Raw genomic sequence first — 49,479 nt, 5'->3', positions numbered from 1 at the left:
AGGTAGGCGGCGGGGTTGGTTTGGGCGAGTTGGGTGTAGATGCGGGTGGCTTCGTGGGCGGGTTCGAGGGCGCCTTGTCGGTCTCCGGTCTCCGCCAGGTGTGTGGCGAGGTTGTTGAGGGAGGTGGCGAGGTTGGGGAGGTAGGCAGCGGCGTCGGCTTCAGCCAGTCCGGTGTAGATGTCGGCCGCCTCGCGGGAGAGTTCCACCGCCGCCTCGCGGTTTCCGCTCTTCGACAAGGAGACCGCCGAGTCATGGAGTGCCTCTGCGAGATGCGGGATGGCGCTGTCCCTGTCCCATGCGACGAGTTCACGCAATATGTCGATGCCGGGCCCCCTGGCCCACACTGCGTGCGTGGCCAGCCAACTCCGTACGTATGGATCGACCGGATCCCAGTCCCCGACCGTCGCCTGCCGCCTGACGAGATCCACGACCGCCCGCAGCACCACCGCCCCGGCTGTGTCCCCAGCCCGTTCGCGGTTTCTCAGATACGAGATGAACTCCCGGTGATACAGCCGGTACACGGCTTCGGAGCCCTCGCCGTCCTCGACGATGTAGCGGCCGTACGAGGACAGCACCCAGTCCACGTCGCTCTCGGCATAGGCGGAACCCGCGTCGTGCCCGCCCAGTGCCGAGGCCACCGCCTCCCACACCCCTCCGGCCGGCATACCCCGGCCGGCCGCCCACGCGAGAGCCGTGAGCAGGTCCCTTGCCGCTGTGGGGAGTTCGGTGCCGTCGTCGCGGGTCCGCGTCGGGCCGGACCGCAGGTCCTCCTCGAAGGCGGCCTCCACGGAGTCCGGCAGCCCGGCAAGCAGGTCGTCACTGCTGACGGCCCCCTCGGACTCCTCGTTCCGGAGCCGTGAGATGAGGAAGCCCGTCACGAGCCTGGCGAAGAGGAACCCGCCGTCCTGTGCCGTGGCCCGAGCCGCGAGGGCTTCGGCGACGCCGGCCCCGTCGACCTCCGCGGCCTCGCAGCGCCGCCGTACGTACCCGGTGATGTCCTGCCGCGTGTCCGGCTCGTCCTCGAGATCCACGGTGGTGACACCGGCCCCGACGTACCGGACCAGCGCCTCCGGAAGGGTCTCGCCCTCCACCAGCTTGGCGCGGAAGGGCCGTTCCCGCGAACCGACCAGCACCGGAACCAGCCGGCTCAGCGGAAAGACCAGCTCCTCGATCACGCCCTGTGTGTGCTCGGACGGCACCTCGTCGAGACCGTCGAGGACCACCACGGGAAGTGCGGGCAGCTCCCGCAGCTCGGCCCGGAAGGCATCCGCGCTCTTCGGCTCCCGGAGGCCCAGCTGAGCGGCCAGCTCCACCGCCGCCTGCGTCGCGTTGAGCCCCCGTAGATGCACCGCCGCGAAGGACCGAGGCTCCCGCACCCCCGGATCCGGGTCCCCGTCCCGGAGCGCCCCTTGCCGTTCCGCCTCCTCCCGCTGCTCGCGTACCGCAAGCGTCGCGATACGCCCCAGTACCGCCGACTTGCCGCACCCCGCCGGCCCTGTCACGAGAAAGAGCCCGGGAGCCGCCGCCTTCATCCACGCGACGATCTTCCCGAGAACCCGCCGCCGCCCGGTGAAGAACCACCCTTCCTCCCGATGCCCCACCCCACGCGCCGCGAGCACCAGGTGCTCCACGAGAACAGGCGGGGCCCCGGGCCTGGCAAGCGGGTTGGGGAACGCCGGCCGCTCGTCGCCTACCGCCGCACGTGCGGGTCGCTGTCCCTCCGCCACCCACCTGGTGGGCAGGGCGGCCAACAACTCGACCCCGCTGACGAGTTCGTTGTGCGTACTCCACGCGCTCAGGTACTTATCGGTCTTCGGCCCGTCCCGCAGCACCTCGGCCAGTGCCCGGAACAGTGGGCCGTCGCCGTCCGAGGGCTCGTTCCGCTGGCAACTCGCCATGGCGCCGAGCCACTTCGTGCGGCCGGGCGGGAGGGAGATCTCCGACCAGTGCTTCAGAGCCGTCCGGACACTGTCCCCGACTCCGTCTCCCGAGTAACAGGTGTCGACGAGCACCAGAATCTGGTCGGCCTCGGAGGCCACCGCGTAACTGATCAAATCCTCGGTGGAGACGCCCTGCTGACGGATGCGCACCTTCCGTGTCACCACGTGATCGCCGGGCTCCAAGTCGCGGAGGACGAGGCGGAGTTCGTCGTCCGCGAGAACGCCGTGCCCCGACCACAGGATCAGCGCGGGCCCTCGGCCGCCCGTCCGCCGCCAGCCCTCGCTCCACTCCTCGACCTCCCGGTCGAAGGCCGCCCGGTCCGGACTGCCGTCGCCCACCAGCCGTACCTCGAAGCCCAGTTCTTCGAGAAGCCCGGCGATCTCCTTCATCTGGGCCTTCGCGCCCACCAGTTGAGGAAACGTTCGTGAGTCGTCGTACGACTCGCACACCACGCACAACGCCGTGGCCCTGAAGCCGCCCGGCCCTGCTTCCTCACTCACCGTCGGCGCCCTCTCCCCGTTCCACCACCAGGACCAACGCCGTCACCGACGCCCCCGGCGCATGCCGCGCACTCACTTCCACCCGGTGCGCACCCGGCGCGAGACCGGCGATCAACGCGCTGTACCGCCCCTCACCCCGGTTCCGCAGCGACCGCCCCACGGCCCCGCCGTCCACCCGCACCGAGAGGGCCAGCTCCTCGTACCCCGGCACATCCTGGGCGACCGACACCTCGACCCCGCATGCCTCGCCCTCGACCAGGACCTCCGGCACGCTCACCCCGAGCGGTGCCGCCCCCTCGTCCTCCGGTCCCCGGTGCACCGGCAACTCGGGCGTCAACCAGCCCCAGACGGCCCAGCGTACGGCCGAGTTGTTCTGCAGGGAGCCGTGCTGCTCCCACGGGGTGTACGCGGGCCGACGTACGCCCTTGATGTGGGCGCCGGACAACCGCGGCACCCGCCCGTCGCCGCCCTCGTTGACGCCCTCGATGGTGAACAGCTCCGAGAGCTCGCCGTCGTCCCCCGGCTCGGCCGTGGTGGGCGTGGGTTGCAGCACCCCGCTCACCGGCAGGTACTCCACCCCGTACGCGGCCCCGGTCAGCGACTCACGCAACGCCGAGTGGAACAACGCCGCATCCTTGAGCAGAGCCTCGTCCACCCCCGGCAGGCCGGTCACCTCGCGCGCGTACCGGAGAGAAGGCGTCCCCGCGCTCGCCAGACACGCGTAATCCGGCGACAGTTGATGCAGTGACGGCAGGCTGCGCGCGAACCGCGTGAGATCGAGCCGTAAGGGACCGAACCCCGGCCGCAACCCGTTCACCAGAGTCAGCAACGCATCCAGCGATCCCCGATACGGCGTCCCCAGCGTGATCACCCGTCGAGTGACCTCCGCGCCGCCACCCCGCTCGACGTACTGCCGGGTCACCAGCCCGCCCATCGAGTGGCACACGAACACGACCCTGGCCTCGGCCCGCCCGGGTGCCGAGGCCCGCCACCGCCCCAGCTCCTCGTCCACCCGCTCCGCGAGCCGCTCGGCGTTGTACCGGCAGGAGAGCCGCCAGTCGTAGGCGAAGTCGACCAGGTTCACCGGTGTACGCGGGTCGTCCCCCGGCTGCCGCCGCCGAAGGGTGAAGTTCTGCTCCAGCCAGCCCATCAGCCCGCTGTAACCGTCCACCAGCGGCCCCACCCCGGGCAGAGCATGCAGGTCGGGCATCAGACCGGCCGGCCGGACCCCGTCCTCCGGGTGTCCGTCGCCCAGGCCGGCCTGAAGCGTCAGCCCCGTCACGGATTTCCCGAAGGTCCTGATCCCGCGCAACAGAGCCTTGCCCGAGAGCCCCCAGACCTCCTTCCCGTCCGCGTCGGCCAACCGGCTGCCCAGGATCCCCGGAACCACGACCACGAGATCATCGACTCGACTGCGCTGTGTTGCCATGTCGCCCCCGTACATGTACGTGCCCAAGGGGACCAGCGTAGTGACGGGCCACCCACCGGGACATGCGGAATACAGGGCGTGTAGACAAAGCACGGCGCGAAAAGGGCGCACTTCGCCGGCGTAAGGCCCGCCGCCTCGATGCGCGCGACTTGCCCGACGGAGCGTCTACGCCCCGCCGTACAGGCGCCCCAGATCCACGAGGACCACTTCGCCGCGTTCGGCCGCTTCCTGCAGAGCCGGAGTGAAGCCGACGCCGCTGTAACAGGCGGGGCGGGCGTGGCTCGTGTCGATGCCTCGGGATGCGAGGAGCCCCAGGATGTGGCGAAGCCGGTCGAGGTGGCGTACGTCCATGACCTTGTTCCACTTCGCCTCGCCGATCGACAGCAGGATGCCGTGGTCCTGGCCGACCGCGCCGCGTACGACGATGTCGACTTCGTGGGAGGTCCGTGCGGCAGGATCGGCGACGGTTCCCGAGGTGACCTCGATGGGCAGGCCGCCGAAGGTGTCGGGCTCGGCGTGCCAGGAGACCCATTCGCGGCACAGGTGCTCGAAGTGGGGGCCGACGACCTTGCTCAGAAAGGTGTCCCGGGACTCGGACCAGGCCGAGTTCAGGTCGCGTTCCTCGATCATGAGGCTCTGATTGCGGCGCACCACCGCGTGGTGGAACGTGATCAGGGGTTCGGCGATGCGGTACGCGCTGCGGTTGCCGCGGAAGGCGTCCGCTTCGACGGTCAGCAGTCCGCACCGCTTGAGCACCGTCAACGGCTGGGAGATGTCGGTGGCCTTGCGGCCCACCGCGCTCGCGATGCCACCGCTGGTGTGGTTGCCGGCCGCGACCGCCGCGAGGACGGAGTGGTAGAGAGCGCGGTCGCGTACGTCCGGTTCGGCGGCCAGTAGGAACTCGGCCTCGGAGTGGATCGGGCGCATGGGGTTGAGGACCGTACGGCACACCCAGTCGTCGAAGTCGTCCAGCCCCTCCGGCACGTCGTTGGCCACGAGCTCCTTCCGGTAGGCCGGGGTTCCGCCGACCACGGCGTGGGTGAGGACGGCGAGGCGTGGGTCGTCGATGTTCCAGAACTTGGCCGCGTCCCTGTAGCCCAGGGAGTGCACGACGAGGTTGAGTCGCGCGCGACCGTACAGAGGCGACGTGCCGGAGAGCAGACCGCCCATGAACGACATTGCGCTGCCACAGAGGAGGATGCGGGGATGGCGGCGCAGATCGTCGCCGAATCCGGCTCCGATGATCCTCTGGAGGCGGGAGGGGAGGGAGGCGTCGCCCCGGACGAGATAGGGGAACTCGTCGATGACGATCGTGACAGGGCGCTGCGTGGACAGGTCGAAGAGCAGCTCAAGGGCTTCGGTCCAGTCCTGCGGTATGGGCGGCACGGGAGCGTCGGTGAAATGAGCGATCTCCCTGCCCAGCAGACTGAGTGACTCAGCCCGCGTGGCTTCGACGGCGGCGAAGTAGAAGCCGTTGGTCGCTGAGGTGAGGGCCTTGAGCAGGAAGCTCTTCCCCTGTCTGCGACGTCCGGACACGACCGCGAGGTGCGGCCCCCGATCCTCGTCGGAGGCGAAGGCGGTCAGTTCGCTCCACTCCAGGTCGCGGTCGAAGACGTGAGGCGGCTTCGGGATGTTCCGGTGAGGGCGTCGCGGCACGGGGACCTCGTTTTTCTTAGCGCGGTTTTAAGAAGTACATCCCTAAGAACGAAAACACACATCGACGGACACGGGCGAGCCCGGTTGGCGGCGGCTGGCGGTGCCCCGAACGAGAATGTAGGGGCCACCACAGGCGAAGGCGGCCGGGCCTCATTCGTTCGGGTGGCGAGGCTAGGATCCAGGCTGCTTGATAATCTAGGCGTTATACGTTCCGGTCATGAGCTGGGAGATCATCCTCACTCCCGAGGTCCATGACTGATTCCTCGGGCTTGACGACGCCAGCGCGTCCCTGGTGCGCGACTCTGTCGAGTTGCTCGCCGATCAAGGGCCGATGCTGGGCAGACCTGCCGTGGACCGGATCCACGGCTCACAACTGCACAACCTCAAGGAGCTGAGACCAGGCTCGTCCGGCAGGAGTGAGATTCGCATCCTGTTCCTGTTCGATGTGAAAAGGCAGGCCGTACTCCTTGTGGCTGGGGACAAGGCGGGAAACTGGCAGGGCTGGTATCCCGATGCGATCAAGCTCGCCGAGGAACGGTACGACCGTTGTCTCGAGAACCCCGGGAGGAGATCGATCGAATGAGCAAGCACTACCGGTGGGAGACCTCACTGGCTGCCAGGCGCTCCGCAGACCCGGGAATCGACGATCCCGAGCGCATCGCTGCTGCGCGCAGGGCCCGAGAAGCGGCCACCCTTGGGCACCATCTGGCTGAACTCCGTCGCCAGCGCGGCCTGACTCAGGCCGAGGTGGCCGACAGGATGGGAGTCTCGCAGGTCCGTGTGTCGCACATGGAGAACGGTGACATCGACCGGATGCAGGTCGAATCCATCGCCGCCTATATCGCTGCTCTCGGCGGGCACTTGCGGCTGGTGGCCGACATCGGCGACGTCAGCACAACCTTCGTCGACTACACGGATCTCCTCATCGCCTGATCCGCAGGGCTGCCGGGCCCCGGACCCCAACGGTCCGGCGCCCGGCCGCCTCGTGTTCCGTTCCGTATCCTGTGGCTCGAACTGCCTTACGGGGGATGGGGGGACGGGCGGTGTCACTGCACAGGGACGACCCGAAGTCGGTCGGCGGGTACAAGCTGGTCGACCGGCTCGGAGCCGGGGGCATGGGGGTCGTCTACCGGGGCAGGGCGCGTTCGGGGCGCGAGGTCGCCGTCAAGGTGGTGCATGCCCAGTACGCCGCGGACGGCGTCTTCCGGGCCCGGTTCCGGCAGGAGATCGAGGCCGTCCGCAAGGTGAGCGGCGCCTTCACCGCACCGGTCGTGGACGCCGACCCGGAGGCGGCGCGGCCGTGGATGGCGACGCAGTACGTGCCCGGCCGCTCGCTCGCGCAACGGATCCGCGACCGGGGCCTCCTCCAGGACGCCGAACTGCGGCAGTTGGCGCTCGGGCTGGTGGAGGCGCTGCGCGACATCCACCGGGCCGGGGTCGTGCACCGCGACCTGAAGCCGGCGAACGTGATGATGGCCGAGGACGGCCCCCGGGTCATCGACTTCGGTATCTCCCGCGCGGCGGAGAACCAGACCCTGACCGAGACCGGCCAGATGATCGGCACCCCGCCGTTCATGTCCCCGGAGCAGCTCACCGACGCCCGCACGGTCGGTCCGGCCTCGGACGTGTTCTCGCTCGGAGCGCTGCTGGTGTACGCGGTGACCGGCCGGGGCCCGTTCGACACCGACAGCCCCTATCTGACGGCCTACCGGGTGGTTCACGACGAGCCCGTGCTGGACGGGGTGGGCGGGCCGCTGCGCACGGTCCTGGAGCGCTGCCTGGCCAAAGATGAGGCGGAACGGCCCGGACTCGACGAGTTGGCGCGGGAGTTCGCGACGGCCCTGCCGGAGGGGGACGCGGGCGACCTGCCCACGGTGGCACTGGGCCGGGCCGCGCAGGCGGGGGCAGAGCCCCACCCCGCGACGGTGGCCGACCTGGGCGGCGACGGTCGGCCCGGCCTACGGGGCCGTATCCGCCCGCTGTGGGCGGCGACCGGCACGGTCGGCGCCATCGTCCTCGGCCTCACGGCCTACCTGATGCTCGGGCCGGGATGGGCGGAGAGCAGCGACGGGCGGTGGTCGGCGCCGCCGAGCGGTTGGAAGTCGTGGCAGACGACGGTGTACGAGACGTCCGCGCGCGGCGAGAAGAAGGCGCTGGAGGTGAACGGCGGCGGGATGCGGGGCGGGCCGGACTGCCGGGTGTACGAGGGCGCCGTCTACTGCGCGGGCGACGGGATCCTTCCCGTACGCCTGGACGGGCTGACCGGCGAGACCGTCTGGCGCGCGGAGGCGGTGCCGACCGTCAAGGGCGAAGGGTCGTACGACTTCACGCTTCTCGGCGTCCGGGACGGCGCGGTGCTCATCCACCAGCTCTTCTACCCCGACGAGGCGGACGACGACACGACCAGCGTCGTCGCCCTTGACGCCGAGACCGGTGAGCGGCTCTGGAGCCGTGCGGTGAACGACGACTCCGTGGACGTGATCCTCTCCGGCGACCTCGTCATGACTCCGGACGACAGCGGCCGCTCGGTGACCGCACGCTCGCCGCGCACCGGCGCCGAGCGCTGGACGACACCGCTGCCCAAGAACCACATCTGCGGGTTCAGTGAGGCCGGCGAGGATCTGTACCTGCAGTGCAGTCTGGACACGCTGGACACGGAGGCACCCCGGAACATCCAACTAGTGGAGCTGGACCGGGCCGACGGCTCGACGCGTCGGCTGACGGTACCGAACGACAGCGGCCTGCTCGGGGTCCTCGACGGCCGACTGCTCCTCCTCGAATCGCCCCGGGATGAGGTAGGAAACGGCGAGGAGGCGGTGTACGCCCGGATCCGGCTGGTGGACCCGGACACCGGTGCGAGCAGCACGACGAAGCTGGCCGAGGAGTACAAGGGACAGGTGACGCTGGCTGACGGCACTCTGTGGTTCGCCACCGTCAGCGGTCGGGTGACCGCGGTGTCGGCCCGGACGGGCAAGCAGGTGTGGCAGACCCCGACCAGCCTGGAACAACCGGGCGAGGCCACGTACGACTCGCGGACGGGCGCCGTGTACCTGGCCAGCGCCAGCGGCCGGGTGGGAGCCCTCGATGCGAGGAAGGGCACGCTGCTCTGGGAGACCCTGCCGAAGGCCGCACGAATGGACACCGGCTGGATGGCCAGGGTGTTGCGTCATGGGGGCGCGCTGGTCGTCGTTACCCCGGACGGCACCGTAGTCAGCCTCGACCCCGCTCACCCCGAGCAGAAGCCCGCCTCGGGGTGAGCGGGGTCGGTCACCGGGTTACGGCAGCGCCAGCATCCGCTCCAGCGCCAGCTTCGCGAACTGCTCGGTCTCCCGGTCGACCTCGATCCGGTTGACCAGGTTGCCCTCGGCCAAGGACTCCAGCGCCCAGACCAGGTGCGGCAGGTCGATGCGGTTCATCGTCGAGCAGAAGCAGACCGTCTTGTCGAGGAAGACGATCTCCTTGCCCTCGGGTGTGAAACGGTTCGCCAGGCGGCGTACGAGATTCAGCTCCGTGCCGATGGCCCACTTGGAACCCGCCGGAGCCGCCTCCAGGGTCTTGATGATGTGCTCGGTGGAACCGACGTAGTCCGCCGCTGCCACCACCTCGTGCTTGCACTCGGGGTGGACGAGGACGTTCACGCCGGGGATCCGGGCCCGTACGTCCTCGACCGACTCCAGGCTGAAGCGGCCGTGCACCGAGCAGTGGCCGCGCCACAGGATCATCTTCGCGTCACGCAGTTGCTCTGCGGTCAGGCCGCCGTTCGGCCTGTGCGGGTTGTAGACGACGCAGTCCTCCAGGGACATGCCCATGTCCCGCACCGCGGTGTTCCGCCCCAGGTGCTGGTCCGGCAGGAAGAGGACCTTGTCGCCCTGCTCGAAGGCCCACTCCAGGGCCCGCTTGGCATTGGACGACGTGCAGATCGTGCCGCCGTGCTTGCCCGTGAACGCCTTGATGTCCGCGGACGAGTTCATGTACGAGACGGGGATGACCTGCTCGGCTATCCCGGCCTCGGTCAGCACGTCCCAGCACTCGGCGACCTGCTCGGCCGTCGCCATGTCGGCCATCGAGCAGCCGGCGGCGAGGTCGGGGAGGACGACCTTCTGGTCGTCGCCGGTCAGGATGTCTGCCGACTCGGCCATGAAGTGCACGCCGCAGAACACGATGTACTCGGCCTCCGGGCGCGCGGCCGCGTCCCGGGCCAGCTTGAAGGAGTCCCCGGTGACATCCGCGAACTGGATGACCTCGTCGCGCTGGTAGTGGTGGCCGAGCACGAAGACCTTGTCCCCGAGCTTCTCCTTTGCCGCGCGGGCGCGCTCGACCAGGTCCGGGTCGGACGGCGAGGGCAGGTCACCGGGACACTCGACGCCGCGCTCGCTCCTCGGATCGGCCTCGCGGCCGAGCAGCAGCAGGGCGAGGGGCGTCGGTTGTACGTCGAGCTCCTGGGTCTGGGCGGTGGTCACGAAACACGCACCCTTTCTGTTCTGCGGCTCGCTTGAATCACCTGGAACGATCAAGCAGGACACGCCTTTTCGTCGAATTGACGTTATCTATCATAACCGCTTCGTGTCAGTTTGACGATGCCCATATTGTCGATGTGACGTGAATCCCGTCGCGTTCGGGTTCGGTGAGTGGGCGGTGAGAGGCGACGGAAGGACAGGTTGCGGGAAGGCGTACGGCGAGGTGTGCGGTCGGCGTCCTGGCCAGGCGTACGTCCTGGGGGTGCCGGGCCTATCCACAGGCCCCGGGTCGGCTCCGGGCTCGGCTACGGGTTGTCCACAGGACATTTTCCGGTGCCGACCGCATGTGCGAGCATGAAGGAGCAAGCGAAAGACACGCCCTCGGCCCGGAATGAATCCGCGGCCCCGCCGGTTGCAACCGTCGGCAAGCAGTCTCCGTACAACCCGGGAGAGAAGCAGATGTCCGTATCGGACGAGACCACCACCGTGAGCGACGGCATCCTCCTGTCGGACGCCGCCGCGGCCAAGGTCAAGGGCCTGCTCGAGCAGGAAGGCCGCGACGATCTGGCGCTGCGCGTCGCCGTTCAGCCCGGCGGCTGCTCCGGCCTGCGGTACCAGCTCTTCTTCGACGAGCGCTCCCTGGACGGCGACGTCGTCAAGGAGTTCGGCGGTGTGAAGGTCGTCACCGACCGTATGAGCGCTCCGTACCTGGGCGGCGCCTCCATCGACTTCGTGGACACGATCGAGAAGCAGGGCTTCACGATCGACAACCCGAACGCGTCGGGTTCCTGCGCCTGCGGCGACTCCTTCAACTGACGCCGGGCCCGGCCTCGTACGTCCGTCCCAGGACGGCCAGTACAAGGCCGCGATACGCAGAAAGGCGGCGCCCCCTCCAACGGGGCGCCGCCTTCGCGTACTCAGAGCCTGTGCGGTGGGCTTGCCGAGCAGGCTTGCTGTATGGCCCTACTCCGTCACCTTCGGCAGGTCCTTCTCCAGCGGCAGCGCCTTGCCGTCCGTACCCACGACCTTGCGGTCCCCGAGCGGCTCCTTCAGGTCGACCGTCTTGTGGAAGGTCTTCGCGATCATGATGCAGACCTTGTCCTTCCACGGTGTCTCGGTCACCTTGACCGTCACGGTGTCGCCCGTCTCCTCGACCGAGGCCGAGTAGTCGCTGCAGACGCCGCCCGTGAAGCGCACGGTCAGCTTGGTGTCGTCGGCGCTGTAGCCCTCGACCTTGACGTTCTGGCGCTTCGGCTCGGCGCTCGGGTCGTCACCGGGGTTCCCGGGCTTCGGGGCCGGAGCGGTCAGATACGTCGGTTCGACCGCCGGATGCGTCACCGTGTAGGTCTCTTCGGCCCCTTCGGTCCGTACCTCGAAGAGCCAGGACGGCACCAGCGCCTGCTGCCCGTCCACGAACTGCGACGCCAGACCGAAGGTGGCCTTCTCGACCATCGCCGCGGGCGTGGCCTTCAAGGTCGACGGCTCGCACGGGGCGTTCTCCGTCCCCTCCTCCAGGGGGGCGGGGGTGGCGCAGCCGCCGATGCCCACGCGTCCGTCGCCCGCTCCGGACCGGTTCAGCAGGTCGAGCGTCTGCTGCGCGTCGAGCACCGGGTATGTGTCGCCCTTCACCGGTGGCTTCAACTGGCCGCTGCCGCCCACCACTTGACCGTCCGCGCCGATCTGGACACCGGTCGTCCAGCCGTACGTCGGCAGCCCGCCGAACGCAGGCTCGGCGTTCACCACGCGCTTCGCGCCCATGAGCTGGCTCGCGTCGAGCTTCGCGTCGTCCTGGCCGATCGCCTTCAGGACGGGCGCGGCGGCCTTCTTCGCGGCGTCCACGCTCACCGGGTCGGCCTTGGCGTCCTGGGCGGTCGCGTTGCCCTCGCTGTACGTCCAGATGCCGGGGGCCTTCTTGTTCACCTGAAGGCTCGGTCCCGTACCGACCTTGGCGGCCCCGACCTTCCAGGCCTCGCCCTCCGCCACCGGCTTGCCCGGCACGCCGAGGGCCTTCGCAAGGTCGGCCACCTCGGCGGCCGCGACCTCGCCCTTCGTGTGGTACACGGGCGCGGAGCTGGGGCCCTCGGGGGCCTTGCCCTGGAGGCGGTACTTCGTGCCGTTCGGGTCGGGCTCGCCGGGCGCGATGCCGTTCGGCTCGCCCGAACCGCTCTCGGTGTAGCCGTCCAGGGCGAGCGGCGGCGGCTCGGCCTGGCCTCCCGGCGTACCGGATCCGCCCCGGTCATCCGCGCCACCGCCGTCCGACGCGGTCGTGGCGAAGTACGCCCCGCCGCCCCCGACGAGCAGCACAGCGGCCACGACCGAGGCGGCGACGGCAACCGAACGCCTCCGGCGCGGATGGCCGGTTTCGTCGCGGCCGGCTTCGTCCCGGACGACCTCGTCCGGGACGGTCTGGCCCGGGCTGGACTTGGCCACGGCGGATTCGCCGAGTGAGGCTTCCTCCCGGACGGTCTCGTCTCGGCCGGCCTCGTCCGCAGCGGCTTCCTCCGGGACGGTCTCGCCCGGGACGGTTTCGTCCCGCGCGGCGTCGTCCGTGGCGGCCTCCGCCGCGACCGTTTTGCCGGGCGCGGCCTGGTCCAGGACGGCCTCGTCCGCAGCGGCGTCCTCCGTGACGGCATCGGCCCGGACGGTTTCGTCCGTGGCGGCCTCGTCCGAGGCGGTCTGGCCCGGGCCAGCCTGGGCCACAGCTGCTGCCTCCGGGACGGTTTCGTCCCGCGCGGCGTCGGCTCGTACGGATTCATCCGTGACGGCCTCGGCCTCGACCGTTTCGTCCGGGGCGGCGTCCTCCCGGACGGCATCGTCATCGGGTCGCTCGGTGTTCACCGCATCGCTCCTTCTACCGCACCGCGGTCCCATGAGACCCGGCCCTGACCGGGGCAGGGCGCAGCAGGGTCGTATCCCGTCTCCCCTTTACGGGGGACAGCCATGGGACGCGGCGGGGGAGCGCATGGTTCCCTCCGGGTTCGCTCCTGAGCGAACCGCAGTTTCGAACCGTACTTACAGCGGAGCGATCAGTCCCCGTAGTCCGACATCGCGTCCAGCAGTCGGGCGGACGTCGGCGGAACCGTTACGCCGTGGATGAGTGACGGGGAAACCGGGTGGGGAGCGATCCGGGCGGATGCGGGCCAGTGCGGCACCATCCTGGCGCAGTCGCCGCGCAGCTCCGCGAGGCCGCCGTCGAGGTCGAGAGAGCCCTCGAAGCCGAGCGGAGCGGAGCCGTGGATCTTGAGGTTCGTCATATCGGAACCGTAAACACCGTAAGGCCTACGGCAAAAGCCCTACTATCGGGTAGTTCTGCCCGCTTCGAAGTCGCGGAGCTGACCCGATAGCGTGAACTGTCAATCTCCCTCCTCGCAGGAGTGTGTCCTAGCCGTGCGTATCGCAGTCACCGGCTCCATCGCCAACGACCACCTGATGACCTTCCCCGGGCGCTTCGCCGACCAGCTGGTGGGCGACCAGCTGCACACGGTCTCGCTCTCGTTCCTGGTCGACTCCCTCGAAGTACGCCGGGGAGGTGTGGGCGCCAACATCGCCTTCGGCATGGGCCAGCTCGGCACCTCGCCGATCCTGGTCGGAGCCGCGGGCGCCGACTTCGACGAGTACCGGGCCTGGCTGGACCGGCACGGCGTCGACACCTCGTCCGTACGCATCTCCGAGGTGCTGCACACCGCCCGCTTCGTCTGCACCACGGACGCCGACCACAACCAGATCGGCTCCTTCTACACCGGCGCCATGAGCGAGGCCCGGCTCATCGAGCTCAAGAAGGTCGCCGACCGCGTCGGCGGGCTCGACCTCGTCCTCATCGGCGCGGACGACCCCGAGGGGATGCTCCGGCACACCGAGGAGTGCCGCACCCGGGGGATCCCCTTCGCCGCCGACTTCTCCCAGCAGATCGCCCGCATGGACGGCGAGGAGATCCGGATACTGCTGGACGGCGCGACGTACCTCTTCTCGAACGAGTATGAGAAGGGGCTCATCGAGTCCAAGACCGGCTGGACCGACGCCGAGATCCTCGCCAAGGTCGGCCACCGTGTGACGACGCTCGGCGCGCGTGGCGTCCGTATCGAGTCCGTCGGCGAGGACACCATCGAGGTCGGCACCGCCGAGGAGACGGCGAAGGTCGACCCGACCGGCGTCGGCGACGCGTTCCGCGCGGGCTTCCTCTCGGGCCTGGCCTGGGGCGTCTCGCACGAGCGCGCGGCCCAGGTCGGCTGCATGCTCGCCACGCTGGTCATCGAGACCACGGGCACCCAGGAGTACGAGCTGCGCCGCACCCACTTCATGGACCGCTTCACCAAGGCGTACGGGCATGAGGCGGCGGCGGAGGTCCAGTCCCACCTGGGCTGACAGCCACCCAGCTACGACGTACGGCGGACCACGTAAGCAGAGCCGTGGTCCGCCGGCTCCTCTCCTACGTACTCCTGGCCCCGCATCGCGCACCACGCCGGGATGTCCAGGCGGGCCGCCTCGTCGTCCGAGAGGACGCGGATCGTGCCGCCCAGGGGGACGTCGTCGATGACCTTCGCAAGTTCGATCACCGGGATGGGGCAGCGCCTGCCGAGGGCGTCCACGGTGAGGGCCTCCTCGGCTGCGGGCGCCCTCGGCGTGTGGACGGGAGCGCCCAGCTTCTGGCGGACCGCCGAGACCGCGGCCGGGAGGACCTGAAGGAAGCGGTCTACGTCCTCCTCGGGCGTGCCCAGCGGCAACGACACCCGGACGTTGCCCTCCGTCAGCACCCCCATCGCCTTCAGCACATGGCTCGGCGTCAGCGTGCTGCTCGTGCAGGACGATCCGGACGACACGGAGAAGCCCTCGCGGTCGAGCTCGTGCAGCAGTGTCTCTCCGTCGACATAGAGACAGGAGAAGGTGAGCAGATGGGGGAGCCGGCGCACCGGGTCGCCCACCACTTCCACGTCCGGGACCAGTTCCGGCACCCGCGCCCGGATCCGGTCCGTCAACTCCCGCAGCCGGGCCGACTCGGCGGCGGCCTCCGCGCGCACCGCCCGCAGCGACGCCGCCGCGGCGACGATGCCGGGGATGTTCTCGAAGCCGGGAGCGCGCCCCGACTCCCGTTCGTCGACGGGGCCTTGAGCCGCGTACCGCACCCCCTTGCGTACGACGAGCAGCCCGACCCCCGACGGCCCGCCCCACTTGTGCGCGCTGCCCGTCAGCACCGACCACTCACCCTCGACCGGCCCCCACGCCAACGACTGCGCCGCGTCCACGAGCAGCGGTACGCCCTCCTCACGACACGCGGCGGCGACTGCGGCCACCGGCTGCTCCGTACCCACCTCATGGTTGGCCGACTGCAGACAGGCCAGCGCGGTGTCGGGCCGGAGCGCGGCGGCGTACGCGTCCGGGGAGACAGCCCCCGTACGCAGTACCGGCACTTCGGTCACCGACCCGCCCTCGCCCCGGTGAACCTCCGCCGCATGCAGCACAGAAGAGTGTTCGACCCCGGACACGATCAGGTGGCGCCCAACGCGACGACGTCCCGCGAGCGCCCCCGCGATCCCCGCATGCACGGCCGACGTACCGGATGAGGTGAACACCAGCTCGTCAGCCCGACACCCAACAGCCTCGGCAGCAGCCTCCCGAGCCGCGTCGAGCAACAGCCGGGCCCGCCGCCCTTCGCGATAGAGCCGCGCGGGATCGGCCCACCCTTCATCGAGCGCGGCAACAAGGGCCTGCCGAGCAACGGGATGGAGCGGGGCAGAAGAGGCGGCATCGAAATAAGACACAGGTCAACGCTAAGCCCCCCAAAGGGGCGCGGGGCTGTGACATGTGCGGCTGCGCCGCAGTGCTCGACCATTTCCCACCGGCCCTCAGCCTCATTACTGCACAACGAGCGGAGCGCTTGGCGTCCCCAAACACCCTTCGGCTGACCGGCGGCACGGAGGGGCCCCCTCCCCGCGAACCCCCGGAGGGCGTCGGCTAGGGTTTGGTCCGCATAAACATCCAAACCCCTGCCCGACGCAGGGCGGCGACCGACCACCGAGAAGGCCGCAGCCACATCACGCGCGGGCGAGACTCTCGGGAAGGCGCTACGTGAGTCCCAACGGCTCCGACCTCCCCCACGCCCCGGGGGGCGCGGGCGGTACCCCCACGCCGCGGCGCCCGCTCCGGCGGAAGCTGCTGCAGGCACTGACTGTGGGCCTGGTCCTGGCGACAGCCTCCGGCTGCTCGTACAACTGGGAAGACTTCCCCCGCCTTGGTATGCCGACCCCGACCACGGAAGAGGCTCCGCGGATCCTCTCCCTGTGGCAGGGCTCCTGGGCTGCCGCGCTCGCTACCGGCGTGCTGGTGTGGGGTCTGATCCTGTGGAGCGCCATCTTCCACCGGCGCAGCCGCACCAAGGTCGAGGTTCCCCCGCAGACCCGGTACAACATGCCCATCGAGGCGCTGTACACCGTGGTCCCGCTCGTCATCGTCTCGGTGCTGTTCTACTTCACCGCCCGCGACGAGTCGGAGCTCCTCGACACCTCCAAGAAGCCCGACGTGACGATCAACGTCGTGGGCTACCAGTGGAGCTGGGGCTTCAACTACGTCGAGGACGTCGAAGGTTCGAACGGCGACGCGAAGACCGACGAGAACCTGGACGCGATTCCGAAGCGGTTCAAGGAGGACTTCCCGGCGAACGCCGGCGGCGTCTACGACGTCGGCACCCCGGGCCAGCGGAACCCCCAGACGAACAACCCCGGCCCGACCCTCTGGCTCCCCAAGGGCAAGACGGTCCGCTTCGTCCTCACTTCGCGTGACGTCATCCACTCCTTCTGGGTGGTGCCGTTCCTGATGAAGCAGGACGTCATCCCGGGCCACACCAACGCCTTCCAGGTGACCCCCAACAAGGAGGGCACCTTCCTCGGCAAGTGCGCCGAACTGTGCGGCGTCGACCACTCCCGGATGCTCTTCAACGTGAAGGTCGTCTCTCCCGAGCGTTACGAGGCCCACCTCAGGGAGCTCGCGGAGAAGGGCCAGACCGGTTACGTCCCGGCCGGAATCGAGCAGACGGACCACGAGAAGAACCGGGAGACGAACCAACTGTGAGCATCCTCAACGAACCTCAGGGTGCCGCGCCGGAAGACACGTACCAGAACGAGGTCCCGGTACGGCGGAAGCAGCCCGGCAACGTCGTCGTCAAGTGGCTCACCACCACGGACCACAAGACGATCGGCACGCTGTATCTGGTCACGTCGTTCGCGTTCTTCGTCATCGGCGGCGTGATGGCGCTGCTGATGCGCGCCGAACTGGCCCGCCCCGGCAGCCAGATCATGTCGAACGAGCAGTTCAACCAGGCGTTCACGATGCACGGCACGATCATGCTGCTGATGTTCGCGACGCCGCTGTTCGCCGGTTTCACGAACTGGATCATGCCGCTGCAGATCGGTGCCCCCGATGTGGCGTTCCCGCGGCTGAACATGTTCGCCTACTGGCTGTACCTGTTCGGCTCGCTGATCGCGGTGGGCGGTTTCCTCACCCCGCAGGGCGCCGCCGACTTCGGCTGGTTCGCCTACTCCCCGCTGTCCGACGCGGTCCGCTCGCCGGGCATCGGCGCGGACATGTGGATCATGGGTCTGGCGTTCTCCGGCTTCGGCACCATCCTCGGTGCGGTCAACTTCATCACCACGATCATCTGCATGCGCGCCCCGGGCATGACCATGTTCCGCATGCCGATCTTCGTGTGGAACGTGCTGCTCACCGCGGTGCTGGTGCTGCTGGCCTTCCCGGTCCTCGCTGCGGCGCTGTTCGCCCTTGAGGCGGACCGCAAGTTCGGCGCCCATATCTTCGACCCGGCCAACGGCGGCGCGTTGCTGTGGCAACACCTCTTCTGGTTCTTCGGCCATCCAGAGGTGTACATCATCGCGTTGCCGTTCTTCGGCATCATCTCCGAGGTCATCCCGGTCTTCTCGCGCAAGCCGATGTTCGGCTACATGGGCCTGATCGGCGCGACCATCGCGATCGCCGGCCTGTCGGTCACGGTGTGGGCGCACCACATGTACGTCACCGGCGGCGTGCTGTTGCCGTTCTTCTCCTTCATGACGTTCCTGATCGCCGTGCCAACGGGCGTGAAGTTCTTCAACTGGATCGGAACGATGTGGAAGGGGTCGTTGTCGTTCGAGACCCCGATGCTCTGGGCCACCGGCTTCCTGATCACCTTCACCTTCGGTGGTCTCACCGGTGTCATCCTGGCTTCGCCGCCGATGGACTTCCACGTCTCGGACTCGTACTTCGTGGTGGCGCACTTCCACTACGTGGTGTTCGGCACCGTGGTGTTCGCGATGTTCTCCGGCTTCCACTTCTGGTGGCCGAAGATGACCGGCAAGATGCTCGACGAACGCCTCGGGAAGATCACCTTCTGGACGCTGTTCATCGGCTTCCACGGCACGTTCCTCGTCCAGCACTGGCTGGGTGCCGAGGGCATGCCACGGCGGTACGCGGACTATCTCGCGGCCGACGGCTTCACAGCGCTGAACACGATCTCGACGATCAGCTCCTTCGTGCTCGGCCTGTCGATCCTGCCGTTCTTCTACAACGTGTGGAAGACCGCCAAGTACGGCAAGAAGGTCGAAGTCGACGACCCGTGGGGCTACGGCCGCTCGCTCGAGTGGGCCACGTCCTGCCCGCCGCCGCGGCACAACTTCCTCACCCTGCCGCGGATCCGCAGTGAATCCCCGGCGTTCGACCTGCACCACCCGGAGATCGCCGCCATCGACCAGCTCGAGAACGTCGGTCCCGCCGAGAAGTCCCTCGCTGGTGGCAAGGAGGCCGGCAAGTGAAGATCCAGGGCAAGATGTTCATCTGGCTGGCCGTCTTCATCCTCGTCATGGCGATCGTCTATGGCTACTGGTCGAAGGAGCCGGCCGGCACCACGGCGCTCTTCCTTGGCTTCGGTCTGAGCATCATGATCGGCTACTACCTGGCCTTCACGGCCCGGCGGGTCGACGTGGGCGCCCAGGACAACAAGGAGGCCGATGTCGCGGACGACGCCGGTGAGATCGGCTTCTTCAGCCCGCACAGCTGGCAGCCGCTCTCCCTCGGCATCGGTGGCGCGCTCGCCTTCATGGGCGTCGTCTTCGGCTGGTGGCTGCTGTACTTCTCGGTGCCGATCATCATGATCGGCCTGTGGGGCTGGGTCTTCGAGTATTACCACGGCGAGAACCGCACCCAGTAACACGCGCCAGGCGCTCCGGAGCCCGGACACTCCGTCACGGAGGGTCCGGGCTCCTTCGTTTGCCGGACCGTGCGTCCCCCACACGGGCCACCCACCGCGCCACAGTGGTCATGCATTCCTACGTTGAACGCATGAGCCTTTCACCGCGAAACCGCACGGTAGCCAGCTGCACCGTGCTGCTGGTCACCCTGGGCGCGGGCGTCACGGCCTGCAGCTCCGACGGCCACCCGCTCTCGGCCAGTCCGTACGACGCGACGGACCAGGTCTCCTTCAACGCCCCGGTCGGCGACGGCAAGAAGGCCAACCCGGACAAGCCGCTGGAGATCACCGCCGAGGACTCCGGCGGACGCATCACCGACGTGACGGCCACGGACGCCACCGGGCGGTACGTGGCGGGCGAACTCTCCGCGGACGGCTCCCGCTGGCACAGCACCTCACCACTCGCCGCGAACGCCCGCTACACGGTGCGGGTGAGCACGGAGAACGGCGACGGGGCGCCCGGCCGCAAGGTCCTCGCCTTCGACACCGGCAGGCCCACCACGAAGAAGCGGCTGGGCGTCGAGTTCGGCCCCAAAGCGGGTACGTACGGCGTCGGCCAGCCCGTCACGGCCGAACTCAGCAAGCCCCTCAAGGACAAGGCGGCCCGCAAGGTCGTCGAGCGCGCCCTCAAGGTCGTCTCACAGCCCGCCGTGCAGGGCACCTGGCACTGGGTGGACAACAAGACCCTGCACTACCGCCCCAGGGAGTACTGGCCCGCCCACGCCACCATCCGCGCGTACAGCAACCTCGAGGGCATAAAGGTCGCCGAACGGCTCTGGGGCGGCAAGACCAAGCCGCTGAAGCTCACCACGGGCGACCGCGTCGAGGCCGTCACGGACGCCGCCGCGCACTCGATGGCGGTCTACCGGAATGGCAAGGTGATCAAGGAGATCCCCATCACCACCGGCAAGCCCGGCTTCGAGACCCGCAACGGCGTCAAGGTCGTGCTCGGCAAGGAGTACTTCGTACGGATGCGCAGCACCAGCATCGGTATCGCCGAGGGCAGCGCGGAGTCGTACGACCTGCCCGTCTACTACGCCACCCGCGTCACCTGGAGCGGCGAGTACGTCCACGCCGCCCCCTGGTCCACCGGCTCCCAGGGCTCCGCCAACGTCAGCCACGGCTGCACCGGCATGAGTACCGCGAACGCCGCCTGGTTCTTCAAAACCGTCCGCGCCGGCGACCTCGTCAAGGTAGTCAACTCAAACGGCGACATGATGCCCGCCTTCGGCAACGGCCACGGCGAGTGGAACCTCGACTGGCAGAACTGGCAAAAGGGCAGCGCCCTGGTAGAGGGCCCAAGCCCAGAGGAGAGAGCACGCCTGAGCCCGGTATCGGCGTAAGCAGACGTTCTCAGGCGCTCAAGGCCTTCTGCCGCAACAGAGAAGCCAACGCCGACGCGAACTCAACCGGCTCAACCGGCAGGATTGCCGTGGCATCCGCCCGAGACCAGGTCGCCAACCACGCATCCTGAGGCCGCCCGATCAACAACAGCACAGGCGGACAGTTGAACACCTCGTCCTTGATCTGGCGGCACATCCCCATGCCGCCCATCGGGACGGCCTCACCGTCCAGCACACAGACATCGATCCCACCCCGGTCCAGCTCCTTCAGAACCGCCGCAGGAGTCGCACACTCGATGAACTCGACCTGAGGAACATCACTCGCCGGCCGACGCCCCGTGGCGAGCCGCACCTGCTCCCGCGTGTTGGAGTCGTCGCTGTAGACCAGCACCGTGGCGGTCGCCTGCATTGTTCCTCCGTGACTTCGGGACTCGCGTCGTAAGGACGTCGTACGGACGTAGGTCATATGGGCATGGCCCGATGCGCGGATGCTACTCCCTCGACCACCTGATCCACAGCGGTTCGTAGCCCCCTTCCCTGAGCCATCCGGGCAGCGCACAGCGCACAGACACTCCGAACGGCACCCCCCGGGGTGAGGGCGGGATAAGCGACCGACATAATGTCGGTCGTGGCGACAGCAACGACAGTAGAAACCGGGCACGCGCACCCGTCGGTCAATCGGCCGAACCTCACCAGCGTCGGAACCATCATCTGGCTGAGTTCCGAGCTGATGTTCTTCGCGGCCCTCTTCGCGATGTACTTCACCCTGCGATCGGTGACCGGGCCGACTCACTGGAAGGAGATGGCGGACACCCTCAACTTCCCGTTCTCGGCGGCCAACACCACGATCCTGGTGCTCTCCTCCCTCACCTGCCAGCTCGGCGTCTTCGCCGCCGAGAAGGGCGATGTGAAGAAGCTCCGGATGTGGTTCATCGTCACCTTCATCATGGGTGCGATCTTCATCGGCGGTCAGGTCTTCGAGTACACGGAACTGGTCAAGCACGAGGGTCTCTCGCTCTCGTCCGACCCGTACGGCTCGGTGTTCTACCTGACCACCGGCTTCCACGGCCTGCACGTGACGGGTGGTCTCATCGCCTTCCTGCTGGTCCTGGGGCGTACGTACGCGGCCCACAGGTTCACGCACGAGCAGGCGACCGCCGCCATCGTCGTGTCCTACTACTGGCACTTCGTCGATGTCGTCTGGATCGGCCTCTTCGCCACGATCTACATGATCAAGTAGCCGGGCCCGCTCCCGAGCGCTCCACAGGCGCACCTCCCAGAAGCATCGACGCAGAAGATCCTGACACCGGGGTAATCCGTGAAAAAGCTCTCCGCACGACGACGCCATCCGCTGGCGGCGGTCGTCGTCCTACTCATCGCGCTGGCGGCCACCGGGGGGATCTACACCCTGGTCGCGCCCCCGGACAAGGCCGTGGCCGATGAGACCGCCCAGACCCTCACCATCGAGGAGGGTCAGAAGCTCTATGCCGTCGGCTGCGCCAGTTGCCACGGCACCGGCGGTAAGGGCACCACCGACGGTCCGAGCCTGGTGGGCGTGGGCGCCGCGGCCGTCGACTTCCAGGTTGCCACCGGCCGGATGCCGGCGCAGCAGCCCGGCGCGCAGGTGCCCAAGAAGAAGAACATCTACTCGCAGGCCGAGATCGACCAGCTCGCGGCGTACATCGCCTCGCTGGGTGCCGGTCCCTCCGTGCCGACCGAGAACCAGTACAGCCCGGAGGGCGCGGACATCGCCAAGGGCGGCGAGCTGTTCCGTACCAACTGCGCGCAGTGCCACAACTTCACCGGCAAGGGCGGCGCGCTGACCAACGGCAAGTACGCCCCGACGCTGGAAGACGTCGATCCGAAGCACATCTACGAGGCCATGCAGACCGGCCCGCAGAACATGCCGTCCTTCCCCGACACCACGCTGACGGAGCAGAACAAGAAGGACATCATCGCGTACCTGGACGAGGTCAACAGCGACAAGTCGGAGAGCCCCGGCGGCCTCGAGCTGGGCGGCCTCGGGCCGGTCAGTGAGGGCCTGTTCGGCTGGATCTTCGGTCTCGGTGGACTGATCGCCGTCGCCGTGTGGGTGGCCGCCCGGACCGCAAAGGCCAGGAAGTCATGAGCAGCCAAGAAACTCCAGAAGAGAACCTGCCCGATGAGCAGGCCGCCGACAAGAACGGCGAAGTAGCCGTTCCCGGCGAGAAGCACCCGTTCGCGGACCCGGGGCTGCCGCCCCACGAGCACCGCATCCAGGACATCGACGAGCGGGCCGCCAAGCGGTCCGAGCGTACGGTCGCCCTCCTGTTCACGGTGTCGATGCTGTCCACGATCGGCTTCATCGCCGCGTTCGTGGCGATCCCGGTCGACAAGTCGGTCTACATCTGGCCGCTCGGCCACATCAGCGCGCTGAACTTCGCGCTGGGCATGACCCTCGGCAGCGCACTGTTCTGCATCGGTGCGGGCGCGGTCCACTGGGCCCGCACGCTGATGTCCGACGTCGAACTCGCCGACGAGCGGCACGCGATCGAGGCCACGCCCGAGGTCAAGGCCAAGGTCATGGAGGACTTCCGGCAGGGTGCCAAGGACTCCGATCTCGGCCGCCGCAAGCTGATCCGCAACACGATGTTCGGCGCGCTGGCCCTGTTCCCGCTCTCCGGCGTCGTCCTGCTGCGCGACCTCGGTCCGCTGCCGGAGGACAAGCTGCGGCACACGCTGTGGCGCAAGGGCCGGCAGCTCGTCAACATGAACACGAACGAGCCGCTGCGTCCCTCCGACGTCGCGGTCGGTTCACTGACCTTCGCCAAGCCCGAGGGCCTGGAGGAGGACGACCACGAGTTCCAGACCGAGATCGCCAAGGCGGCCCTGATGATCGTCCGGATCCAGCCGGACGACATCAAGGACAAGCGCGAGCTCGAGTGGTCCCACGAGGGCATCGTGGCGTACTCGAAGATCTGCACCCACGTCGGCTGCCCGATCTCCCTGTACGAGCAGCAGACGCACCACGTCCTCTGCCCGTGCCACCAGTCCACCTTCGACCTCTCCGACGGTGCCCGAGTGATCTTCGGCCCGGCCGGTCACGCCCTGCCGCAGCTGCGTATCGGTGTGAACGACGAGGGCTACCTCGAGGCGCTCAGCGATTTCGAAGAGCCCGTCGGTCCTTCATTCTGGGAGCGCGGATGAGCACTGCACACGACGACGACCGCCGCAAGGCACCCGCGGGCGAGCGGGTCGCCGACTGGGCCGATGGCCGCCTCGGCATCTACGGCCTGGCCAAAGCCAATATGCGCAAGATCTTCCCGGACCACTGGTCCTTCATGCTGGGTGAGATCTGCCTCTACAGCTTCATCATCATCATCCTCACGGGTGTGTATCTGACGCTGTTCTTCCACCCGTCGATGAACGAGATCCACTACCACGGCAGTTATGTGCCGATGCAGGGCCAGCTGATGTCGGAGGCGTACGCCTCCACGCTGGACATCAGCTTCGACGTCCGCGGCGGTCTGCTGATCCGGCAGATCCACCACTGGGCGGCGATCATCTTCCTGGCCGGCATGTTCGTGCACATGATGCGCGTCTTCTTCACCGGCGCCTTCCGCAAGCCGCGTGAGATCAACTGGCTGTTCGGCTTCCTGCTGTTCGTGCTGGGCATGTTCACCGGATTCACCGGTTACTCGCTCCCGGACGACCTGCTCTCCGGCACCGGTGTGCGCTTCACCCAGGGCGCGATCCTGGCCACGCCGATCGTGGGCACGTACATCTCGATGTTCCTGTTCGGCGGGGAGTTCCCGGGCGGCGACTTCGTCGCGCGGTTCTACTCGATCCACATCCTGCTGTTGCCCGGCATCATGCTCGGACTCGTGGTCGGCCACTTGATCCTGGTCTTCTACCACAAGCACACGCAGTTCGCCGGTGCCGGCCGCTCGAACAAGAACGTCGTCGGCATGCCGCTGCTGCCGGTCTACATGGCCAAGGCCGGAGGCTTCTTCTTCCTGGTCTTCGGGTTCATCGCCGCCCTCTCCGCGGTCGCGACCATCAACCCGATCTGGGTGCTGGGGCCGTATCGCTCGGACCAGGTGTCCACGGGCGCCCAGCCCGACTGGTACATGGGCTTCGCGGAGGGGCTGATCCGCGCCATGCCCGGCTGGGAGATCAATTTCGCCGGCCATACGCTCGTCCTGGGTGTGTTCATTCCGCTGGTGCTCTTCGGTCTCTTCCTCGGAGCGATCGCGCTCTATCCGTTCATCGAGTCCTGGGTCACCGGGGACAAACGCGAGCACCACATCCTGGACCGGCCGCGCAACGCCCCGACCAGGACGGGCTTCGGTGTCGCGTGGATCACCGCGTACATGATCATGCTGATCGGCGGTGGCAACGACATCGTCGCCACGCACTTCCATCTGTCGATCAACGCGGTCACCTGGTTCGTCCGGATCGGGTTCTTCGTGGGGCCGGTCATCGCGTTCATCGTCACCAAGCGGATCTGTCTCGGCCTGCAGCGCCGCGACAAGGACAAGGTGCTGCACGGCCGCGAGTCGGGCATCATCAAGCGCCTGCCGCACGGTGAGTTCATCGAGGTCCACGAGCCGCTCAGCCAGGAGCAAATGCATGTGCTCACCGCGCACGAGCAGTACGAGCCGGCCGAGATCGGCCCGACGGTCGACGAGAACGGCGTCGAGCGCAAGGTGAAGGCTCCGCAGAAGCTGCGGTCCAAGCTCAGCAAGGCGTACTACGGGGAGGACAGCCAGATCCCCAAGCCGACGGCTGAGGAGTACCGGGAGATCACGAGCGGTCACGGCCACCACTGATCTCCGATTGTTCGCCACGGTAAGGGCCCCGTCCATTGCATGGACGGGGCCCTTTGCCGTCCCCGGGGCTGGATAGGGTGGGTGCCAACCTTTCGGGACGTACGACGACCAGGAGCGGCTGATGAACGCTGTGACCCCCGCTGGAGGCGACACCGCGGCGGGCCGCTCCTGGCCCGCGCTGCTGAACGGCCTGCTTGACGGGCGCGACCTGAGCGCGGACGACACCGCCTGGGCGATGGACCTGATCATGCGCGGCGAGGCGACCGACGCGCAGATCGCCGGGTTCGCGGTGGCGCTGCGGGCCAAGGGGGAGACTGTCGGCGAGATCACCGGGTGCGTGCGGGCGATGTACGAGCACGCGAACGTCATCCAGGTGCCGGGGGAGACCGTCGACATCGTCGGTACGGGTGGGGACGGGGCCCGTACGGTCAACATCTCCACGATGTCCGCGATCGTCATCGCCGGGACCGGCGCGAAGGTCGTCAAGCACGGCAACCGGGCGGCGTCGTCGGCCTCCGGGGCCTCGGACGTACTGGAGAAGCTGGGCGTCAATCTGGAGCTGACGCCTAAGCGGGTCGCGGAAGTGGCCGAGGAAGCCGGGATCACGTTCTGTTTCGCGGCCAAGTTCCATCCGGCGATGCGGCACGTGGGCGCTGCGCGGGGGCAGCTGGGGATCCGGACGATCTTCAACTTCCTTGGGCCGTTGACGAATCCTGCCCGGGTGCAGGCGCAGGCCGTTGGGGTCGCCGACGCGCGGATGGCGCCCATCATGGCGGGCGTGTTCGCCGAGCGCGGCAATTCGTCGCTGGTGTTCCGCGGCGACGACGGCCTGGACGAGCTGACGACGACGTCCACGTCCCGGGTGTGGGTGGTACGGGACGGCAAGGTCCACGAGGAGACCTTCGATCCGCTGGATGTGGGGATCGAGTTGGTACCGGTGGAGGCCCTGCGAGGCGCTGACGCTTCGTACAACGCGGACGTGGCGCTGCGGCTGTTGGGTGGGGAGACGGGTCCTGTACGGGACGCTGTGCTGCTGAACTCGGCGGCGGCGTTGGTGGCGCTGGCGCCGGGTGACGGCCCGCTGGCGGACCAGCTTCGTGAGGGGATGGCCAAGGCGGCGGAGGCGATTGACTCCGGGGCGGCGAAGCGGACGCTTGACCGCTGGGTAGCGGTCAGTAACGGCTGACACCGGGTCCGTTTTTCGGCTCCCACAAGCCCCGTCGGTCCGGGATCCGGACCGGAGTTGCGGGCGGACGATCAGACTGCGTATGTTCGGCGGCAGGTCATGAGTGACAGCCACAAGGCCCCGGCCGGCTGTCCGGCAACCCTCCGTCCGTGGCGGGGTGCCCCGGGTGAAGACCAGGTCGTAGGCAGCAAGGCCTGCGACAAGCGCGGACCCCTCGCACAGACCAGGGGTCCTGGTCTTGAGGGAGTGTCATGTCTGCCAACACCGCTGTCGCCGAGCAGTCCGTTGCCGAGCCGTTGGCTGTCCTGGGACGGGACGTCACCGTCCCGCTCGTCACCGGCGGCGAGGTCACGTACGCCGCACTCGACTACGCCGCCAGCGCCCCGGCCCTGCAGCGCGTATGGGACGACGTGGCCGCGTACGCGCCGTACTACGGGAGCGTGCACCGCGGGGCCGGGTACCTGTCCCAGCTGTCCACCGACCTGTTCGAGAACGCCCGGAAGACCGTCGCGAAGTTCCTCGACTGCCGCGACGAGGACCAGGTCGTCTTCACCCGGTCCACCACCGACTCGCTGAACCTGCTCGCCGCCGCCCTCCCCGCCGACTGCCAGGTCTACGTCTTCGAGACCGAGCACCACGCCTCGTTGCTGCCCTGGCGGGAGGCCCGCGTCACGTACCTCGACGCGCCGCGTACGCCCGCCCAGGCCGTCGCCACCCTCGAGCGCGCTCTCGCCGAACGCGACCCCGAAGGGCCGGCTCTCGTCTGCGTCACCGGCGCCTCGAACGTCACCGGCGAGCTGTGGCCCGTACGCGAACTGGCCGCCGCCGCGCACACACACGGTGCGCGGATCGTGCTCGACGCCGCACAGCTGGCGCCTCATCACCCCGTCTCCGTACGGGAGTTGGACGTCGACTGGGTCGCGTTCTCGGGGCACAAGCTGTACGCGCCCTTCGGGGCGGGTGTGCTGGCCGGGCGCTCCGACTGGCTGCGTACGGCCGAGCCGTACCTCGCGGGCGGGGGTGCGAGCAGGAAGGTCTCCCGGCGTACGGACGGCGGCGTCGATGTGGAGTGGCATGACAGTGCCGCCCGCCATGAGGCCGGGTCGCCGAACGTCATCGGCGCCTACTCCATCGCCTCCGCCTGCAAGGCCCTCACCGAGGCCGGCTTCGACACGCTCGTCGCCCGCGAGCAGTACCTGATCGACACCGTACGGGCAGGTCTCGCCGAGGTGCCCGAGGTCCGGATCCTCTCCCTCTTCGGGGACGACGCCCCGCGCGTCGGCGTCATCTCCTTCGTCGTCGAGGGGTGGAACAGCTCGCACTTCGCCGCCGCGCTCTCCGCCGAGTACGGCATCGGGGTGCGGGATGGGCTGTTCTGCGCCCATCCCCTCCTTCGTACCCTCCTCGGCAGTGACCCGCAGACGCAGGGCGAGTGCGGCGCCCCCGAGGCCGCGCCCGGCGAGAAGTCGCTCAACGCGATCCGGGTGAGCTTCGGGGCGGGGACGCCGGACGAGCATGTGGAGCGGTTCGTGGGCGCGGTCAAGGAGCTGGTGAGGGACGGCGCACGGTGGAACTACCGTACGGAGGACGGCCGTTGCGTCCCGGACACCTCCACCGGCACCTCTGCCGCAACCTCCGCGTGAACCGGTAGCCGGGCGCCCAGCAGGATCATCCGCAGGGCCCGCTCGGTCGCGTCCGTGAGGAGTTCGCTGCCGCGGACCAGGGCCTCGGCGAGGGCCATCGGGGCAGGCAGGATGCCGGTGAAGGCGTCCACGCCCGGCACCGTGTGCGCGCCCTCGCCGAGCGTGCCCGCGAGGGCGAGGACCGGGCGCCCGCGCAGCTTGGCGCGGCGGGCCACCTCCGCCGGGATCTTGCCGCGCGGCGTCTGCAGGTCCAGGGCGCCCTCGGCGGTGAGGACCAGGTCGGCGCGGGCGAGGCGGGCGTCCAGGTCGAGGTGGTCGAGGAGGACGTCGAAGCGGGGGAGGAGGCGGGCGCCCAGGGCGGCAAGGCCCGCGCCCAGGCCTCCGGAGGCGCCGGTTCCGGGGCCGCCGCACAGGTCGGAGGTGACCGAGAGGTCCCGCTTGAGGACGTACGCCCAGTTCTCCAGGCCCGCCGACAGCTCCTCGACCTGCGCGGGCGTCGCGCCCTTCTGCGGGCCGAAGACCCGCGCCACACCGCGCTCGCCGCACAGCACGTTGTACGGGTTGCAGGCGACCAGCAGTTCCGTCTCCGTCAGACGGGCGTCGAGGCCGGTCGGGTCGATTCGGTGCAGGCGGATCAACTCCCGCCCGCCGTGCGGGAGTTCGAAGCCGTCCGCGTCGAGCAGCCGGGCGCCGAGCGCCTGGAGCGCACCGGCGCCCCCGTCCGACGTACCCGAGTCGCCGCAGCCCACCAGGATCCGTCGTACGCCCGTGTCGAGGGCGGCGGAGATGAGTTCGCCGACGCCATATGTCGTCGTTGCGCCCGGGTCGCGCAGGCTCTGCGGTACGAGGGAGAGGCCTGCGACCGCCGCCATCTCCACCACCGCCGTGTCCCGCGAACCGAGGAGCGCGAAGTGGGTGCCGACGGGTTCCCCCACCGGACCCGTGGCGGGCAGGGCGACCAGCCTGCCCCCGGTCGAGGCGGCCAGTGCGGCGGCCGTGCCCTCGCCGCCGTCGACCAGGGGGATGAGGTCGATCTCGGCGTCGGGGACGACACGGCGTACGCCGGTCGCGATGGCGTCGGCGGCGGCCTGGGCGGACAGGGACTCCTTGAAGCCGCTGGGGGCCACGGCGAAACGGGTCAGCATGGTGGAACTCCTTGAGGACTTCAGAGGGTTGAGGTGGATTGAGGGGGGAGGGCTTCGGGACGTCGGGGCTTCGGGCGTCAGGGCTTGAGGACCGGCACGCCCAGCAGCGGCCACACCGCGAGCGCGAAGAGCAGGACGAGTGCGGCGGTCAGCGGGGCCAGTACGGCGGACAGGCGCAGCAGGTCGTGCGAGGTGTAGGTCGGCGTGCCGGGGATCTCGGCGAAGAGCGTGACCGGTTTCGCGGAGGCCGGGAGCGTGTGGCAGAAGCCGGCCGCCGCGGTGGACGCCAGCGCGGCGGCCACCGGGTTGACCCCGGCGCCCACGGCCGCCGCGATGACCAGCGGGACGAGGACGGACGAGCGGGCCGAGCGGGACTGGAGCACGAGGTGGGCCGCCGTGCTGACCGCGATGACGAGCGCGAGGAAGAGCCACGGCTCCACGTCGACCGGCAGGCCGGCGACCAGCCACTTCGCCGCCCCCGAATTCGCGAGCGCGACGCCCATCGCCATCGTCGCGGCCATGAAGAGGAGCAGCGACCAGGGGACGGTCTTGAGGGCGTCCTTGAGGTGGACGGTGCCGAGCGCGGGGGAGGAGGCGACGATCGCGCCGATCAGGGCGACGATCGCGGGGGGCACTTGGTGGAGCGGTCCGCTGCACCACAGGGCCACCACGGTGGCGAGCAGCATCAGACAGCGGGACTCGGCGGACGACCACGGGCCGGTGACCGGGTTCTCGCTGTGCCGCTGGATGTCATCGGCCGTGATCCGTACGGGACCTCGGCGGTCCGCGCGTTTCGTGGTCGTCAACAGCACGACCTCGGCGGCCAGATGGGAGGAGGCCACCGCCAACGGCAGGCCGATCAGCAGCCATTGTGTGAAGCCGACGCGGTTGCCGGTCGCCTCCCACAGCACCGACACCGTGATCAGATGCGCTCCCGCACCGATCAGGGTCGCCACCGCCGACAGGAGGATCACGGTCGGAAAGAGCAGCGCCAGCATCACGACCAGTCGCTTCCGGTCGGCCAGTACCTTGGCGAGCGCCAGGAACACCGGCAGCGCGAGCGCCGCCCGGCCGGAGGTCGCGGGCACCGCGAAGGCCGTCACGACCAGCGCCGCCGTGGTCAGATGGGCCAGCTGCCGGACGCTGCGCGCGCCGCTGACCAGGAACGCGGCTGCCCGCCCGGCGAGCCCGGTCCGGGCCACCGCCGCCGCGAGCACGAAGGCGCAGATCAGCAGCCACACGGTGGAGTCGCCGAGGGTGCCGAAGAGCGTGTTGCTGCTGATCACGCCGGTCACAGTGAGGGCGAGTCCGGCACCCAGGGCGATGTACGTGTCGTCGATGGGCGTACCGACCCAGGCGCAGGTCGCCAGCGCGAAGACGGCGAGCGTCAGTCTGGCGTCACCGCTGAGCCCGGGGAAGTTACCGGGCACGACCAGCAGGGCGCAGATGCTGAGGGCCACGCAGAGGGCGGCGGCTTGGCGTATTTGTGGGGGAGTCAGGCTCACGACATCCAGGGTTCATGTGCGTGGTGAGCCCTCAATGAGCCTTGGATGAAGGGAACTTCATGCGGCCAGGACCGGCGTCATCCGGGCAGCCGGTACCCCATCCCGCGCACCGTCTCCACGCTCTGCGCCCCCAGCTTCTTGCGCAGCGCACGGACGTAGACGTCCACGATGTTGGACCCGGGATCGAAGTCGTAGCCCCACACATGGGACAGGATCTGCTCGCGCGACAGCACCTGCCCGGGGTGCCGCAGGAACAGCTCGAGCAGCACGAACTCCCGTGCCGTCAGATCGACCGTCCGTTCTCCCGCCCGTGCCCGCCGGGTGCGCAGGTCCAGCGTGAGGTCCCCGCCGCGCAGCATGGTCACCTCGGGCGCCCGGACCGCCGTACGCAGCCGCAGCCGTACCCGGGCGAGGAGTTCCTCGAAGCGGAACGGCTTGGTCATCCAGTCGTCGGCGCCGCCCTCCAGGCCGGCCACCGTGTCGCGCACGGAATCCCGTGCGGTCAGCACGATCACCGGGACCGTCACCCTGGCCTCACGCAGTTCCCGCAGCACCGTGAAGCCGTCCCGGCCCGGCAGCCCGATATCGAGGATCACCAGGTCGAAGCCGCCGGTCAGCGCGTACTCGTAGGCCGCGTCGCCATCCCCCACGACGGTCGTGGTGAAGCCGCCCGCGCGCAGGCCTTTCTCGACGAAGGAGGCGATGCGCTCCTCGTCCTCGACGATCAGGATCCGGTTCATCCGAGACAACCCGTCATATGCGTTCCTCTTCCAGTACGAGTACGAAGGTGGCCCCGCCGCCCTCGGTGTCCCGGAGCTCCACCTGCCCGCGATGCCCCTCCGCGATGGCCCGGACGATCGACAGGCCGAGGCCGGCTCCGGAGCCGCGGGCGCCGCGCCGGGCGGTGCCGCGGCGGAACCGTTCGAAGATCAGCTCGGCGTCCTGCGGCTGAACGCCGGGCCCCGAGTCGGCGACGTACAGCTCGATACGGGAGCCGTCGAGGCGCGAGCCGATGCGGACGGACTGGCCGGGAGCCGTGTGCTGTACGGCGTTCTGCGCGAGCTGCACCATCGCCTGGGTGATGCGCTGTGGATCGAGGTGTACCTCCCCGTCGGCGACTTCGGCCAGTTCCCAGCGGCGCTCACCGAGTGTGCGGGCCTTGACGAAGACGTCGGCGGTGAGCTCGCCGAGCTGTACTGGTTCGGGGGTCACGAAGTCGGGGCGCTCGGCCTTGGCGAGCAGCAGCAGGTCCTCGACGATGCGGCTCATCCGGTCCAGCTCGTCGGTGACCAGGCGTACGGTCTCCTCCCGCTCGGCCGGATCGTCGCCCATCAGCTCCAGGTGACCGCGCACGATCGTGATCGGGGTACGCAGCTCGTGGCCCGCGTCGTCGACGAACTCCCGCTGGGCGGCGAAGGCCCGCTCAAGGCGGTCCAGCATCGCGTTGAACGTCTCGGCGAGCGCGGCCACGTCGTCCCGGCCCCGGACCGGGATGCGTTGGGTGAGGTCCTGCTCGGTGAGCTGTGCGGCGGCGGTACGGACCAGGCGTACGGGATTGAGGATCCGCCCGGCCACCACCCAGCCGATGCCCGTCGTCATCACCAGCGCGACCCCGGAGATGGCCAGCAGGATCCGGAACACCTCGTTCGCGCGGGCCTGCTCGCGCCCGGGGTGGAAGGCCACGACGAAGGCGGCCTCGGGCTCGCCTCCGGAACGGGCGATGGCGACCTTGGCCCAGCGGATCTCACCGGAGGCGCGGTGCAGCGTACCGGTGGAGTCCGGGGAGTCGAAGATGCGGCGGCGGGCTTCCCGGTCGGCGTGCAGCGGCCGGGGGACGTCGATCTCGCGTGGCTGGACGCGCCGTACGGGGTCCCCGTCCGGCCGTCCGATCAGGCCGATCAGCTCCTCGTCGGGATCGGCGTACTGCCGTTCCAGGAAGACCACCAACAGCCGCTCGGGATCGGTGAAGGGAAGGCCGGTCTCCGGGTCCTTGCCTCGGGTCTCGAGGTTGGCGAACTCACCGGTCTCCTGCGCGAGCAGCCGGCTGACCCGGTTGTCGACGTCGCGCAGCAGGATCGAGCGGGTGGTCATGGCCGCCGCCGCGAAGGCGACCGCCGTCACGAGCAGCAGCCAGAGCAGGATGCGGACCCGGGCCGTGATCCACCGGCGTGCGGGAACGGGCTCAGCCGTCGTCGCCGGGACCGTCGTCGTCGCCAGGCCCGTCGTCGCCGGGCCCGTCGTCATCTGACCCGCCACCTGTTCCGCCGCCGTTCGTCTTGCCACCTGTTCCGTCGTCCGTCCCGGCTCCCGCTCCGCCGCCGTCGTTGTTGCCGTCGTCGGTCACCGGAGGCCGGGAGACGACCTCGTCACTGGGGGTGGGTTTCTTCGAGGGGGTCTCCGAGGGTGTCCCACCCTTGTCGAGCTCGACCTTGGCAGGGACCTTGGGAGACTCCGGGCTGTCGGTCAGGGCGTAACTGGTCGCGGCGATCCCCAGCGGAATGGCCACGACTGCTGCGAGGGCTGCGATGCGATGAGAGAAGCTCATGGCTCAGATCCTGCGGGCGGAACCCGGCACGGAGGATGAGCCCAAGATGAGGAACTCTTCATCCAGCGGCCGGTACGAGCCTCAGCTGTCCAGGCCGATGGCGAACGCCGCCTCCAGGTCGTGCTGCGAGTACGTACGGAACGCCACATGCGTGTCCGTGCCCTCCACGCCCGGAATCTTGCTGATCTGCCCGGGGATGATGTCCGCCAGATCGTCATGGGCCTTCACCCGGACCATGGCGATCAGATCGTACGTACCGGTCACGGAGAAGACCTCGCTGACGGAGTCCAGCGCGGCGATCGACTCGGCGATCTCGGGAATGCGGTCCACGCTGGTCTTGATGAGCACGATCGCGGTGATCACGGCTGGTTTTCTCCCTCGGTGGCCGTCGCTGGGGATTTCACTGTAGCCGTCCAGCGGTAGCGCACCCACGCGTAGCCGAAGCCGAAGGAAAAGCCCAGAAGGTGGGCCAGATAGGCAACCCCCGGGCCCTGGGTCTCACGGGTCGCCGCCAGCCCCTGCAGGGCCACCCAGAACGGCAGGACCACCCAGGCCGGGAAACGCAGCGGCAGGAAGAACAAGAACGGGAAGAGACTGGTCACCCGGGCTTTGGGGAACAGGTAAAGGAACGCGCCGAGGACCGCGGAGATCGCCCCTGAGGCGCCGACCAGGGTGTGCCCGGAGTCGGCGTGGGCGGCCGCGTAGCCGAGCAGGGCGAGGCAGCCGCAGCCCAGGTAGAAGAGGGCGTAGCCGATGTGGCCCATCCGTTCCTCGGCCATCGCACCGAAGACGAAGAGGAAGAGCATGTTGCCGAGGAGATGCAGCCAGCTGCCGTGCACGAAGAGCGCCGTGGCCGGGGTGACGACCGCGCGCGCTTCCCCGCTGAACAGTTCGACGGGCACGACACCCCAGCGCTCGAAATAGGCCCGCTGTGCGGAGAGGAGCTCGTCACCGGTGCCGTACACGGGGTTGAGCCCCGAGACCGGGCCGAGCAGGAAGATCAGACAGCAGAGGGTGATCAGTGAGTGGGTCACCGGGGCGGACTGACTCCGGACCGCTCGGACGAGGGTCGCACCCCAGTTGCCGATCATGGCCAGATCATGACGTAACCGGACCAGACAGCACAGAGTGCCTCGCCGTTCCCCGGTGACGGGCGTCGACTACACGCCAGGCCGTAGGGTTACGAGCCAACGTGCTCCGGGGCTGCCCGGCGCGCATGAAGAACAGCGGCACGAACACCGACGAAAGAGAGCGACTGCGACGATGACGGTTCCCCTGCCGACCGCCGAGACCCGGTGGCGCTGCACGCTCTGCGGCAATCTCACGCGTTTCGACGTGACCCGTTCGTCGAAGGTCGTGGAGTACGTGCACCTCGATCTGGCCGGTGAGCCGAAGGTCGAGGAGCAGGAGGTGGTCAGTGAGACCATCGAGTCGGTGCGCTGCCGCTGGTGCAACGCGGTGGATCAGGTGGAACTGGTGGACAGGCCGGGCGCCGGCTCCTGAGGGAGCGGGCCCCGTCGAGGTATTGGGGTGACCGATGGTGGAGACCACAGGCGGGGAGCCGGCCGACGGCGCCGCTGAGGTGCTCGACCGCCCGATGCCCGACGGAGTGCGCCGCAGAGTCGTACAGATCGTCTCGGACGGCTTCGGCGGGCTGACGGTCACCGAGTTGCCCACCCAGCTGCGGCAGTACGCCCGCTTCACCCCGACCCGCCGCGCCAAGTTCGCGGGGAACGCCATGGCCGCGGCCCTGGAGACCGATCCGCTCTTCCGGCAGCGGATCGGCGAGCGGTTCAGAGAGACCCAGCCTGAGCTCTGCGGCGCCCTCGACTCGGGCTCGCCGCCCCCGGCCGCGGACCCGCTCGACGTGGCGGCCGCCGCCTATGTGCTGCGGCCCACGGGCTGGGTGAAGCTGGTGACCGCCGCAGGCGAGGAGGCCCAGCGGGCGGACGCCGAGCGCGCCGACGAGGAGAACCGCGCCGAGCTGGAGCGGCTGCGCCAGGAACTTGCCGAGGCCCGCGGCCAGACCAGGGCCGAGACCGAACGGCTGCGTACGGAGCTGGAGTCGGCCAAGAAGGAGGCCGAGTCGCTGCATCGCAAGCTGCGCTCGGCCCTCAGCGACGTCAAGCGCGGCGAGGCCGCCCTGCGGAAGGTACGGGGCGAGATCGAGTCCGTACGCGCCGAGGGACAGGCCCAGGTGTCGGCCGCCGAGAGCGAGAGCCGGCGGCTGAAGGCACGGCTCGGGGAGACCGAGGCCGCCCTGGAGGCCGCTCGCAGAGCGGCGCGGGAGGGCCGCAGCGTCGAGGACATGCGCGTACGGCTGCTGCTCGACACCGTGCTGGACGCGGCACAGGGGCTGCGGCGCGAGCTGGCCCTGCCGCCCGTGTCGGTACGGCCCGCCGAGACCGTGGACGCGGTCGAACCGGGACGGATGACCCCGAAGGACATCGCCGCCCGCGCGCTGTCCGACAACGATCCCGCGATCCTCGACCAGCTGCTCGCGCTGCCCCAGGCGCATCTGGTCGTCGACGGCTACAACGTCACCAAGACCGGCTATCCCCAAATGCCCCTGGAAAAGCAGCGGTTGCGCCTCCTCGGCCAGCTCTCGCAGCTCGCCGCGCAGACCGGCGCCGAGGTCACCTGCGTCTTCGACGGGGCCGAACTGGCTGCCCCGGTGCTGCTCGCGCCGCCGCGCGGGGTACGGGTGCTGTTCTCCAAAGCGGGCGTCACCGCCGATGAGTTGATCCGCCAGCTGGTGCGCGCCGAGCCGCCCGGGCGGCCCGTCATCGTCGCTTCGACCGACCGCGAGGTGGCCGACGGAGTGGCCAAGGCGGGCGCGCGGCCGGTGGCTTCCGCGGTGCTGCTCAAGCGATTTTCGCGGGGTTGAGCGCGGTCCGTGCGGGAAGGCGTCCCGGCCCTCTCCAGCAGGGCGGAGCTTCTGCGGCGTACGCCCCATGAGGACCGTAGATCCCAACTGCAACTTCTGTGCCGCATGCCCGAATTGGCACGGTCTTCACGCAACGTAGTGTCAAGCGTGCATTACCGCATGTGAGTTCGGTGTAAAGAAAACGCTCGGTAGCCGAGATTTTTCCTGCAAGGATTTGATCTGATCACAGGAGGATCACTAAGGTCTGGCCTCGAACCTCCACTCGGGTGATCGCTCATCGGGAGCGACGGTGGAGGGGCCCCGCCAACCGGTGTTCTCGGTGGCGGCTGAGGTAATGAAGGAGCTCGCCCACGTGGCGTCCCACCGTCGACCTAAGCAGCCGAGCCGCACCCGCGTGACCGTGCTCACCACTGCCGCCGCTGCCGCCGTGGCCCTCACCTCGCAGGCGGCCAACGCCGCACCGAGCGAGAAGCCGAGCAAGGACGAGGTCAAGGCCAAGGTCGACAAGCTCTACCACGAGTCGGAGCTGGCCACCGACAAGTACAACGGGGCCAAGGAGAAGCAGGACAAGCTCGAGAAAGAGATCGACACTCTCCAGGACCAGGTCGCACGCGGCCAGGGCGATCTCAACGAACTCCGGGACGGCCTCGGCCTGATGGCCAGCTCCCAGTACCGCACGGGCGGCATCGACCCCTCCGTGCAGCTGTTCCTCTCCTCCGACCCGGACACCTACCTCGACAAAGCGTCCGCGATGGACCAGATGAGCTCTCAGCAGGTCGAGACGCTGAAGAAGGTCCAGGAGAAGCAGCGCACGCTCGCCCAGCAGCGCCAGGAAGCCGCCGAGAAGCTCAAGGACCTCGCCGACACCCGCAAGACCCTCGGCGAGAAGAAGAAGGAAATCCAGGGCAAGCTCTCCGACGCGCAGAAGCTTCTCAACACCCTGACCGCCAAGGAGAAGGCGGCGCTCGCCGCCGAGGAGCAGCGCGCCAGCCGCTCCGCCGGGGACCGCGTCGACCTCGGCAACGAGAAGCCGGCCTCCGGCCGCGGTGCCGCCGCCCTCGCCGCCGCCGAGACCCAGCTCGGCAAGCCGTACGTCTCCGGTGGCAGCGGCCCCAACTCCTACGACTGCTCCGGGCTGACCCAGTGGGCCTACGCCCAGGCCGGGGTGGGGATCACCCGGACCACGTACACGCAGCACAACGACGGCACGAAGATCGGCCGCGGCGAGCTCGCGCCCGGCGACCTGGTGTTCTTCAACAACCTCGGGCACGTCGGCCTGTACGCGGGCAACGACACGATCATTCACGCCCCGAAGCCGGGCACCGTGGTCCGCTTCGAGTCGATGAGCACCATCGGCACCTTCCAGTTCGGCGTACGCATCTGATCCCCACGCGGCTCGGGCGATACTGGGCCGCATGTGGATACCGGGCACGGCCCGTATCGCCGCCGGGCTGGTACTGGCCCTGGTGGCGGCGGTCGGCTGCACCGGAAGCGATGGCGGCGAAGATGCCGGGCGTACGAATCCACCGGCGTCGTCCCACGCGGCGAGCAAGTCCCCCAGTGCGACGCCCAGTCCGAGCTCTTCGCCGGCCAACCCGGTGTCGATCCCGGGCCTGATCGCGCGCAAGCACACGGGCTCGGACCTGCGGCTCGGCGCCGTACGTGCCCGGACCGACGCCTACACCAGCTACACGGTCACGTACGAGGCGAACGGGCTCACCATCTCGGGCCTCATGAACATCCCCCGCGGCAAGGGCCCGTTCCCGGCGCTGGTGCTGGCCCACGGCTACATCGACCCGGCCGTCTACACCACCGGGCGCGGCCTCGCCCGCGAACAGGACCTGCTGGCCCGTAACGGCTACGTGGTGCTGCACACCGACTACCGCAACCACGCGGACTCCGACAACGACGCCGACAACGACGTGAACCTCCGCCTCGGTTACACCGAGGACGTCATCGGCGCCGCCATGGCGCTGCGCTCGTCCGGCCGGCCGGAGATCGACGGAGAGCGGATCGGCCTGCTCGGACGCTCGATGGGCGGCGGCGTCGTCTACAACACGCTGGTGGTGGCGCCCGGCCTCTTCGACGCCGCGGTGGTCTACGCGCCCGTGAGCTCGCGTCCGGCCGAGAACATCGACCACTTCCAGCGCCGTAACGGCGATCCGATCGTCGCCGAGATCGAGGAGAAACACGGCACCCCCAAGGAGAACCCGGAGTTCTGGGAGCAGGTCTCGCCGCTCACCTACGCAGACCGGGTGACCGAGCCGCTGCTGCTCCATCACGGCACCGCCGACGACACCTGCCCGATCGCCTGGTCGGAACGGGTGGTCGCCGACTTCGAAGCGGCGGGCAAGAGCGTCGAGTTCGTGAAGTACGCCGGTGAAGGACACACCTTCGCGCCGCGCTGGCCGGACTCGATGGACCGGACGATGGCGTTCTTCGAGCGCCACCTTGGCTGAGCGCTCTGGATCGCGCCCGGCCGAACGGGGGAATTCCGCCGCTCCCCACCGGCCCTCTGCCCCGCCGATGACCTGCGTCTGAGGCGGGTCGTCACGGTGTGTGCATGCCGAGGGCTTTGTTCGTTGTGTAGTCGCGCGGCTACTGTCTGGCGCGTTTCCCCCGACTCAGGGGTCCGTCAGCGGAAGGGAGAGCGGTTTTCCGTGGGTTCACATCGCCGTCCCGCATCATCCGGTCTCGACCGGGGCGCCCGCAGCGCCACCCTTTGCGTACTGTCCGCCGCGGCAACGGCCCTCGGTCTCGTACCGGCCGGCGCCACACCATCCGCGCCGGCCGCACCCCAGGACGACGCACGCGCCGAGGTGGACCGGCTGTACGCGGAGGCCGAGCGGGCCACCGAGGCGCACAACAAGGCCGCTGAGCGTGCGGATGCCCTGCGCGAGAAGGTGACCACCGCCCAGGACCGGATCGCCCGCCAGCAGGACCGCATCAACACCATGCGGGACGCGATCGGCTCGCTCGCCGGTGCCGAGTACCGCTCGGGCGGCCTCGACCCCTCCCTGGCGCTGATGCTCTCCGCGGACCCAGACGACTACCTCGACAAGGCGGCCGTACTCGACCGGATCGGCACCCGCCAGGCCGGAGCACTCAAGGACCTCCGGGGCGCCATGAGGCGGCTCTCCCAGGAACGCCGGGAAGCCACCCGCGACCTCGCCGAGCTGGAGAAGAGCCGCGTGGCCGTCACCCACCACAAACGGGCGGTTGAGCGGAAGCTCGGCAGGGCCCGGCAGCTCCTGAACGCGATGGCGGACGAGGAGCGCGCCGCCCACGAGCGGGCCTCCCGCTCCGGCCTCGTCCCCGACCTCGGCGGCGCCGTCCCGCCCTCCGCGCGCGCGGCAGCCGCCGTCGCCGCGGCCCGCTCGGCCGTCGGCCGCCCCTACGTCTGGGGCGCCAACGGGCCCACCGGCTTCGACTGTTCGGGCCTCATGCAGTGGTCGTACGCGCAGGCCGGCGTCGGTCTCCCGCGCACCTCGCAGGCCCAGGCGCACGCCGGCCACCGGGTGCCGCTCTCGCAGGCGCGGCCCGGCGACCTCGTCACCTACCGAAGCGACGCCAGCCATATCGGGATGTACATGGGCAACGGCCAGGTGATCCACGCGCCCTACCCCGGCGCTCCCGTGCGCTACGACCCCGTCGGCATGATGCCGATCTCCTCCGTGACGCGCCCCTGACCCTGGAGGGGCGGGCCCGTACGATCAGGACTTGTGGCTGGTCGTACGCATGTGCCGTGGTGGATGATCGGGCTGTTGCTGGCCGGTCTGGTCGCCTGCGGCTCGACGGGCTCCGACCCCGCCGCCGCGGACGTCCAGCGGCTGCTCGACCGGCGGGCTCAGGCGGTGCTCTACGGCAACGGCAGCGCGTACGTCACGACGTGGGCGCCCAGTGGTGAACGGGCCGCCGCCCGCACCGAGTTCGAACGGCTGCGGGCCCTGCCGCTGGAGTCCTGGTCCTACCGCGTGACCGGCTTCCACCGCTCCGGCGACCGCGCCACCGCCGAAGCGGACCTCAGCTACCGCATAGCCGGCTACGACAAGGCGCCCCTCGTCGCCGCCCGCACCCTGAGCCTGAGACGCGCCGAAGGCCACTGGTACGTCGCCGCCGACCGGCCCGCCAAGGACGCCAGCGAACAGCTGTGGGAGCAGGGCGCCGTCCAGGTCGCACGCGGGGAGCACAGCCTCATCCTCGGGGTCGGGCAGAGCACCAAGGCCCTGCGCGGGTACGCCGAACTGGCCGACCGCGCGGTGCCCGCGGTGCGGGAGGCATGGGGCGAGGAGTGGTCGGGGCGGGTCGTCGTCCTCGTACCGGAGTCGCTGGAGGAGATGGCTCAGCTGCTCGGGGCGCCCGCGTCCGGATACCGGGGGATAGCGGCGGTCACCACCGGCGAGACGGGAGGCGCGGCGAAGGCGCCCGCGGACCGGATCGTGGTCAACCCCGACGCGTACGCCGTCCTGGGCGGCTTCGGCCGGCAGGTCGTCCTCACCCACGAGACCACCCATGTCGCGACCCGCGCGCAGACCTCGGCGGCCACCCCCCTGTGGCTCTCCGAGGGCTACGCGGACTGGGTCGGCTACCGCGGCACCGGCCGCGGTCCGGCACAGGTCGCCCCCGAACTGCGGGACGCGGTGCGCGAGGGGCGCGCCCCCGGCGGGCTCCCGGCCGACAAGGATTTCGAGTTCGGCGGGGAGGCGGGCGGGCTGGCGGAGGCGTACGAGGCCGGCTGGATGGCCTGCCGGCTGATCGCCGAACGATGGGGCGAGGTCCGCCTCGGCGAGTTCTACCGCGCGGTGGGCGCGCACGGTTCGCGCGAGGGTGCGGTGGAGGACGCGATGCGGGACGTGCTGGAGACGACCCCGGAGAAGTTCACCGAGCAGTGGCGGGCGTATCTGGGGTCTCAGCTCGGCTGAGTCAGCTGCTCGGTCCGGGGCGGAGGAGCCTGGCCGGGCTCCGGAGCCGGGGACTCGTGCGGCACCGTGTCGCGCCACAGGCGTACCGCTGAGATGGCCGTCGCCGCGACCAGCAGGCCGTTGCGAAGGAAGAGGAGGGTGACGCCCAGCGCGTCGCTGGCCACGACATGGCCGAACCAGAGGGGGAACTCCAGGACCGTCAAGAAGGCCGCCGCAAGGAGCAGGACAGTCGGCAGAGTCATCCGGCTCTCTCGGAACATCAGACAGACGGCGGCGAGGCCGATCAGCCACACCAGGTACTGCGGGCTGATCACCCGGCTGGTGACCGTGAACAGGAGCACGGCCACGAACGCCGCGTCCGCGAGCGTGTGCGGCGCGAAGCGCCTGGCGCGCAGCCGCCACAGCAGGAGCCAGCCGAAGGCGAGGACGGTCAGCATGAGCGCGGCGGTGCTCACGACGCCGACGTACGGGCCGACGAACTCCATGGAGCCGTAGTTGAGCAGCACCTCGCCCTCCCAGCCGAAGTGCCGGGCGACGTGGAAGACCAGGGCGCCGAGGGACTCGACCTCGGTACCCCGGTCGCGCTGGGCGGTCAGGAACGCGAACGCGCCGGGCATCGTCACGGTGAACGCCAGCGCGATCGCCACGGCCGTCACCGCCGCGGCGGCCCACGGCTTCCGCTTCGTGGTGCCCACCAGCAGCAGCGCCGGCCATACCTTCAGGAGCGAGCCGAAGGCCGCGAGCGCGCCCAGCAGCCGTGGCCGGCGCAGGCCCGCGAGCAGCGCCGCCACGGCGACGGCCGTCACCATCACGTCGTAGCGGGCGTACACCGTCGGGCCGAGCAGGGGGACGCCCAGCGTCCACACCCAGGCGCCGCGCGGGCTCTGGCCGGGCTGCCGGCCCGCGTACCAGAGGAGGGCGAGGACGCACCCGTCGGTGAGACAGGCGAGAACGAAGAACGCCGAGGCGTAGTCGAGGGAGGGCAACAGTGCGGGGGAGAGGATCGGGAGGGCGGCGGCGGGCGGGTACTGCCAGGACACGTCGCTCAGCGGGAAGGTGCCGTCGCGCAGGGTGACGTACCAGCCCTGGTAGATCCCCTCGACGTCGGTGGTGACGTCCGGGCCCGGGAACACGACCATCTTGAAGACGAAGACGAGCAGCAGGATTCTGGTCAGGGTCCACACCGCGAGCAGCCCGTACGTACTCGTCGCCCTCGCGCGCGCCATGGCCACCCAGTTCCGTTCGTGCGGATCCCGTCCATGGCCATGATGACGTGTTTTTGGCGGCGGGGTTTCTTTCCCCGGCCCCGCGGTAGGCACCCCACCCAACCGCCGGAGGCAACCCGCTACTGTCGGAACCGATGCACAAGACCCTCATCGTCACCAACGACTTCCCGCCCAGACCCGGCGGCATCCAGGCCTTCCTCCACAACATGGCGCTGCGCCTGGACCCCGACCAGCTCGTCGTCTACGCGTCCACGTGGAAACGTGGACGCGCCGGCATCGAGGCGACCGCCGCCTTCGACGCCGAGCAGCCCTTCACCGTCGTACGCGACCGCACGACGATGCTGCTGCCGACGCCGGCCGTCACCCGGCGGGCCGCAGGGCTGCTGCGCGGACACGGCTGCACGTCGGTGTGGTTCGGCGCGGCGGCCCCGCTCGGCCTGATGGTACCCGCACTGCGCAAAGCCGGCGCCGAGCGCCTCGTCGCCACCACGCACGGCCACGAGGCAGGCTGGGCCCAGCTGCCCGCCTCACGCCAACTCCTGCGCCGTATCGGCGAGTCCACGGACACGATCACCTACCTCGGCGAGTACACCCGCTCACGGATCGCCGCCGCGCTGACGGCCGAGGCGGCGGGCCGTATGGTCCAACTGCCGCCCGGTGTCGACGAGAAGACCTTTCACCCCGGTTCGGGGGGAGACGCCGTACGGGCCCGCCTCGGCCTCGCGGACCGCCCGGTCGTCGTCTGCGTCTCGCGGCTCGTCCGGCGCAAGGGCCAGGACACGCTTATCCTCGCCATGCCGCGCATCCTCGCGAAAGAGCCGGACACCGTCCTGCTCATCGTCGGCGGCGGACCGTACGAGAAGGAGCTGCGCAAGCTCGCGTACGAGACCGGGGTCGCCGACTCCGTGCACTTCACCGGCGCCGTGCCCTGGTCCGAGCTGCCCGCCCACTTCGGCGCGGGCGACGTCTTCGCGATGCCCTGCCGGACCCGACGGGGCGGCCTCGACGTGGAGGGCCTGGGCATCGTCTATCTGGAGGCCTCCGCGACGGGCCTGCCGGTCGTCGCCGGTGACTCCGGCGGTGCGCCGGACGCGGTGCTGGACGGCGAGACGGGCTGGGTCGTCCGCGGCGGTTCCCCCGAGGCGGCAGCCGACCGCATCACCACCCTCCTCGGCGACGCGGAACTCCGCCGCCGGATGGGGGAGCGGGGCCGGCAGTGGGTCGAGGAGACGTGGCGCTGGGATCTGCTGGCGGAGAAATTGCGGACACTGCTGTAGCGCGAGACCTAGGCGGAACCGGATAATCCGCACATGCTGCGCACATGACAGTAAAACTGATGCAGCATCAGCTGACAAGACGTCAGGTATTGGGCATGGTCGCCCTCCAGACCGCCGCCGCGTCCGGTCTCACCCGCATCGGTCTGCAGTCGGCGTCGGCCGCCGAACCCGCCGCCGTCGACAACGCTCCCGCCATCGTGATCGGCTCGGGCTACGGCGGCGCCGTCGCCGCCCTCCGCCTCGGTCAGGCCGGCATCCGCACGATCGTCCTCGAGATGGGCCGGCTGTGGAACACGCCGGGCTCCGACGGCAAGGTCTTCTGCTCCACGGCCGCCCCCGACCAGCGGTCCATGTGGTTCCGTACGCGCACCGAGGCGCCGCTCGCCACCTTCCTGTGGCTGGACGTCGTCAACCGGGACATCAGCCTGTACCCCGGCGTCCTGGACCGTGTGCGCTTCGCCAACATGTCCGTGTTCGTCGGGCGGGGAGTCGGGGGCGGTTCCCTCGTCAACGGCGGCATGGCGGTCACCCCGCTCCGGTCGTACTTCGCCGAGCAGTTCCCCACCGTGGACGTGAACGAGATGTACGGCACGTACTTCCCGCGCGCCCGGTCCGTGCTCGGTGTCAACTCCGTCGACCCCGCCTGGTTCGAGTCGACCGAGTGGTACCGGTTCACGCGAGTGTCCCGCAAACACGCGCAGAACACCGGCCTGCGGACCACGTTCGTGCCGAGCGTCTACGACTTCGGCCACATGCAGCGCGAGGCGGCCGGCACCGCGACGAAGTCGGCGCTCGGCCAGGAGGTGATCTACGGCAACAACCACGGCAAACGCAGCCTGGACAAGACGTACCTGGCATCGGCGCTGGGCACGGGGAACGTGACCATCCACACGCTGGAGAAGGTGCGCGGGATCGAGCGGGCCGCCGACGGCACGTACGTCCTGACCGCCGACCGCATCGACGCCACCGGCAAGGTCATCGAGACCAAGCAGTACGGCTGCACTTACCTCTTCCTCGGCGGCGGCAGCCTCGGCACCACCGAACTCCTCGTCCGCGCGCGGGAGACAGGGACGCTTCCCGCCCTGGACGCGAGCGTCGGCAGCGGCTGGGGAACCAACGGGAACGTGATGCTCGGGCGGGCCAACCACCTGTGGGACACCGTCGGGGCCAACCAGTCCACCATGCCCGTCATGGCCATCGACGACTGGGCCAACACCGCCAACCCGGTCTTCGCCGAGATCGCCCCGCTGCCCACGGGCCTCGAGCACTGGGTCAGCCTCTATCTGGCGCTCACCAAGAACCCGCAGCGGGCGTCGTTCTCGTACGACAGCGGCACCGGCGGGGTGCGGCTCGGCTGGACGGCCGCCCAGAGCGCGGTCTCCGTGTCCATGGCCAAGAAGCTGTTCGACCGGATCAACTCGGCGAACTCGACGATCTACCGGTACGACCTGTTCGGCTCGCCCAGCAAGATCTTCGCCGACGACTTCACGTACCACCCGCTCGGCGGCTGCGTGCTGGGCAGGGCGACCGACAACTACGGCCGGGTGAAGGGGTATTCGAAGCTGTACGTCACGGACGGCTCGCTCGTGCCCGGCTCGATCGGAGTGAACCCGCTCGTGACGATCACCGCGCTCGCCGAACGCACGATGGCGCGGGTCCTCGCCGAGGACACCGCGCCATGAGCCGTCGTACGACCGGGGCGGGCTACTTCTGGTAGATCGCCTCGATCTCGTCCGCGTAGTCCTTCGCCACCACGTTCCGCTTGAGCTTCAGTGACGGCGTCAGGTGGCCCGAATCCTCCGTGAACTGGGAGGACAGAATGCGGAACTTCCGCACCGATTCCGCCTTCGATACCGCGGCGTTGCCGTCGTCGACCGCCGACTGGATCGCGGCCAGCAGGTCCGCGTCCTCGCACAGCGACGCCGCGGTGGAACCCTCCGGCTTGCCGTGCTCGCCGGCCCAGCGCCCCAGGAACTCCTCGTCGATGGTGACCAGCGCGCCCACGAACGGGCGGCCGTCGCCGACGACCATGCACTCCGCGACCAGCGCATGCGCGCGGATACGGTCCTCAATCACCGCCGGAGCGACGTTCTTGCCGCCCGCGGTGACGATGATCTCCTTCTTGCGGCCGGTGATCCTGAGGTACCCGTCCTCGTCGAGCGTGCCGATGTCCCCGGTGTGGAACCAGCCGTCGGCCAGCGCCTCCTCGGTCGCGCCCTCGTTGTTCCAGTACCCCTTGAACAGGTGCTCGCCGTGCAGCAGCACCTCGCCGTCGTCCGCGATCCGGATCACGGAGCCGGGCAGCGGCTGACCGACCGTACCGATCTTCTGCCGGTCCCAGGGGTTGAAGGCCGTGGCCGCGCAGGACTCTGTCAGCCCGTAGCCCTCCAGGACCGTGAAGCCGATGCCGCGGAAGAAGTGCCCGAGCCGCTCACCCAGCGGGGCGCCGCCGGAGATCGCGTACTCGCCCTTGCCACCGAGAACGGCCCGCAGCTTGCTGTAGACGAGCTTGTCGAACGTCTTGTGCTTGATCTTCAGACCGAGCGACGGGCCCGACGGGGTGTCCAGGGCCTTGCTGTACGCGATGGCCGTGTCCGCCGCCTTGTCGAAGATCTTGCCTTTGCCGTCCGCCTGCGCCTTGGCGCGCGCCGAGTTGTAGACCTTCTCGAAGACCCGCGGCACACCGAGGATCAACGTCGGCCGGAACGAGGCCAGTTCATCCGTGAGGTTCGTGATGTCCGGGACGGTGCCCAGCTTGATCGGCGCCATCATCGGCGCGACCTGCACAAGCCGCCCGAAGACATGGGCGAGCGGCAGGAAGAGGAGGACCGAGCACTCGCCCGTGCGGAACAGGGGCCGCAGCCGCTCGACGATGTTGCCGCACTCCGCGAAGAAGCTGCGGTGGGTGAGGACACAGCCCTTGGGGCGGCCGGTGGTTCCGGAGGTGTAGACGATGGTCGCCGGGTCGTCCGCCTTGGCGCGTGAGCTGCGCTCCTCGACCGTCTCGTCGGAGACGGCCTTGCCCGCGCGGCCCAACTCCTCGATACCGCCGCCCTCGATCTGAAAGACATGCTTCAGCTCGGGCAGCCGGTCGCGCACCGATTCGACGGACGCGGCGTGGGTGTCCAGCTCCACGATGCAGGCGGTCGCGCCCGAGTCACCGAGGATCCACTGGACCTGCTCCGGCGAACTCGTCTCGTACACCGGCACGGTGACCGCGCCCGCGCTCCAGATCGCGAAGTCCAGCAGCGTCCACTCGTAGCGCGTACGGGACATCAGGCCGACCCGGTCGCCGGGCTGCACACCCGACGCGATCAGCCCCTTGGCGGCGGCCTGCACCTCGGCGAGGAACACGGTGGCGGTGACATCCGTCCAACTGCCGCCCACCTTGCGGGCGATGACCGCGACATCCGGATGCTGCGCGGCATTTCTGCGGACGATGTCGGTCAGATTGCCGTCCGCAGGGACCTCGTACAAAGCCGGAAGGCTGAACTCGCGCAAGACTGCTGCTCCTCATAGGGCGCCGACGCCACGACCTCGTGTGTTGCGACGGAGCGGTCCAAGGCTCGGGCGGGCACTCAGGGATTCAGTTGTTGAAACCCTGAGTACGCGGGACTGCCCGGAGGTTACCCGTCAGTACCACCTCTACGACAGGGGGCCGGGGGAGATGTTCCCCGCGTCACAACGGCGTCACGCGTCCGGCCCTTTCCCCGACGAGCGTAATCCAGTCTGCGACGCCCTGCGAAGTCACCGCAGGTCCGGCCACGTCTGCACACCTTGTCTACACACCTTTGCTCCACAGCCTTACCCTTGATCGCCATGGCAGGCACTCAAGGCGGCACCCCCGGGACGCGGATCCACGTCGTCAGCGATGTCCATGGCAATGCCCGTGACCTGGCCAGAGCCGGCGCCGGCGCGGACGCCCTGATCTGTCTCGGCGATCTCGTTCTCTTCCTCGACTACGCCGACCACTCGCGCGGCATCTTCCCCGATCTGTTCGGCACCGAGAACGCGGACCGCATCGTCGAGTTGCGCACCGCCCGCCGCTACGAGGAGGCGCGCGAGTTCGGCAACCGGCTCTGGGCGGGCGTCGACCGCGGCTCGGCGATCGAGAAGGCCATACGCAAGCAGTACGCCGAGATGTTCGCCGCGTTCCCCACGCCGACATACGCCACGTACGGCAATGTCGACATGCCGACCCTGTGGTCCGAGTACGCCGGACCCGGCACCACCGTGCTCGACGGGCAGCGCGTCGAGATCGGCGGCTGGACCTTCGGCTTCGTCGGCGGGGGCCTGCGCACGCCGATGCGGACGCCGTACGAGATCAGCGACGAGGAGTACGCGGCCAAGATCGAGGCCCTCGGCGAGGTCGACGTCCTGTGTACGCACATCCCGCCGGAGGTCCCCGAACTCGTCTACGACACGGTGGCGCGGCGCTTCGAACGGGGCAGTCGGGCGCTGCTGGACGCGATTCGGAAGACCCGTCCGCGGTACTCCCTCTTCGGGCACGTCCACCAGCCGCTGGTGCGGCGGATGCGGCTGGGGGCGACCGAGTGCGTCAACGTCGGGCACTTCGCGGGATCGGGAAAGCCGTGGGTTCTGGAGTGGTGATGTCCGAAGTGGTGACGTCCTGGGGCTCCCGGCGGTAGGCGGCCTGCCGTCACGCGGTAGCCTTCACGCTGCATCCGCAGGTAAGAACCTCAGGAACGTTGAGAAACACCCCTCTTTGTCCGGACCGCATCTGGAGGAGCCACGGAGATGGCGGAACACACCAGCTCGAGTATCACGATCGAGGCGGCACCGGCCGACGTCATGGGAGTGATCGCCGACTTCGCGCGCTACCCGGACTGGACCGGCGAAGTGAAGGAGGCCGAGGTCCTCGCCAGCGACGACCAGGGCCGCGCCGAGCAGGTCCGCCTGGTCATGGACGCCGGCGCCATCAAGGACGACCAGGTCCTGGCCTACACCTGGACCGGCGACCACGAGGTCTCCTGGACCCTGGTCAAGTCCCAGATGCTCCGCTCCCTCGACGGCTCCTACATCCTGAAGCCGGCGGGTGCGGGCTCCACCGAGGTCACCTACAAACTGACGGTGGACGTCAAGATCCCCATGCTGGGCATGATCAAGCGCAAGGCAGAGAAGGTCATCATCGACAGGGCACTGGCGGGCCTGAAGAAGAGGGTCGAGACGGGCGGCGAGTAGCTACGGCCGCTGTGGGCGGCCGCGCCGCTACCGCTGTGGGCAATCGTTCCGCGGGGCGATGGGGGTCCCCCCGCTCGAGCGAAGCCGAGAGTGGGGGAGGGTGGGCACAGCACACCAGTACCGGGTGCAGTCATAGCAAGGCTCAACGATAAGTAACCCCGAGCGGAGCGCATGCGCACAGTCCTGATCACCGGCCCCGGCGGCTCAGGCCGCACCACCATCGCCGCGGCCACGGCACTGCAAGCCGCCCGCCAGGGCACAAAAACCCTGCTCCTGAGCGCAGACCGCACAGACACCCCCGGCGCCGCCCTGGGCCGGCCCACCGGCCCAACCCCCGCGGTGGCGGAACCGACCCTGACAACCTGGCGCCCAGACGCCGGCGAGGACTTCCGCGAAGACCTCCTCGCCTTCCAGGAGAGGGCCGCCACCGCCCTGGACCTACTCGGCGCCACCCGCCTGGACGCGGAGGAACTCACCCCCCTCCCCGGCGCCGAGGAACTCGCCCTCCTCCGCGCCCTCCGCGACGCGGCAACGGCAGACACGTACGACCTGCTGATCGTCGACCTGCCCCACACCCC

General features: G+C 69.3%; 42 protein-coding genes, 1 pseudogene and 1 riboswitch. Of the genes and pseudogenes, 26 read left to right on the top strand and 17 right to left on the bottom strand.

Going from position 1 to position 49,479, the window contains the following annotated elements:
- From G6048_RS19215 to G6048_RS19205, 3 genes are all read right to left on the bottom strand, one after another.
- Positions 1-2,441, bottom strand: a 2,441-nt coding sequence (locus G6048_RS19215; RefSeq protein ID WP_328826365.1) for a caspase family protein, incomplete at its 3' end; no start/stop codon positions are given.
- Entirely contained in the window at positions 2,434-3,897 is a 1,464-nt protein-coding gene (locus G6048_RS19210; RefSeq protein WP_235990027.1) for an esterase/lipase family protein, read from the bottom strand. The genes G6048_RS19210 and G6048_RS19215, both read right to left, overlap by 8 nt.
- A gap of 138 nt (positions 3,898-4,035) precedes the next feature.
- On the bottom strand, positions 4,036-5,526 hold the full coding sequence (locus G6048_RS19205) for an AAA family ATPase (protein WP_328826362.1): 1,491 nt from the start codon (positions 5,524-5,526) through the stop codon (positions 4,036-4,038).
- A 217-nt stretch (positions 5,527-5,743) separates the two neighbouring features.
- On the opposite strand from G6048_RS19205, the pseudogene G6048_RS19200 reads away from it, so the two are divergent.
- From G6048_RS19200 to G6048_RS19190, 3 genes and pseudogenes are all read left to right on the top strand, one after another.
- Positions 5,744-6,109 (top strand): annotated as a pseudogene (locus G6048_RS19200) (type II toxin-antitoxin system RelE/ParE family toxin).
- The gene (locus tag G6048_RS19195; protein ID WP_165340789.1) at positions 6,106-6,459 is read left to right on the top strand and encodes a helix-turn-helix domain-containing protein; all 354 of its coding nucleotides are present in this window, start codon (positions 6,106-6,108) and stop codon (positions 6,457-6,459) included. The pseudogene G6048_RS19200 and the gene G6048_RS19195 overlap by 4 nt, the downstream one beginning before the upstream one ends.
- A gap of 110 nt (positions 6,460-6,569) precedes the next feature.
- Positions 6,570-8,783 carry a protein kinase domain-containing protein gene (locus G6048_RS19190; RefSeq protein WP_165340788.1) on the top strand — a complete coding sequence of 738 codons (2,214 nt, stop codon included), beginning with the start codon at positions 6,570-6,572 and terminating at the stop codon, positions 8,781-8,783.
- Between the two features lie 18 nt (positions 8,784-8,801).
- Here G6048_RS19190 and nadA read toward each other — a convergent pair whose 3' ends face one another.
- Positions 8,802-9,986, bottom strand: a complete 1,185-nt coding sequence (gene nadA / locus G6048_RS19185; RefSeq protein ID WP_165340787.1) for a quinolinate synthase NadA — start codon at positions 9,984-9,986, stop codon at positions 8,802-8,804.
- A gap of 456 nt (positions 9,987-10,442) precedes the next feature.
- Here nadA and G6048_RS19180 point away from each other — a divergent pair, with 456 nt between their 5' ends.
- Entirely contained in the window at positions 10,443-10,799 is a 357-nt protein-coding gene (locus tag G6048_RS19180; protein WP_165340786.1) for a HesB/IscA family protein, read from the top strand.
- 147 nt (positions 10,800-10,946) lie between these two features.
- On the opposite strand, the gene G6048_RS19175 is transcribed toward G6048_RS19180, so the two are convergent.
- Both G6048_RS19175 and G6048_RS19170 read right to left on the bottom strand, forming a co-directional pair.
- Positions 10,947-12,821, bottom strand: a complete 1,875-nt coding sequence (locus tag G6048_RS19175; RefSeq protein ID WP_165340785.1) for a hypothetical protein — start codon at positions 12,819-12,821, stop codon at positions 10,947-10,949.
- Positions 12,822-13,009: 188 nt separating this feature from the next.
- Positions 13,010-13,237, bottom strand: coding sequence for a hypothetical protein (locus G6048_RS19170; RefSeq protein ID WP_165340784.1), 228 nt, complete (start codon positions 13,235-13,237; stop codon positions 13,010-13,012).
- 133 nt (positions 13,238-13,370) lie between these two features.
- On the opposite strand from G6048_RS19170, the gene G6048_RS19165 reads away from it, so the two are divergent.
- Positions 13,371-14,345 carry a carbohydrate kinase family protein gene (locus tag G6048_RS19165; protein WP_165340783.1) on the top strand — a complete coding sequence of 325 codons (975 nt, stop codon included), beginning with the start codon at positions 13,371-13,373 and terminating at the stop codon, positions 14,343-14,345.
- An 11-nt stretch (positions 14,346-14,356) separates the two neighbouring features.
- On the opposite strand, the gene G6048_RS19160 is transcribed toward G6048_RS19165, so the two are convergent.
- Positions 14,357-15,739, bottom strand: a complete 1,383-nt coding sequence (locus G6048_RS19160; protein WP_165340782.1) for a cysteine desulfurase/sulfurtransferase TusA family protein — start codon at positions 15,737-15,739, stop codon at positions 14,357-14,359.
- Between the two features lie 307 nt (positions 15,740-16,046).
- On the opposite strand from G6048_RS19160, the gene ctaC reads away from it, so the two are divergent.
- The 4 genes from ctaC to G6048_RS19140 all read left to right on the top strand — a co-directional run bounded on the left by ctaC (position 16,047) and on the right by G6048_RS19140 (position 20,552).
- Positions 16,047-17,045, top strand: coding sequence for an aa3-type cytochrome oxidase subunit II (ctaC, locus tag G6048_RS19155; protein ID WP_165340781.1), 999 nt, complete (start codon positions 16,047-16,049; stop codon positions 17,043-17,045).
- Positions 17,042-18,775, top strand: a complete 1,734-nt coding sequence (gene ctaD, locus G6048_RS19150) for an aa3-type cytochrome oxidase subunit I (RefSeq protein ID WP_165340780.1) — start codon at positions 17,042-17,044, stop codon at positions 18,773-18,775. The genes ctaC and ctaD overlap by 4 nt, the downstream gene beginning before the upstream one ends.
- Positions 18,772-19,170, top strand: a complete 399-nt coding sequence (locus tag G6048_RS19145) for a cytochrome c oxidase subunit 4 (protein ID WP_165340779.1) — start codon at positions 18,772-18,774, stop codon at positions 19,168-19,170. The genes ctaD and G6048_RS19145 overlap by 4 nt, the downstream gene beginning before the upstream one ends.
- Before the next feature lie 131 nt (positions 19,171-19,301).
- Complete coding sequence (locus tag G6048_RS19140) at positions 19,302-20,552, top strand: L,D-transpeptidase (RefSeq protein ID WP_165340778.1); 1,251 nt, start codon at positions 19,302-19,304, stop codon at positions 20,550-20,552.
- 10 nt (positions 20,553-20,562) lie between these two features.
- Here the strand turns inward: G6048_RS19140 and G6048_RS19135 are convergent, their stop codons facing one another.
- On the bottom strand, positions 20,563-20,961 hold the full coding sequence (locus tag G6048_RS19135) for a response regulator (protein WP_033325425.1): 399 nt from the start codon (positions 20,959-20,961) through the stop codon (positions 20,563-20,565).
- Between the two features lie 210 nt (positions 20,962-21,171).
- On the opposite strand from G6048_RS19135, the gene ctaE reads away from it, so the two are divergent.
- From ctaE to G6048_RS19105, 6 genes are all read left to right on the top strand, one after another.
- A complete protein-coding gene (gene ctaE, locus G6048_RS19130; RefSeq protein ID WP_165340777.1) occupies positions 21,172-21,792 on the top strand; it encodes an aa3-type cytochrome oxidase subunit III in 621 nt (206 codons plus the stop codon).
- Between the two features lie 78 nt (positions 21,793-21,870).
- A complete protein-coding gene (gene qcrC, locus G6048_RS19125) occupies positions 21,871-22,680 on the top strand; it encodes a cytochrome bc1 complex diheme cytochrome c subunit (protein ID WP_165340776.1) in 810 nt (269 codons plus the stop codon).
- Positions 22,677-23,738 carry a cytochrome bc1 complex Rieske iron-sulfur subunit gene (qcrA, locus tag G6048_RS19120; RefSeq protein ID WP_165340775.1) on the top strand — a complete coding sequence of 354 codons (1,062 nt, stop codon included), beginning with the start codon at positions 22,677-22,679 and terminating at the stop codon, positions 23,736-23,738. Before qcrC ends, qcrA begins: the two co-directional genes overlap by 4 nt.
- Positions 23,735-25,363, top strand: coding sequence for a cytochrome bc1 complex cytochrome b subunit (qcrB, locus tag G6048_RS19115; protein ID WP_165340774.1), 1,629 nt, complete (start codon positions 23,735-23,737; stop codon positions 25,361-25,363). The genes qcrA and qcrB overlap by 4 nt, the downstream gene beginning before the upstream one ends.
- A gap of 121 nt (positions 25,364-25,484) precedes the next feature.
- Positions 25,485-26,549 carry an anthranilate phosphoribosyltransferase gene (gene trpD, locus G6048_RS19110; RefSeq protein ID WP_165340773.1) on the top strand — a complete coding sequence of 355 codons (1,065 nt, stop codon included), beginning with the start codon at positions 25,485-25,487 and terminating at the stop codon, positions 26,547-26,549.
- Positions 26,550-26,644: 95 nt separating this feature from the next.
- A riboswitch (SAM riboswitch) is annotated at positions 26,645-26,761 on the top strand.
- Between the two features lie 39 nt (positions 26,762-26,800).
- The gene (locus tag G6048_RS19105) at positions 26,801-28,192 is read left to right on the top strand and encodes an aminotransferase class V-fold PLP-dependent enzyme (protein WP_165340772.1); all 1,392 of its coding nucleotides are present in this window, start codon (positions 26,801-26,803) and stop codon (positions 28,190-28,192) included.
- Here the strand turns inward: G6048_RS19105 and G6048_RS19100 are convergent.
- The 7 genes from G6048_RS19100 to G6048_RS19070 form a co-directional block, all read right to left on the bottom strand.
- On the bottom strand, positions 28,123-29,337 hold the full coding sequence (locus G6048_RS19100) for a glycerate kinase (protein ID WP_165340771.1): 1,215 nt from the start codon (positions 29,335-29,337) through the stop codon (positions 28,123-28,125). The genes G6048_RS19105 and G6048_RS19100 overlap by 70 nt on opposite strands.
- A gap of 77 nt (positions 29,338-29,414) precedes the next feature.
- Positions 29,415-30,842 carry an SLC13 family permease gene (locus G6048_RS19095; RefSeq protein WP_165340770.1) on the bottom strand — a complete coding sequence of 476 codons (1,428 nt, stop codon included), beginning with the start codon at positions 30,840-30,842 and terminating at the stop codon, positions 29,415-29,417.
- Between the two features lie 77 nt (positions 30,843-30,919).
- A complete protein-coding gene (locus G6048_RS19090; RefSeq protein ID WP_165340769.1) occupies positions 30,920-31,582 on the bottom strand; it encodes a response regulator transcription factor in 663 nt (220 codons plus the stop codon).
- A gap of 13 nt (positions 31,583-31,595) precedes the next feature.
- Positions 31,596-33,086 carry a sensor histidine kinase gene (locus tag G6048_RS19085; RefSeq protein WP_165340768.1) on the bottom strand — a complete coding sequence of 497 codons (1,491 nt, stop codon included), beginning with the start codon at positions 33,084-33,086 and terminating at the stop codon, positions 31,596-31,598.
- Positions 33,025-33,387, bottom strand: a complete 363-nt coding sequence (locus tag G6048_RS19080) for a small secreted hydrophilic protein (protein ID WP_165340767.1) — start codon at positions 33,385-33,387, stop codon at positions 33,025-33,027. Before G6048_RS19080 ends, G6048_RS19085 begins: the two co-directional genes overlap by 62 nt.
- Before the next feature lie 81 nt (positions 33,388-33,468).
- Positions 33,469-33,750 carry an Lrp/AsnC family transcriptional regulator gene (locus G6048_RS19075; RefSeq protein WP_165266566.1) on the bottom strand — a complete coding sequence of 94 codons (282 nt, stop codon included), beginning with the start codon at positions 33,748-33,750 and terminating at the stop codon, positions 33,469-33,471.
- Complete coding sequence (locus G6048_RS19070) at positions 33,747-34,478, bottom strand: rhomboid family intramembrane serine protease (protein ID WP_165340766.1); 732 nt, start codon at positions 34,476-34,478, stop codon at positions 33,747-33,749. The genes G6048_RS19075 and G6048_RS19070 overlap by 4 nt, the downstream gene beginning before the upstream one ends.
- Positions 34,479-34,650: 172 nt before the next feature.
- On the opposite strand from G6048_RS19070, the gene G6048_RS19065 reads away from it, so the two are divergent.
- The 6 genes from G6048_RS19065 (at position 34,651) to G6048_RS19040 (ending at position 41,196) form a co-directional block, all read left to right on the top strand.
- Positions 34,651-34,890, top strand: a complete 240-nt coding sequence (locus G6048_RS19065; RefSeq protein ID WP_165340765.1) for a hypothetical protein — start codon at positions 34,651-34,653, stop codon at positions 34,888-34,890.
- Between the two features lie 34 nt (positions 34,891-34,924).
- Positions 34,925-36,274: an NYN domain-containing protein gene (locus tag G6048_RS19060; protein WP_165340764.1), complete on the top strand. Its 1,350-nt coding sequence runs from the start codon at positions 34,925-34,927 to the stop codon at positions 36,272-36,274.
- Between the two features lie 352 nt (positions 36,275-36,626).
- The gene (locus tag G6048_RS19055) at positions 36,627-37,658 is read left to right on the top strand and encodes a C40 family peptidase (RefSeq protein ID WP_165340763.1); all 1,032 of its coding nucleotides are present in this window, start codon (positions 36,627-36,629) and stop codon (positions 37,656-37,658) included.
- Between the two features lie 31 nt (positions 37,659-37,689).
- Positions 37,690-38,733 (top strand): alpha/beta hydrolase family protein, encoded by a 1,044-nt coding sequence (locus tag G6048_RS19050; protein WP_165340762.1) that lies wholly within the window; start codon positions 37,690-37,692, stop codon positions 38,731-38,733.
- A gap of 201 nt (positions 38,734-38,934) precedes the next feature.
- Entirely contained in the window at positions 38,935-39,963 is a 1,029-nt protein-coding gene (locus G6048_RS19045) for a C40 family peptidase (RefSeq protein ID WP_165340761.1), read from the top strand.
- A gap of 63 nt (positions 39,964-40,026) precedes the next feature.
- On the top strand, positions 40,027-41,196 hold the full coding sequence (locus G6048_RS19040; protein ID WP_165340791.1) for a hypothetical protein: 1,170 nt from the start codon (positions 40,027-40,029) through the stop codon (positions 41,194-41,196).
- On the opposite strand, the gene G6048_RS19035 is transcribed toward G6048_RS19040, so the two are convergent.
- Positions 41,184-42,422 carry a glycosyltransferase family 87 protein gene (locus tag G6048_RS19035; RefSeq protein ID WP_165340760.1) on the bottom strand — a complete coding sequence of 413 codons (1,239 nt, stop codon included), beginning with the start codon at positions 42,420-42,422 and terminating at the stop codon, positions 41,184-41,186. The genes G6048_RS19040 and G6048_RS19035 overlap by 13 nt on opposite strands.
- 134 nt (positions 42,423-42,556) lie before the next feature.
- Here G6048_RS19035 and G6048_RS19030 point away from each other — a divergent pair, with 134 nt between their 5' ends.
- Positions 42,557-43,699: a glycosyltransferase family 4 protein gene (locus G6048_RS19030; protein WP_165340759.1), complete on the top strand. Its 1,143-nt coding sequence runs from the start codon at positions 42,557-42,559 to the stop codon at positions 43,697-43,699.
- A 44-nt stretch (positions 43,700-43,743) separates the two neighbouring features.
- On the top strand, positions 43,744-45,381 hold the full coding sequence (locus G6048_RS19025) for a GMC oxidoreductase (protein WP_456243420.1): 1,638 nt from the start codon (positions 43,744-43,746) through the stop codon (positions 45,379-45,381).
- Between the two features lie 22 nt (positions 45,382-45,403).
- Here the strand turns inward: G6048_RS19025 and G6048_RS19020 are convergent, their stop codons facing one another.
- Positions 45,404-47,200 carry an AMP-dependent synthetase/ligase gene (locus G6048_RS19020; protein WP_165340758.1) on the bottom strand — a complete coding sequence of 599 codons (1,797 nt, stop codon included), beginning with the start codon at positions 47,198-47,200 and terminating at the stop codon, positions 45,404-45,406.
- A 318-nt stretch (positions 47,201-47,518) separates the two neighbouring features.
- Between G6048_RS19020 and G6048_RS19015 the strand changes: the two genes are divergently transcribed.
- The 3 genes from G6048_RS19015 to G6048_RS19005 all read left to right on the top strand — a co-directional run.
- Positions 47,519-48,310, top strand: coding sequence for a metallophosphoesterase family protein (locus tag G6048_RS19015; protein WP_165340757.1), 792 nt, complete (start codon positions 47,519-47,521; stop codon positions 48,308-48,310).
- A 147-nt stretch (positions 48,311-48,457) separates the two neighbouring features.
- Complete coding sequence (locus G6048_RS19010; RefSeq protein ID WP_165340756.1) at positions 48,458-48,901, top strand: SRPBCC family protein; 444 nt, start codon at positions 48,458-48,460, stop codon at positions 48,899-48,901.
- Positions 48,902-49,072: 171 nt separating this feature from the next.
- On the top strand, positions 49,073-49,479 hold a 407-nt coding region (locus G6048_RS19005; protein ID WP_165340755.1), incomplete at its 3' end, for an ArsA family ATPase.

The sequence above is a fragment of the Streptomyces ureilyticus genome (genome assembly GCF_011045025.1).
GTDB classification, from domain to species: Bacteria; Actinomycetota; Actinomycetes; order Streptomycetales; family Streptomycetaceae; genus Streptomyces; species Streptomyces ureilyticus.
This window is presented reverse-complemented; position numbering and strand designations above follow the sequence as displayed.

Coding starts and splice junctions, on each gene's coding strand:
- G6048_RS19090 (WP_165340769.1), bottom strand. CDS start 31,582: ATGAACCGGATCCTGATCGTCGAGGACGAGGAGCGCATCGCCTCCTTC.
- G6048_RS19070 (WP_165340766.1), bottom strand. CDS start 34,478: ATGATCGGCAACTGGGGTGCGACCCTCGTCCGAGCGGTCCGGAGTCAG.
- G6048_RS19180 (WP_165340786.1), top strand. CDS start 10,443: ATGTCCGTATCGGACGAGACCACCACCGTGAGCGACGGCATCCTCCTG.
- G6048_RS19060 (WP_165340764.1), top strand. CDS start 34,925: ATGGTGGAGACCACAGGCGGGGAGCCGGCCGACGGCGCCGCTGAGGTG.
- qcrB (WP_165340774.1), top strand. CDS start 23,735: ATGAGCACTGCACACGACGACGACCGCCGCAAGGCACCCGCGGGCGAG.
- G6048_RS19065 (WP_165340765.1), top strand. CDS start 34,651: ATGACGGTTCCCCTGCCGACCGCCGAGACCCGGTGGCGCTGCACGCTC.
- trpD (WP_165340773.1), top strand. CDS start 25,485: ATGAACGCTGTGACCCCCGCTGGAGGCGACACCGCGGCGGGCCGCTCC.
- G6048_RS19105 (WP_165340772.1), top strand. CDS start 26,801: ATGTCTGCCAACACCGCTGTCGCCGAGCAGTCCGTTGCCGAGCCGTTG.
- G6048_RS19195 (WP_165340789.1), top strand. CDS start 6,106: ATGAGCAAGCACTACCGGTGGGAGACCTCACTGGCTGCCAGGCGCTCC.
- G6048_RS19085 (WP_165340768.1), bottom strand. CDS start 33,086: ATGACGACGGGCCCGGCGACGACGGGCCTGGCGACGACGACGGTCCCG.
- G6048_RS19100 (WP_165340771.1), bottom strand. CDS start 29,337: ATGCTGACCCGTTTCGCCGTGGCCCCCAGCGGCTTCAAGGAGTCCCTG.
- G6048_RS19025 (WP_456243420.1), top strand. CDS start 43,744: ATGACAGTAAAACTGATGCAGCATCAGCTGACAAGACGTCAGGTATTG.
- G6048_RS19010 (WP_165340756.1), top strand. CDS start 48,458: ATGGCGGAACACACCAGCTCGAGTATCACGATCGAGGCGGCACCGGCC.
- G6048_RS19080 (WP_165340767.1), bottom strand. CDS start 33,387: ATGAGCTTCTCTCATCGCATCGCAGCCCTCGCAGCAGTCGTGGCCATT.
- G6048_RS19040 (WP_165340791.1), top strand. CDS start 40,027: ATGATCGGGCTGTTGCTGGCCGGTCTGGTCGCCTGCGGCTCGACGGGC.
- G6048_RS19030 (WP_165340759.1), top strand. CDS start 42,557: ATGCACAAGACCCTCATCGTCACCAACGACTTCCCGCCCAGACCCGGC.
- G6048_RS19170 (WP_165340784.1), bottom strand. CDS start 13,237: ATGACGAACCTCAAGATCCACGGCTCCGCTCCGCTCGGCTTCGAGGGC.
- G6048_RS19050 (WP_165340762.1), top strand. CDS start 37,690: ATGTGGATACCGGGCACGGCCCGTATCGCCGCCGGGCTGGTACTGGCC.
- G6048_RS19015 (WP_165340757.1), top strand. CDS start 47,519: ATGGCAGGCACTCAAGGCGGCACCCCCGGGACGCGGATCCACGTCGTC.
- G6048_RS19140 (WP_165340778.1), top strand. CDS start 19,302: ATGAGCCTTTCACCGCGAAACCGCACGGTAGCCAGCTGCACCGTGCTG.
- ctaE (WP_165340777.1), top strand. CDS start 21,172: ATGTCGGTCGTGGCGACAGCAACGACAGTAGAAACCGGGCACGCGCAC.
- G6048_RS19035 (WP_165340760.1), bottom strand. CDS start 42,422: ATGGCGCGCGCGAGGGCGACGAGTACGTACGGGCTGCTCGCGGTGTGG.
- qcrA (WP_165340775.1), top strand. CDS start 22,677: ATGAGCAGCCAAGAAACTCCAGAAGAGAACCTGCCCGATGAGCAGGCC.
- G6048_RS19135 (WP_033325425.1), bottom strand. CDS start 20,961: ATGCAGGCGACCGCCACGGTGCTGGTCTACAGCGACGACTCCAACACG.